Raw genomic sequence first — 55355 nt, 5'->3', positions numbered from 1 at the left:
CACAGCGGCATTCATTTTCAATATAATTGTGACTAAGGTACAGTGTCCGTCGCGTCGACGATCGGCGGCGGTCGCCGCCCCGAATGGCTCCCGCGCGGCCGTTGTCGGCAATATTTTCGGTCCGCGAATGCGCGTCACTCTCGGGCGATATTGTCGGCGTTCGACGCGGCTGGTCGGTTCGAATGCGATCGCCGCGAGATCGAACACCGGGACGAGGGCGGAAGCCGAACGGACGCGATCGGGTCCGGTACCGAGCGATCGGCCCGCTCGGTTCGCGACGATCAGACGGGGTGTACCCGCCGCGGCGGTTATCGCATCTGCTCGAGCGCGAACACGGTATCCGACATGAGCCAGGCCGTCTCGCACTCCGCGTCCTCGATACTGAGGGCGAAGAACGAGTCGCGCCCGCCGTCGACGGTGATGCGGTAGCTACGACTCCGTAGGGTCGGCTCGTGTTCTGGAGGGGTTTGGTCGGCGGGAGTCACACCCGTTCTCGGGGACGGTCGGGGATAACGGATGCGGTTCGCGTCCCGCCGATCGAACCCGGATCAACCGGATTTGGCCGGGGCTTGCAGGCACGGCGTGTTTCCAGCCGACGGCGCTATTACCGCGGAGATGAGTCCAACCTTTACCGTCGACGACATCGGAAAACGCGTCGAGAGCGAAAGCGGTGAGGTACTCGGCACCGTCGTGGCCGTCGACGACGAAACCGCTGTCGACCCCGATCCGGACGCCACAGGTTCGGTCAAATCCGCCCTCGCCTGGCAGCACGATTCCGAAGACCCCGTTCCCCTCGGAGACGACAGCGTCAGCCGAGTCACCGACGAGGCGATCGAGCTCGGCGGGATTCGGCGAGGGGGCCGTCGCGACGGGAGCCTCGGGCGAGAACGCCCGCTCAGCCGATCGCTCCGCAGGATCGGACCCGTCCGACACCGACTACGTGCCCGGAGAACCGGCGGAGTCCACCGGCATCGAACCGGAACCCGACGGAACGACGACTGACGATCGAGAGCGGACGACCGATCGATAACGGCGGTTCGTCGGAATTCCGCCGCAGTCGGAAGCATACCGGCCCGGTACCGACGCGAACGTGACGGCCCTACGGTTTTTCACGGGGGAGGGAGATACTCGACTATGGACCTCGACGAACTCCTCGAAGGCGAAGCGCTAACCGGCCGTCAGGCGGCGATCATCTTCTTCACGTTTCTCGCGCTCATTATTCTCGCAGCGGTACTGTTGGTGATCTTCAGCGACGTCTTCCGGGACCTCGTCGTATTCAGCGGCGGGTATTGAGCGCTGAGCGGTCTGCGAGTTGCTCTCGCCTCGTCAATCGCGCGACCCTCCTCGGCCGACCGGTACGCGGCCTCCGTCAGCGCGGTGATCTCGAGTCCAGCCTCGCCGGGGACGGCCGGGTCACCGCCCCGCGTCGATTCGAGGGAGTTTTCGAGCTTCCGGTCCGTCAGCGTCGCGATCGTCGCCGCGTCGGCGTCGTGATTTTCGAGTGACATGTTCCGATCGGGGTCAACAGGGAGCAGATTCCTGCACGACGTTTACGGCCGGCACCCGTGAACCGCAGCTATGGAACCGCCACGAGAACTGCGAGACGCGGTCGGAGACCGAGACGACGTCATGATCACCACCCGCGAGTACGACAGCGAGACTGTAATCGCCGTGGATTTTGGACCCGTCAGCGATCCGAATCTCGATGTCAGCGCCGGGACGGCAACCGTCGTTTTCGACGAGACCCAGTTCAAGTTCGACGTGCCGGCCGATGCGAACGACGTCACGGTCAACGACGGCGTGTTGACTATCAACGGTTGATCGGCCGCCTTCGCGATCGACGTTGTTGGGTTTTGACTGCCGCCTCGGCGTAACTACTGATAGCTCTAATTGCTACGAATATACGTATGAATGGAAGCGGCGAACCGAATTTCCCAGAGGATCTCCCACTCCAGTACTGACCGGAACGCAGGCGGGCTTATCTTCCGTGTTCGGGATGGGTACGGGAGGATCCCCGCCGCTGTGGCCGCTGTAAGACCGATCGGCGGAATCGAACCGCCGTCAGACCACGATCGGTAATGGTGGATTAGTATGAGTGGTCGGCGGCGAATCGGGGTTTCCAGAGGGTCTCCCACTCCAGTACTGACCGGAACGCAGGCGGGCTTATCTTCCGTGTTCGGGATGGGTACGGGAGGATCCCCGCCGCTGTGGCCGCCGTAACGCCGATTCGCGGAATCGAACCGCGATCATGCCAATATCGGTTGGTTGTGATGTGACCGTAATGTGCGTGTAGTCCAGTTTACGTCTGGACCCGTTTCCGGGCCAGTGCAGATCCAATGTAACGTAATGTATGATTGTGTGGCTTGGCTGATTAGTGCTCGCGGGCTCAACACCTCGTTGCCTTGGTGCGTACACCCCGAGTCTATCGAACTCCTCTTTTAGGAGCAGCCTCAGCGGTATCTCTTTTCCAGGTGGGTTTCGAGCTTAGATGCGTTCAGCTCTTACCCCGTGGTGCGTAGCTGCCCGGCACGTGCTCTTTCGAACAGCCGGTAGACTAGTGGCACCCATTCGTAGTTCCTCTCGTACTATACGAACGTTCCCGTCAGATACCTCACACCCCCAATAGATAGCAGCCGACCTGTCTCACGACGGTCTAAACCCAGCTCACGACCTCCTTTAATAGGCGAACAACCTCACCCTTGGCCGATGCTGCACGGCCAGGATGGAGGGAACCGACATCGAGGTAGCAAGCCACCCGGTCGATATGTGCTCTTGCGGGTGACGACTCTGTTATCCCTAAGGTAGCTTTTCTGTCAGCAATTGCCCGCATCTATCGGGCTAATTGGTTCGCTAGACCACGCTTTCGCGTCAGCGTCCCTTGTTGTGCAGGACACTGTCAGGCTTCCGTTTGCTCTTGCGCTCTGTTCCGGGTCTCCGACCCGGATGAGGAAACCTTGGGGCGCGCTCGATATCTTTTCAAGCGCGTACCGCCCCAGTCAAACTGCCCGGCTACCAGTGTCCTCCGCCAGGAGTGAGAGTCGCAGTCACCATCGGGTAGTATTTCAGTGACGCCTGGGCGACGTGCTAGCGCACGCACCTCTGTAATGGCTCCTACCTATGCTGCACAATGGCGACCACGTCTCAGTGACAGCCTGCAGTAAAGCTCTATAGGGTCTTCGCTTCCCCTTGGGGGTCTCCAGACTCCGCACTGGAACGTACAGTTCACCGGGCCCAACGTTGGGACAGTGGCGCTCTCGTTGATCCATTCATGCAAGCCGCTACTGAAGCGGCAAGGTACTACGCTACCTTAAGAGGGTCATAGTTACCCCCGCCGTTAACAGGTCCTTCGTCCCCTTGTACGGGGTGTTCAGATACCTGCACTGGGCAGGATTCAGTGACCGTACGAGTCCTTGCGGATTTGCGGTCACCTATGTTGTTACTAGACAGTCGGAGCGCCCGAGTCACTGCGACCTGCCTCTTTCCGAGGCAGGCATCCCTTATTGCGAACGTACGGGACTAACTTGCCGAATTCCCTAACGTCGGTTATTCCCGACAGACCTTGGCTTTCGCTGCCACGAGTACCTGTGTCGGATCTCGGTACGGACAGTGTGCTCGCCTTTTCACGGGCTCTAGGTTGACCTGACTTGCGCTATCCAGCCATTCGATCGCTTCGTGCCATTACGGCTTCCACGGTCTTCGACTGTTCGACTGGGCGAAGGCCCAGCTCAGGCGGCCCCAAAGCGTCGGCTTTGAGTGCACACTGGCATAGGACTATTAACCTATTTCCCAATTTGTCGTATTCGACTTACGGTACGACTTAGGACCGGCTAACCCTCAGCTGATTAGCATTGCTGAGGAACCCTTACTCGTTCGGCCGTCGGGGTTCTCACCCGACTCACGCTGCTACTATGACCAGGATTTTCGTTACCGCACGGTCCACATGATCTCTCGACCATGCTTCCGCCCGAACGGAACGCCAACCTACGGGATCGTGTTGTGACACACGCCGCTAGGTCTCGGTGGTGGATTTGAGCCCCGATCATTTTCGGCGCCGCAAACCTCGGCCGGTAAGCTGTTACGCTTTTCTTAGAGGGTAGCTGCTTCTAAGCTCACCTCCCGGCTGTCTAGGGCTTGCGACCACCTTCGATCGCACTTAATCCACACTTGGGGACCTTAACCCAGCTCTGGGTTGTCTCCCTCACGGTACACAGGCTTACCCCGCGCACCGGACTCCCCGCGTCGAACGGCGTTCGTAAGTTCGGAGTTGGACAGGGGGGCACACTCCTCTCGGAGTGCGGTCCCCCAATCCGTCGCTCTACCTCACGAACTACCTCGGCGGAGGTCATGCTTCGACATGTTTCGGTTGGAACCAGCTGTTTCCGGACTCGATGGGCCTTTCACCCCTACACAAAGGTCACGCGAGGGTATTGTAGGACACCAACGCTAACAGGCCTCCACGTGGCTTTCGCCACGCTTCGCCTTGCCCTTGCGTAGATCGTCCGGTTTCGGGTTGTGCCCGTTTGACTCCCCGCGCTTGAACACGGCGGCCCTCACACTAGGTGCTGCGGCCATGTCGGTTTCCCTACGCCTTCCCCGATGATCGGGTTAGACTCGTCAAACAGGCACACTCCCTGGTTCGTTTTTCAAAACGTACGACGGAACACCGGCTTCCCGTACTTCTTACTACAGGCTCGCGCCTGATTCATTTCGTACGAGACCTTGTATGCCCCGTCGCTCCATCGCCAACTGATTTCACGCCCTATTGCACCTCCCTTCTCGGGGTGCTTTTCAGCGTTCGTTCACACTACTTGTTCGCTATCGGTCTCGAGGAGTGTTTAGTCTTCGCGGTTGATGCCCGCGGAATTCACGAGGGATATCCAACCCCCGCTACTCTGGAGCTGACACACAGCATACTAGTTTTCAATACGGGACTGTCACCCTGTTTCGTGCTCTGTTCCAAGAGACTTCTCGAAGACGTTCTGCTGATGAGAGTCAGTCCGAACACCACATTGCCCGTGAGGGCTTCGGTTTGGACTGGGTCGCGTTCACTCGCCGTTACTAACGACATCACATTCGTTTTCTTTTCCTGTCGATACTAAGATGTTTCAATTCTCGACGTTCCCCATTGCGCGAAGCAATTGCGGTGGGGATTCCCATTCGGAGATCCTCAGTTCTTTCCCTCCATGCGGGTCCCTGAGGCTTATCGCAGCTTGGCACGTCCTTCTTCAGCTCTCGAGCCGAGCGATCCACCAGCTGGCACAGTAGCCACGTTCGTCGGATCTGGTGTTGCACCGAAGTGCAACTGAGTGACCCGGGAACGGGTCCAGTGGACGCCTGGACTACACGTACACACGGTCTCATCTGCACGCTTGGAGACTGCCAAGCGTGCATTAACCCTTCCCACCCACGCTTGCGCGGGATGGTGCATCGGTTTCGTTCGGAGTGAATCGAAGACGTCTGTCCCACTTAAGGGACTCGATCTCGATCCGCTCCGAGACATGGACCCACAGGGATTCGAACCCTGGGCATCCTCCTTGCAAAGGAGGCACTCTACCACTGAGCTATGGGCCCACCCTCCCCAACCGAAGCGATCGGCCCGGTCGAGCGAGGAGCAAGTGTTAGCCTCGACAGTTCAAAGGTGCCCGATCGGCCATGCGACGGTCGATCGAACGGTTGGACGTGGTGGGCCACCCCGTCGGGGTGGTCCCGGTCTGTGGAGGTGATCCAGCCGCAGATTCCCCTACGGCTACCTTGTTACGACTTAAGCCCCCTTGCGAAGCCCAGATTCGACCCCTATCGGGGCCTCATCCGGACCTCACTCGGGTGCTTTGACGGGCGGTGTGTGCAAGGAGCAGGGACGTATTCACCGCGCCCTTCTGAGGCGCGATTACTACCGAATCCAGCTTCATGTGGGCGAGTTTCAGCCCACAATCCGAACTACGACCGAGTTTCGGAGATTAGCGCCCCCTCTCGGGGTGGCGTCCCACTGTCTCGGCCATTGTAGCCCGCGTGTAGCCCAGCACATTCGGGGCATACTGACCTACCGTTGCCCGTTCCTTCCTCCAGTTTGGCACTGGCAGTCCTCCTAATGTACCCATCGACCACAAGGGTCATGCTGGCAATTAGGAGTGCGGGTCTCGCTCGTTGCCTGACTTAACAGGACGCCTCACGGTACGAGCTGACGGCGGCCATGCACCTCCTCTCAGTAGCTCCACTAAGCTCATCACACTGAGCTTCACAGCATACTGTCGGTGCTGGTGAGATGTCCGGCGTTGAGTCCAATTAAACCGCAGGCTCCTCCGGTTGTAGTGCTCCCCCGCCAATTCCTTTAAGTTTCATCCTTGCGGACGTACTTCCCAGGCGGCCCGCTTCTCGGCTTCCCTACAGCACAGCACAGGCTCGTAGCCTGTGCCAAACTTAGCGGGCATCGTTTACAGCTAGGACTACCCGGGTATCTAATCCGGTTCGTGACCCTAGCTTTCGTCCCTCACCGTCGGATCCGTCCTTCCAGAGCGCTTTCGCCACCGGTGGTCCGTCCAGGATTACAGGATTTCACTCCTACCCCGGACGTACCCTCTGGATCTTCCGGTCCCAAGCCACACAGTTTCCGCCGGACGCCTGCTCGTTGGGCGAGCAGATTTCCCGACGGACTTGTGCAGCAGGCTACGGACGCTTTAGGCCCAATAATAGCGGTCATCACTTGTGCTGCCGGTATTACCGCGGCGGCTGGCACCGGTCTTGCCCAGCACTTATTCCACCACCACCTTACGGTGGTGAAAAGCCAGGACGATATGCCCTGGCACCTGGAGTCCCCTTATCGCACTGTCGTGCAGTGTAAAGGTTTCGCGCCTGCTGCGCCCCGTAGGGCCCGGTATCTTGTCTCAGATACCGTCTCCGGGCTCTTGCTCTCACAACCCGTACCGATTATCGGCACGGTGGGCCGTTACCCCACCGTCTACCTAATCGGCCGCAGCCACATCCTCTGGCGCCGGAGCGTTTCGAGCTCGAGCCACTTCCAGGCATCGAGCCGTATGCGCCATTAGCCTCAGTTTCCCGAGGTTAGTGCGCTCCAGAGGGTAGTTTGGCCACGTGTTACTGAGCTATCTGCCACGAGTCTGAACTCGTGCGACTAGCATGGCTAAATCGGACTCCACTAGCAATGACCTCCGGCAGGATCAACCGGAATGCTATTCCCCGAGCGAACTCGGGGGGTTGGCGGTGAATGTTGGTACACACTCACACTAATGGTCCAATCGTTCGATAACGCGGATCGGATGACCGATCGGGCGTCACCGAACTGTCGAGGCTAACATCAGACCCCCTCTGTACGGCGGACCGCAGGGGGAGGGTCCTCATTTCCTTCGTACTCATATCGAATCGTTGGTTGGTACTTAAGGCCGTCGAACGACAATTTCAAAGGTAGTGAATACCACGCCCAGTTTCGGCGAGACGACGGGTTGGTACCGAATCGATCACCCGGCGGACGGACCCCTCGCAGGGACCCGACGTGCTTCGGTCCCGCTCACATCCCGGTACACCAGGTAAACTGGTTTACCGAACAGCCAGGAAAACGATACGTAGACTGCTCAACGCTCCGGACCTCCCTGATCGCCACGACGATGGTTCTATAATACGGTAGATACCCAATATTTACAGATGGGAGATATCTCAGGGCGTAGTTTTCGAAGAAGTGCTCCGACGGGGATTTGAACCCCGGTCATTGCCTCGAGAGGGCAATATGATTGGCCGGACTACACTATCGGAGCGTGCGTCGTTTCGCATTCGTTCGTAGCGCGGAGCGATGTTTAAGCATTCCGTTTCGTTTCTGGAGTGACCGACGATAACACGCACGGTCGGCTCGCTGGGGCGATACGGGGACGCGTCGATCGAGGCGGGAAACTCGTCGAACGAACGCGGCTACTCCTCGAAGGGTGACTTCGTAGCCTCGGGTTCGAACCCTTCGAGGCTGATGATGTTCTCGCGACCGACGCGAAGTTTGCTGATCGTGCCTTCGTCTTCCATATCCGAGAGGAGCATGCTGACCTTGGATTTCGACCAGCCGGTTTCCTCGACGATGTTGACCTGTTTCATCCGGCCGCCGTTCTCGCGAATGAGCTTGACGACCCGGTCTTCGTCGGTGAGGAGTTCCTCGTCGGGAAGGACGTCGTCCGTCGATGCGTCGGCGCTCGTCCCCGGTTCGTCGCCGGCGGATGCTGTCTCATCCGGCGCTGCGGGCGGACCCGACGACGGGGCGGCCGCGTCGTCTCCCGCTGATCGGTCGCGGTCGGTCCACCGGTACCAGACGACTGCGCCGACGAGGCCGAAGAAAACAACGAGCAGGAGAAGCGGCCACGGGAGAGAATTCTCGCCGTCGGTCAGCGTCGATAGGGGGCCGTCCGCGTTGTGCCCGCTGTCGACCGCAGGATCGTCGAAGACGACCCGTGGGTGGCCGTTGAGAAACTCCTGTTCGCCCAACCACACCACTTCGTTGGCGTCTTCGAGATCGGTGGTGGCGTACCGCGCGTCGTCCGGGGCGACGTATTCGAAGACGAGGTTACCGCCCGCTCGAACGACGATCTGCTGATCGGGCCCGAGGTTGATGTTGCGGAACACGTCACCGACGACGACCGAGCCGTCTTCGACGGCTGCGAACCCGTCCCACGTGAACGACATTTCGACGACGCCAATCTGGTTGCCGCCCGGAAATTGCTCTTCGACTCCTGCGCTCCGGTTGAAATCGCTCGCCTCCATCTCTCGATCGGTTTCGGCGACACCTGCTTTGGTCAGGTTGTCCGCCATACTCGTGAAGGTATCGTAGAGGGGAGTCTCTTCGTTCTCGAACCGCTCGGCGAACGTCTCGAAGGCGTCCTCTTCGTCGGACCCGTTGAGTTCTTTTTCGTATCGGAACGTCCACGTCGCGGTGCCGTTCTCGTAGACGGTGATCTCGAACTTCGTCTCGTCAAATTCCTGCGATTGACTATCGGCCAAGGTGTACGCCGCCGATTCGACGGCAGCGGAGGAAGAGATGGAGTTGGGATCGTCCTGTGGAGCGGTGGTTGCGCCTGCGATCGCCATCGGCCCGCCGACACCGGCGACCGTCACGACCACGATGAGAGCAACGAATCCAACAAAGCCCGGCCGAATCATTCGTCTATCACTACGTGCCGAAGCTAAAAATCCTTGTGAATAGGGTTATCGTACGGTAACGGCCCGTTTACAGCCTACTCCGTCCGATTCGGTGACGTACGAGGCCGTCGCGGACGCGTTCGTCGCGGAACCGAACCGGAGATCGTCGGTGGCCACGTCGATACGCACAAGCGGGTCGACCGTCTATCCGCGAGCATGATCACTAACCTCGCGAAGAGTGTCCAGGCGTTCACGAGTAACGTCTATCTCGTCACGGGCGATCGAACCGTCGTCGTCGATCCGGGCGCGAATTTCGACGTCACCGGGGCGATCCGATCGCGCGTCGACGACCTCGATGCGGTCGTACTCACGCACACCCATCCGGATCACGTCGGCAACCTGGACGCCGTAAAAGACGCCTTCGACGTCGATGCCTGGGGGTACGACGCGTCGATCGAGGGAGTCGATCACGCCATCGGCGACGAGGAGGTCGTTCGATTGGGCGACGACGAGTACGTCGCACTGCACACGCCCGGCCACAAGGACGATCATCTGTGCTTCTACGCGGCTGACGCGGGCGTGCTGTTCGCGGGCGACCTCGTCTTCCAGAACGGCAGTTTCGGTCGTACGGACCTCGAAGAGGGCGATCGGGCGACGTTGATCGAGAGCATCGATCGGCTCCTCGAGCGGATCGACGAGAACCTCGGGGAGATGCACACGGGCCACGGACCGAGTGTGACGCGAGACCCGTACGATCACGTCGAACTGTCGGCACAGATGGCGCGGCAGGTGTAGGGACGCGAATTCTCGATGCGGATCAGACGCGTCTCGCGGCGTCTAACAGCGCATCGTACGCCGGTTCGTAGGCGTCGGCGATCAGTTCCGGCGTCGATCGCCCGTCGCTTCCTAGCGGCGGCAATCGGACGCGATCGACCGGTTCCAGGTACTCGCAGACGTCGGGGACGCGTTTCTCGAGGTAGCCGTCTCTCGGGCTGGAACTGGCGACCTCGCAGGCGCGACAGTATCGGTTTCCGGGGTAGATTCTGGCGCGTCCGGGTTCGACGACCGCGACGGCGGCGATCGCGGCGGGGTCGAGCGCGTCGAGAGGGCGTGCGATATCGCCGTACGATTCGACCACCGCGAGATCCGCGGTCTCGATCTCTGCTGCGAGGTTCTCGAATGCGGGAACGTACCGCTGTCGCATGATGACGTTTAAGTCGTCGATCGTCTCGACCGGCACGGCCTCCGCGAGCGACAGCGCGTCGGCGATCGCGTCCGGGAGGTCGACGGTCGCGTTTCGAACGTACGTCACGCCCAGGTCCGTCCCCGGACGGCCGACTCGATCGATGAGGAACTCGCGGTCCGATCGGCCGAGCAACCCGGTTCCGCCGCCGGGAGCGGGCCGCCACAGTCTGTGGACGGGATTGAGCCGTTCGGGAGAGCTGTCGCGCCCCTCCGCGGCGGCGAGGCTGGCCGCGTCCTTCCCGTAGAGGCGGCCGTCCGCGAGCGCCGTCCGGCAGTCGTCGTGGTCGAACCAGTAGTCGTTGCCGGCTCGCGGCTTGTACCCCGCGGCGCCGGTTCGTTCGAGCAGTCCGACCGAAAACGTCGTCTTGCCCGCGTCGACGCGATCGGCACCGACCACGAGGAGGATCATTCGTCCAGACCGTAGTAGCCGGGCTCGTCGTCGGTTCGCGGTTCGGCGACCACGAGGTCGTCGGCGTTCGTCATGATCCAGGGGATCGCCCAGTCGAGCAGGATATCCTCGGTCTCCCGATCGATCTCCGCGTCGGGGTCGAGCCCCTGCAACAGGCGGGCGATCTCGTAGACGGTGTACATCTGGTCGTCCTCGAGCAGCTCCGCCGGCGTGTAGAAGTCACAGGGTGGGAGCCGATCGAACTCGGATTTCGGCACTGGCATGACCGAACGTATCGACGCGACGCCACAAGACCGCACCGATCCCGAGGCGGAGCAACGGGCCGAACACGATCCGATGGCGAGCGCTTCCGTCGTCGGGGCGGTCGCGACGTTCGGTGCGGTACTGTCTGCGAGAGATTGCGCTGTTCGCGGCCGAGCGTACGGTGGACGCCTCGACGATCCGTTCGAAACGGGGTCGCCGTACGGACGGTGTGCCTTATCTAGTCAGAACGCGTAGTCGCACTATGGCGAACGACGGAACTCGCGCTTCCCGACGGTCGTCCGTGACGGATTTCGAACGCGAATTGTTCGCCTTCGAGATGGTGTCACTCGACGGGTTTTTCGAGGGGCCGAACCGCGAACTGGACTGGCACAACGTGGACGACGAGTTCACCGAATTCGCCGTCGAACAACTGGACGAGATCGGAGTGCTCCTGTTCGGGCGGGTCACGTACGAGGGGATGGTGAGCTACTGGCCGAACGCTTCCGCCGACGCGCCCGCCGTCGCCGATCGGATGAACAGTAAACCCAAAGTCGTCGTCTCGACGACCCTGGACGAAGCGGACTGGAACAACGCGAGACTCGTAACGGGGAACGTCATCGAGGAGGTCGCGAGACTCAAACGGGAGCCGGGCGACGACCTCGCGATCTTCGGCAGCTCCGAACTAACGGTCTCGATGCTCGAGGCGGGACTGGTCGACGAACTCCGAATCATGGTGAATCCGATCCTGTTAGGCGAGGGACGGACGCTGTTCGACGGGCTGGTCGACGATCTCGAGTTGACCCTCGAGCGCACCCGCCCCTTCGAAAACGGTAACGTCCTTCACTGTTATCGGCCGGCGTACCGCGGGGACGAACGGACCGGTTGAACCGCGTTCCCGACGATCCCGCCGGTTATCAGTAAGCGCGCTCGGCAGGTGTGCCGTTCGAGATGCGTTTCGCAGCGGCCGCCCCGTGGAAAAGCCGACAAGAGTCGTCTCTCCTGCTCGCGGAGTACCTCTGACGGGCGATACGAACTCGGTACGTGCATCCTGCGACCCCCTCACCTCGCGAGTCGACGATAGCCGGTTCGGGCCAGTCGACCGGCACCAAAGAGGGTCAGAACGGCCGCGCCAAACACGACACTGGTACGGACGACATCGAACAGCGGGACGAACGAGTACCGACCGAGGATGAGCAGTACCACCGACAGAAGCCACAGAAGATACAATCCGATGCCGATTCGGTAGACCGTTTCTCGCACAGTTCGTTCCTGTTAGATCCACTTACGTATCACTGTTTTGAATGCACGCAGACGGCGCGTAACTCGCCGATATTTAGCGGTGGCGGAGTCGACGCAGGAGGCGAGAGCATCGATCGACGAGGAGCGCGCCGAACGGCGCCAGTAGTCGCGTTCCGGAGATTCTGACGATCCGTCGCATAATCGGTCCTTCTTCGAGAGGAACTATAACTGTCCGCCGGACGAAGGAGCGGTATGGCCGACAGAACCGAGCGCGCTGACGTCGTTATCGTCGGCTGTGGGCCCGGCGGTGCCGTTCTCGGGTACCTCCTCGCGCGGAGCGGCGTGGACGTCGCGCTCGTCGAACGGGCCGCGACCTTCGAACGGGAATACAGAGGGTTCGGCTGGAATCCGGGCGTCATTCGGTTGTTCGACGAGATGGACGTCCTCGACGACGTTCTCGATCTCGCCCACGAGACCGTCACCGAGGGATCGTTCTCGCTCTACGGCGAGGAGGTCACGGTGCTCGACTTCGACCTCCTCGAGACGGACTATCCCTACGCGCTGCTGATGGAGCAGCCGGCGTTGCTCGAGCGTCTCGTCGATCGCGCCGAGACTTACGACGGCTTTTCCTTCCACCCTGCAACGGCCGTTACGGGTATCGTGCGGGACGGATCGGGCGGCGTTGAGGGAGTTCGGGCTCGCAATCGCGAGGTCGACCAGGAGATCCGATTCGAGGCGCCCGTCGCGGTGGGCGCCGACGGTCGGTACTCGACCGTTCGCTCGAGCGCCGACATCGACCCCGGTCTGGTCGAGTCGCCGATCGACCTCGTCTGGTTCAAGCTGCCGCGAGGGGTGGTCGACGCCAGCACCCAGGGGCGAATCGATCGCGACGGCATCCTCGTGTACTTCGGACTGGGCGGCGGCGAACTCCAGATCGGCTACCTCGTCCGAAACGGCGAGTGGCCCGCGATCAGGGATGCGGGCTTCGACGCGTTCCGGGCTCGAGTAGCGGCGATCGATCCGGCGGTCGCCGGGGCGATCGGTGCCCATCTGGACGGCTTCCGCGATACCACGCTTCTGGACGTCGCGCCGGGACTCGCGGACGCGTGGACCCGTGACGGCCTCCTGCTGCTCGGCGACGCCGCCCACGTTGCGAGCCCGATCGGAGCACAGGGAAACCCCCTCGCCGTCGAGGACGCCGTCGTCGCTCACGACCTCCTCGTCGGGGCTCTCGACGAGTCCGCGGGTACCCTGTCCCGGCAGGCGCTTCGCGAGTTCGAAACGCGGCGGCGTCCGAGCGTCGAACGCGTCATCTCGCTGCAGCGGCGCGCCGCGGACAACTTCGCGTTTTGGCTGAAGTACGGCGCGTACGTTCCCCCGCAGGTAGTCCGCGGGTCGGCGACGGCGTTCGGATGGGCGGTCCCGCGTTCGCGTCTCGTCCAGCGGCTGGTCGAGTCGTTCGCGCTCGGCGATCGGACCGTTTCCGTCGCTCGCTCGCACTTCACGGACTGAGCCGCTTCGATGCGGATCACGAGCGGGTTCTCTCGAAACCGCGTCGGCTACGTATCTCGCCGGCCCATCCGGGTACCTCGTCGCCCCGTGCTGACCGCGTAGTTCGGGGACTCTCGCCGACCGTCGGCCTCGAGCGACGCGCCCGCTACTCTTCGAGTCCCTGCGCGAGCACTTCCACGGGGTGGTCGGGCCGCTCGTACCCCTCGAAGTCGCCGATCTGCGTCCGGCAGGAGGTTCCCGGCGCGACGACCGCGTCGTCGCCGCGCTCCGAAAGTTGCTCCCGCAGGATCGACCCGATCGCCCGCGAGAGGTCGTAGTGGTCGGCCTCGTAGCCGAAACTGCCGGCCATGCCGCAGCAGCCCGAGTCGACGGGGTCGACCGCGTAGCCGGTGCGCCTGAGCACGCCGACGGCGTGGTGGTCGGTGCCGCGAGCCTTCTGGTGGCAGTGTCCGTGGTAGGTCACCCGCTCGTCGGTCGCGTCGATCGGGAGCTCCTCGTCGAGCCGGTTGACGTCGAGGTACTCGCAGAGGTCGTAGGCGTTCGCCGCGAGCGTCTCGACCCGATCGTCGTCGAGCAGCGAGCGGTACTCGTCGACCGCCATCGACGCGTCGGAGGGCTCGACGAAGCAGACCGACCAACCGTCGTCGAGGAACGGCTCGAGGTCGTCGAGTAACGCGCGTCCGTCCGCCGCCGCTCGGTCGAGCAGCCCCTGGGAGTAGGCCGCCCGACCGGTCGGACCGAGCTCGGGAACGACCACGCGGACGTTCGCGGCCTCGAGCACGCGGACCGCCGCTTTTCCGACCTCGGAATTCGAGTAGTTCGTGTCCGTGTCCGGGTAGAGGACGACCCGATCGACGGCCGACTCGGCGTCCACCCGCGGCCCTCGCTTCGCGAACCAGTCGACCAGCGACTCCCGTTCGAACGTCGGCAGCGATCGATCGGGAGCGATTCCGGCCGCCTTCTCGAGGACCGTCCGCGAACCGGGGAGACCCGCCGCGCGGTTCGCGACCGGCGCCAGACGGCTCCCGACGGCGGCGAGTCGATCGATGTTCGCGAACAGCCGCTCGCGGAGGGAGACCCCCTCCCGATCGTGATACTGGTGTTTCACCTCGACTTTGAGCTTCGCGAGGTCGACGCCCGTTGGACAGTCGCTCTGACAGCCCTTGCAGCCGATACAGAGGTCGAGCACTTCGGACTGGAACCGATCGGAGTACAGTTCCTCGGGATCGAGCTGGCCGCCGATCGCCGCCCGGAGGAGGTTCGCGCGCCCGCGTGTAGTTGCGATCTCCTCCTCGGTCGCGCGGTAGGTGGGGCACATCACGTCGCCCCCGGTCTGGCGACAGGTACCGCAGCCGTTACAGAGTTCCACGAGGTGCGAGAAGCCGCCGTCGTCCTCGAAATCGAGCGCCGTGGTCGGTTCAAGCGAGGCGTAGTCGGGACCGTACCTGAGATGCTCTCGAATGTCGGTCGGGTCGTCGTCGCGGTAGACGACCTTGCCTGGGTTCATTCGCCAGTCGGGATCGAACGCGGACTTGACCTCCTTGAACGCTTCCCACAGGTCGGGGCCGTACAGTTTGGGGTTGAACTCCGTCCGCGCCAGGCCGTCGCCGTGTTCGCCCGAGAACGCGCCCTCGTGTTCTACCACGAGTGAGGTGACGTCGTCGGCGATCGATCGCATCTTCTCGACGTCGTCTTCGGTCTTGAGGTTGAGAACGGGCCGGATGTGCAGCGTGCCGACGCCCGCGTGGGCGAAGTAGGCGGCCGTCGTGTCGTGGTCGTCGAGGATCTCCTGGAACCCCGCGACGTACTCCGCGAGTTCCGCCGGCGGCACGGAGGCGTCCTCCACGAACGGGTACGGCTTCGGATCGCCGTCCATGCCCATCAACAGGGGAATCGCGGCCTTTCGCAGCTTCCAGAGTCGGTCCCGTTTCGCCTCGCTGAACGCCTCGATCGACTCGAAAGCGCTTCCGTCCCCGTCTCCAACCAGGTGATCGGTCGCGGTCGCGATCGCGTCGGTGAGGTCGTCGAACACCTCGGAATCGAACTCCAGCATCAGCGCCGCCGCGGTGCCCTCGGGGATCGGCTCCGCGTACTCGGCGTACTCCTGGGAGTCGGCGGCGAGGCGAAACACTTCGCTGTCCATGAGTTCGACCGCGCTCGCGTCGAGTTCGAGCGCGTCGGGGACCGCCGCGAGGGCGTCGAGCAGGTCGTCGTAGCAGTAGACGGCGAGCGCGGTCTCGTCGGGCCGGGTGACGAGCGAGAGCGTGGCCTCGACGACGACCCCCAGAGTGCCTTCCGCGCCGACGATCAGCTTCGAGAGGTTGATGACTTCGTTCCCCTCGGCGTCTTCCCGAACGACTTTTTGCAGATTGTAGCCGCTGACACACCGCTTGAGCGTCGGATACCGCTCATCGATCTCGTCGGCGTTGTCCTCGACGATCGCTCGAACGGTGCGGTAGATCGCGGCCTCGCGATCCTCCTTCTCGACGATCCGCTCCCACTCCGGACTGTCGAGGACGACGTCCCGGGTTCGGATCTGCGAGCCGTCCGCGAGGACGACCTCACACTCCTCGACGTAGGCGTCGGTGATGCCGTAGCGCACCGAGTGGGCGCCCGTGGAGTTGTTGCCGATCCCGCCGCCGATCGTCGCCCGGTTCGACGACGCCGGATCCGGTGCGAACCGTAGCCCGTGGGGTTCGAGCGCGTCGTCTAGGTCGTCCTGGACGACCCCCGGCTGGACGATCGCCCGTCGGGTCTCGGGATCGATCTCGCGGATCTCGTCCATGTGACGCGACAGATCGAGCACGACGCAGCCGGGGCCCACGGCCTGCCCGGCGAGCGAGGAGCCGGCCCCGCGGGGCAGTATCGGAACGTCGTGCTCGCTCGCAACTCGAACGGCGGCCCGGACGTCCGCGACGTCCCGCGGGAAGACGATTCCAGCCGGTTCCGCGCCGTAGATACTCCCGTCGGTCGCGTAGAGAACGCGCGTGTACTCGTCGAACCGGACGTCGCCGCGGCAGGCGTCCGCGAGCGCCCGCGCCAGCGCTCCGGGTCCGGATTCGTCGCTCGAGCCGGGTCCGGACGGTCCGGACGCGGCACTCGCCGCTCCGGTTCCGTCGGTCTCGCGGTCCGTCCGCGCGTGGCTCGGTTCCTGGTCGCCCCCGACGTCGCTGTCCTCGACGGCCATATACGACGCCAATCGACGCGGGCGTAGTTAAACTGTGGCACCGATTCACACTTCACGCGTCGGTCTCGCGGTTTCTCGGCGAACGCGATCGGATTCGCCGGCTCGTCGGCGCGGAGACGCGCTACTCGGGGCGTCACAATGGGCGCAAAAAACGCGGGATCGAACGGCTCGTCGCTACGCCGACGGCGTTACTCGAAGTGGTCGAGGCACTTCTCGTACTCTTCGGCGGCCGTGTCCCAGTTGACGACCTCGAAGAAGGCGTCGATGAAGCTGCCGCGGTCCGGGCCGTAATCGTAGTAGTACGAGTGCTCCCAGACGTCGCACGCGAGGATCGGGTGCGAACCCCAGAGCGCGTGGAGGTCGTGGCGATCGACCTTGAGGTTGCGCAGCTGCTTCGCGACTGGATCGTACACCAGCAGCGCCCAGCCGCCGGCGGCGCCCGCTGCGGCTTCGAACTCGCCCTTCCAGGCCTCGTAGGAACCGAAGTCCTCCTCGATGCGGTCGGCGAGTTCCCCCTCGGGTTCGCCGCCGCCGTTCGGCGACATGTTCTCCCAGAACAGCGTGTGGAGGTAGTGGCCACAGCCGTTGTGGGTCACGTTCTCCATCGCGGCCGGCGTCGACTTGAAGTCGCCGTTCTCGCGGTTCTGTGCGAGCTCCTCTTCGGCCGAATTGAGGCCGTTGACGTATCCCTGATGGTGGGTGTCGTGGTGCCAGGTTACGACCTGTTCGGAGATCGACGGTTCGAGCGCGTCGTAATCGTACGGAAGTGGTGGTAGTTCGTGGTCAGGCATGTGATCTCACCTATATCGCTTGTATCGGCATCTCGCTTGTTAAGTTTTGAGGAGTGAAATGATATCACACCTCATAAAGTACCGACTACTGTCGTGTGGTCACCCACACTCGTGTGCAGTGTCTACGAGCCGTATGTTAAACCTTTCAGCGATGCGGTTCCGAACGCGCCCGTCGAGGCGTCGGTTTCACCGGGTTCCGGAGAGTTCCTTGTGCTTTGCGTGTTCCAGCCACTCCTCGAGCGACGGTTGGTGCCAGTATCGGACCGTCTCGCTCCGGAGATCGTACTCGATGAGCCCCGCGTCCTCGAGTTTCGGCAGGTGGACGTGTTGCAGCTCCGTTTTGATCTGGTTCCGTCGCTCTTCCGGGTCGAGATCGGTCTCCCCCTGCAACTGATCGAGCGCCGACACGTTATCGATCAACTCCGCCACCGTCGCGACGCTGTCGGACTGGTCGTGAAGATAGTACAGGGCGTATCTTCGTCGATGCACCGAAAGTATCTCGAAGATCAGGTCCAGCGACGGCGTCGCCTCGACCGCGAGTGACGTCGGCTCACCCTCCGTTTCACGCATCCGCGAACCACCTACCGTAGGTTACCATTCGAAACCACCGGCGTTTGCTACTGCGGCCGACACATTAGATGTTACGTCTCCCTAGAACAATACCTGTGTTCATTCACATACTAACGAGAAAGGAAATATTCGAAGCGCCGACGTTAGCTCTAGCCGGCGTCGATCCGGGCGCGATCGGCGTCAGCGCGCCAGCGGCGCCCGTACCGCGTGATCGGCATCGCCGTTTCGGTTTTAGCGTCGATCGGCCCGATCGCGAGGTTACTCGTAGAGCCACTCGGCGTCGTGCTGGTCGTAGTCGATCAGCTCGTCCTCGTCGAAGTGGATCTCGATCTCGCGTTCGTTCGCGCCTTCGTCCTCGTGATCGGCCGCGTGAACGACGTTCCGACCGAGATCGAGCGCGTAGTCGCCGCGGATCGTTCCCGGAGCGGCTTCGAGCGGGTCGGTCGCGCCGATCATCTGGCGGACCTGCCGGGTGGCGTCCTGGCCCTCCCAGACCATCGGAACGACCGGTCCCGAGGTGATGAACCCGATCAGGTCGTCGAAGAAGGGCTTGTCCTCGTGTTCGGCGTAGTGCTCTTTCGCCCGTGTTTCGGGCATGGTGATCACCTTGATGCCGACCAGCTTGAGACCGCGCTCCTCGAGTCGCGAGACGACCTCGCCGACGAGACCGCGGGCGAACGCGTCGGGTTTGACCATCACGAAGGTCCGCTCGTGGTCGCTCATTCTTCGTCCTCCTCGTCGGCCTCGGCGTCTTCGGCTGCGTCCTCGTTGGTCTCCTCGGCGTCCTCCGCTTCGGTCTCGTCGACCGTTTCGTCGCCGGCGGGAACGTCTTCGTCCTCGTCCTCAGTGACGTCGGCTTCCGTTTTGAGGTCCTCGTCTTCCGCGGCCTCGGCGACCTCGTCCCGGTCGGCTTCCTCGACGGCCGGCGTGTCGGCCTGGGCCGGGCCCTTGCCGCGACGGCCCTGCTCGGTCCACTCGAGGTCGCGCGGCTCGCGACCGAGCTTGTAGTTTTTCTCCGCCTTCGAGTTGACGAAGTGGAGCACAGTACCGTCGTTGCGGACGTACATGATGCCCGTGCCGGGCTCGATCTCTTCGCCCGTGTAGTCGCAGGTGCGTTTCTCCACCATCGTACTATTGTCCTCCAATCGAGTCGGCCTCGCGGGCGGTCTCGCGCAGCTGGAGGATGTCCCCCTCGCGGACCGGCCCGAGGCAGTTTCGAGTGATGATACGTCCCTGGTTCTCGCCCTCCTGGATCCGGCATTTGACCTGCATGGCCTCGCCGTGCATGCCGGTCTTGCCGACGATCTCGATGACCTCGGCGGGCGTGGAACCGTTTTCGTCCTCTTCAGCACTCATCTCTGATCACCTCAGTCGAGGTCCTCGACCTTGCCGGCGATGTCTTCGACGTCGCCGGAGGCCTCTCCGGCGTCGACGATCGCCGCGGCGGCGGAGCCGACCTCGAGGCCGGCGGCGTGGCCGACGTCGTCCTGGGTCTCGATGAAGACGACGGGGATGCCCTTCTCGTCGGCGAGGTCCGGAATGTGCATCACGATCTCCTCCGGGGAGACGTCCTCGGCGACGAAGACGAGGTCGGCGTTGCCGCGCTCGATCGCTTTCGTCGTTTCGTTGGTTCCTTTCTTTACTCGGCCGGTGTCTCGTGCGACCTCGAGCGCCTCGAGGGCGTCCTCGGCGAGGTCGGCTGGGATGTCGGTTGTGACGTATACTGACATGGGTTGTTCACCTCTCCTACGCGTGGGCTCGCGCTCCCCTGCCGACCGGGATTTGCGACCCCGGGCCGGGTTCGATCCGGCGGAAGTCCTGTGAGGCTAGGAGCATCATCAACCCCGCGTAGGGTGTAATACCGTGTAGCGCTGCCCCCCTTAAAAGCGTGTTCAAACCGCTGGGGCCGTGTGACTGCTCCGCACGGCGAATTCGCGACCGATCGTCGGCGTCGGCCGGTGTGGGGTCGATCCGTTCGCAGCGGACGTCGGCCGTCGAACCGGCGGCTCGTCGAAGTCGGCAGCGACGGGGGGAAACGGCCGGCCGGTCGCGAACACCGCAGAATCGTGGGTATCCGTCACACACAACCGGGAGCCTTTTCGGGTGTAATTGACTTGTCGGAGTATGACACAAACCGGGGCGAACGTGGACTTCGAGAGGCTCGAATCGTACCTCACAGCGGAACTGTGCGGCGGCGTGACCGACATCGAGGTGCTTGACGACGGCCTCAATTTGCACCTCGCGATTTCGACGGCGGAAGACGGCCGGACGTACGTCCTCCGTCGGCCGACGAAGTTGCGACGCACCGAGTTGTTCAACGACCTCGAACGGGAGTACGAGCTGTTACAGCGGCTCCGGAGGACCGCGATCCCGGCTCCGGAGCCGGTGCTGTTCTGCGACGACGACTCGATCGTCGGCGACGCGTTTTTCGTGACGCCGTTTCTCGACGGTGCGGTGATCCCGCTCGGTTCGGACCTCCCCGATCGGTTTCGAACCGCCCCTGCGCGCCGTCGAGCGGCAACCCTCCTGATCGATACGCTCGCCGAGATCCACTCGCTCGATCCGGAGCCGTTCGCCGACGTTTGCGAACGGCAACCGCCGCGAGGGCAGGTCGATCGCGCCGCCGAGCGGCTCGGTACCGTGGCGAGCGTAACGGATCTGGACCTCTCGACGCTGCGATCCGTCGGGGAGTGGCTCCGGCGAAACGCTCCGTCGGACCCGACGACGACGCTCGTTCACGGGGATTTCAGGCCGGGGAACGTGCTGTTCGCGGGAACGAACCGACCCGAGATCGCCGGTGTTCTCGACTGGGAAACGGCGATTCTCGGCGACCCGCTGACCGAACTCGGCTACCTGCTGCTCCGCTGGCGGGACGAGGACGACCCGGCGCCGCCGCTCGACGGTCTCGAAGCGCGGTATCCGGACAGCGACGCGATACCGCGGCTGAGAGCGGCGAACGAACGCGGCCTGGCTCCGTTCACGGCAAAACCCGGAAGTCCCGATCGACGGGAACTGGTCGCCCGGTACGAGGACGCGACGGGGATTCCGTTCGAGGACGAACGGTTCTATCGGGCCCACGCGGCGTTTACGCTCGCGACGGTTTGGGCGGATCTTCACCGCCGTCGAGTGGAGGCCGGAACGGAATCCGACTGGGAGCCGCACGTCGAGTACATGTCGATGGTCGCGGACGGCATCGTCGGCGGAGAATTTCGACTGTAGAGACGGACCCGACCGGGCGTTTCGATCGCGCGGCGTAAACGGGTGCAGGCGTCGAGTGTCATTCAATACCACGAACCGGGAGTTGCTACCATTGAAGGCCGCTCCGTCGGCGGCTTTCCACCTCATGCCGCAGACTCACCCGGCGGAGCGACGAACATCATAATCGATGATAAATGATGTGTTCAATATACTCGCAGACGACTACCGTCGCTGTACGCTGATCGCCCTGCTAGAGGAGACCGATCGGCGCGAGGAGACGTCCCGGACGGCGAACCGACATCTTCCCGACGACGTCGCCCTCGGGGAGGCGGGACGCGACAAACGGATACTCGAGTTGCGTCACTGTCACCTCCCGATGCTGGCCGACAGCGAGTTGATCGCGTGGGATCGGGACGCGAACGAAATCGCGAGGGGACCCAGATTCGACGAGGCGAAACCGCTCCTCGAGTTACTGGCCGATCACAGCGACGACTTGCCGGAGGGGTGGGTCGTCACGCCGCCGCTTCGATGAGCGCGGCCCGGCCCGGCGGCCTCGGCGGGAGCCGTCCGCGGTATCGCCTCGGCGCCGAACCGACCGATCGACCGGTTGGACCGGAATCACGACGTCCGGATCGAAACCCCGCTCGTCGGGTTCCGGTGCCTATTACTCTCGACCGCCACGATACGATCGTATGGACGTGGACGTCGTCGGACTCGCCGGGTCGCTCGCGACCGAGGCGCGGGGAACGAACGAGCGGCGGGTGCTCGTCCTCGCGGGCGATCGGCAGCGCGGGTACGAGGCCCTCGAGGACGTCCTCGCGAGCCTCCCGGTTCCGATCACGCGGACGACGCTCGTCGGGCCGACGGACGAGCTCCGCTGCGAGCACCTGCCACAGTCTACCGCCGGCGAACTGCTCGGAACGACGCGCGATGTCGTCGCGATCGACTGCCACGAACAGCTCCGACCCAACGCGCTCGGAACGGTCGTCGGCACCGTCGACGGCGGCGGATTGCTCGTCCTCCTGACGCCGACGCTGGCGGACTGGCCGGACCGACGCGACGGGTTCGACGAGTCGCTGGCCGTCCCGCCGTTCGCGCTGTCCGACGTCACGGGTCGGTTCCGGCGTCGACTCGTCGAAACGCTTCGCGCACACCGAGGCGTCGCGATCGTCGACCTCGATCGCGACAAGCTCGTCGACGACGGACTCACCCGGCCCGCTCCGAAGCTGGCGGCCGAGGCGTCGTCGATCGACGCGCCCGCCGACCGCCGATTTCCGGCTGCCGCCTACGAGGCCTGTCTCACGGCCGATCAGGTCGAGGCCGTCCGCGCGTTCGAATCGCTGCTCGGCGAGGACCGCGACGGCGAGTCGAGTCCGGACGCCCCGCGGGCGGTCGTCCTCGAAGCCGATCGCGGCCGGGGGAAGTCGAGCGCAGCGGGATTGGCAGCGGGGGCGTTCGCCGCCGACGGGCGGGACGTGCTCGTCACCGCGCCCCGGTTCCGAAACGCGCGGGAGGTGTTCGATCGATCGATCGACCTCTGTGAAACGCTCGACGGAGTGGCCGCCACGGTCGCCGATTCGACGCGGATCGAGACGAGTACCGGGGGCCGGATCAGGTTCTACGATCCGACCGAGGCCGTCGATCGGCTCGAGACGGCCGACGCGGTGATCGTCGACGAGGCGGCTGCGCTTCCCGTCTCGGTCCTCGAATCCCTGCTCGCCGCCGATCGGATCGCGTTCGCGACGACGATCCACGGCTACGAGGGCGCCGGCCGCGGCTTCTCGGTTCGGTTCCGCGATCGGTTGGCCGAGAGCGACCACGAGGTCACGGACCGCACGATGACCGAACCGATCAGGTACGCCGCCGGCGATCCGATCGAGGCGTGGGCGTTCCGCGCCCTGCTGCTCGACGCGCGACCGCCGGTCGACTCGCTCGTGGCGGACGCAAAACCGGATTCGGACGCGATCGAGTACCGGTGCCTCGATCCCGACGCACTTCTCGCGAACGAGGTTCTCCTCCGCGAAGCCTTCGGCCTGCTCGTGCTCGCTCACTACCGAACCGAGCCGAACGACCTCGCCCGCCTCCTCGACGCGCCGAACCTCGAGGCGCGGGCGCTGCTCTCCGACGGCCACGTCGTCAGCGTGGCTCTGCTGGCCCGCGAGGGGAACCTCGCAAGCGAGACGCGAGCGATGATGTACGAGGGCGGCCGCGTCCGCGGCAACATGCTTCCGGACGTGCTCACGAGCCAGTTGCGCGACGAGACGGCGGGAACGCCGGCCGGGATTCGCGTCGTCCGGATCGCGACCCACCACGCCGTCCGATCGCGGGGACTCGGCTCCCGGCTCCTCGCGGAGATTCGGGACGAGTTCGAATCGACCGTCGACTGGCTCGGCACCGGCTTCGGCGCGACGCCCGGTCTGGTGGACTTCTGGCGCGAGAACGGGTACGGGACGGTACACGTCTCCACGACGCGCAACGACGCCAGCGGCGAGTACTCGGCGATCATGCTCGCACCCACGAGCGACGAGGGCCGCGACCTGTACGATCGCCACGCCGGGTGGTTCGTCCGGCGGTTCGCCGCGGTCTGTTCGGACGCGCTCGCGGACCTGGACCCGGACGTGGCCCGCGCCGTGCTCCGGAGCGCGGACGCGACGCCGCCGATCGACCTGACCGATCGCGAGTGGCGCGTCGTCGCGGGGGCCGCCTACGGACCCGGCCTGTTCGACGTCGACCCCGGGCCGTTCCGCGAACTGGTCGTTCGGTACTTCGTCGACGATCCGGACGCGATCGACCTGACCGATCGCGAGGAGCGGCTGCTCGTCACGCGCGTCCTGCAGGGGCGCGACTGGAGCGCGATCGCGGCGGACCTCGGGTACCCTTCGCCCGGACAGTGTATGCGGGCGCTGGGCGACGCGTGCTGTCCGCTGGTCGACCGCTACGGAACGGACGCGGCGCTCGAGGTTCGCGATCGGTTCGCCGATCGATAACCGGCTTCGGCCGCCGCACTCGGCCGGGTGCTAGGAGGTTAGGCGCCGACTCGCCAAAGGACGAATTCCGGCAGGAGGCCGAGAACCCAGGCAACCAGTCGCCAGCGGCGGGTCACGTAGGCGTGGCCCCGTTCCGTCTCGATCGCGCGGACGATCTGGTTCGCCGCGGTCTCCGGCGAACACTCCCAGAAGCTTCCGTACGAGAGGTCGGTGTCGACGAACCCGGGTTCGATCGTCGTGATCGCCACGTCGGCGTCGCTGCCCACCTGCCTGTACCGAAGCCCTTCGAGGTAGGTGGAGACGGACGCCTTCGAGGCGCCGTACGCCGGCGCGTCGGAGCTTCCGGCGTGGGCGGCGACCGACGAGATTCCGACGAGGTGGCCATCCGCGTCGCTCGCGTAATCCGGGTTGATCTCGAGTATTCGATCGCGGCCGTCGCGATCGCGGCGAACCCGCGGACGTTCACGTCGATCGTCTCCCGTTCCTTCGCCCGGTCGAGGTCGCGATTGAGGGAGGCCACCCCGGCGCTGATGACGACGAGATCGACCGACGGCATCGCAGCGGCGAGTTCGAAAAACCCCTGTCGGGCGTCCTCGGGGTCGGTCACGTCCATCGTCGCGGCGTAGGCCTTCGTCGGCAACTCGACGCCGATCGCCTTCAGCCGGTCGGTGCGTCGCGCCGCCAGTCCGATCTCGCACCCGTCTTCGGCGAGCTTCCGCGCGAGCGCCTCGCCGATCCCCGAGGACGGCCGACGATGATTGCTCGCTGCATACGGCCCCGTTTTCGAACCGACGGCATAACGGCGCTGGTCGGACGCGGGCGTTCGACGGCGTGTACTGTCACGGACCGAACCGGAGGCTGGTGTTCCCCGCCGGCGACGGCGAGCGGCCTGACCGGGTTTCCGGTCGAACCGATCGCCCGCCGCGGTATCGAATCGAGGGAAACAACAGGTATTTGACTCGATACGCCCTCCGGTCGAATATGGTCGAGACCGTCGCGATCCTCGCGATCGCCTTGCTCGTCGCCGGCGTCGTCGGCACGATCGTCCCCCTCGTTCCCGGCGGTCTGCTCTCGCTTTCGGGGCTGTATCTCTACTGGTGGCACTCCGGTTTCGCAGAGCCGGGGCTGCTCACGCTCGCCGTCCTCACCTCGCTCGGCGTGCTGACGATGCTCGTCGAGTTCTTCGGCGGCTCGATCGCGGCGAAAGCCGGCGGCGCCTCCTGGGGAACCACCGCCGCGGCGGCCGTCGTCGGGATCGTCCTGATGATCGTCACTGGCCCGCTGGGCCTGCTCGTCGGCCTGTTCGGCACCGTCTTCGCCCTCGAATTCGCCCGCGATCGGGACCTGAATCGGAGCGGGCGATCGGCGCTGTACGCGACCGCCGGCATGCTCGCGTCGACGGCCGCCCAGGCGCTGCTGACGATCACGATCCTGGTCGGCTTCCTGATCGCCGTCTTTCTTTTCTGAGTGGTATCGTAACGGCACACGCCACCCGTGTATAGCCTCTACTTGCAACGGACTCCAATAGCTATACGGTAAACTAACGTGAATGTTATTCCGGAAGCCATCTCCAACGAGTCGCAGGGGGCATGCGCCGAAATGCCCCGGGTGGTGGAGCACCCGAGACTGGCTTCCAACCCGAGATGGTTCAAAGCCATGCTACGCTTGTTACTCCCGAGACATAAACGTCTCGCACGACGACAGTACCACTCGCGAACAGCTACGCCGCTCGACTCGTCCGGTCGGTGGCGACGGCGACGATCGAGCGAGCAGTCGGATCGCTTGCGGCCGCGCGAGCGATCGGGCCGGTATCGGGAGGATTGATGACCGACGGCGCTTCGACGGACCTGTCGAGCACACGGTGTTTCGGTTGCGACGCGCCGATCGCAGTGGTTTCGGGAACCGGACCACACGAGTTCGTCGCCGCGCCGTGTGGCTGTCGGGTCTCGCCCGAAACGCTCGGCCATACCCGCGATCGGGATCGGAGCGCGAACGGGTAGGAAACGGGATCGGGGTGCGACGGGCACCCGACTGCCGTTTTTTGAGAAACTCGACCGGTCGAGACGGGACGATCGTTGAGTAGTCGTTCGCACTGCTCACCGCGTTCCCCGCTATTCGGGGGACGCGAAACCGGTGATTCGCTCCGTGGGTGAGGTGGAAGTCACCGAGTAGAAGTAGCGACGGCCGGGAGCGTAAACGAGAAGGTTGCCCCTTCGCCCGGTTCGGAGTCGACCCAAATGTCGCTGTCGTGACGCTCGACGATCCGCTGACAGAGCGCGAGGCCGATGCCCGAGCCCGGATACTCCTCGCGGGTGTGCAGCCGGTGAAAGACGTCGAAAATACGGTCTTGTTCGTCGGGAGCGATTCCGATCCCCTCGTCGCGGACGGAAACGAGCCACTCGGGTCCGTCTCGTTCGGCCGACGCATGTATTCGCGGCGGCTCGTCGCCGCTGTACGTGATCGCGTTGTCCACGAGGTTCTGGAACAGCTGGCGGACCTGCCTTCGGTCGGCGCGGACCCGTGGAAGCGGGTCGGCGGTCACGTCGGCGTCGCTTTCGTTGATCTGAATCGCGAGGTCGCCGAGCACCTCGTCGAATACCGCATCGAGGTCGACGGGTTCGAGCGGCCGGCCGTGCGTCTCAACGCGTGAGTATTCGAGTAAGGCTTCGATCATCGAACGCATCCGATCGGCGCCGTTGATGGCGAACTCCAGGAATTCCTCGCCGTCCTTGTCGAAATCGTCTCCGTAGCGTTGTTCGATCAGTCTGAGATAACTCGAGACCATCCGCAGTGGCTCCTGCAGGTCGTGGGAGGTCGCGTAGGCGAACTGCTCGAGGCGCTCGTTGGACGCCTCGAGCTTTTCGATCGTCTCCTCGAGTCGCTGTTGGTACTTCTTCCGTTCGGTGATATCGGTGAGGGCGCCGGGGAATCGCACCGGTTCGCCGTCTTCGTCGCATTCGACGTGACCGCGAGCGACCACCCACCGAAGGTTGCCGTCGATGTTGCGCGTGCGATACTCCGCTTCGTACTCTCCGCAGGATCTAAGGGCCGCTTCGATCTTCGTCGTGACGCGTTCACGATCCTCCTCGTAGATCGACGAGACGAATCGTTCGAGCGGAACCCCCTCGCGAGCCTGATCGGGATCGACGCCGAACTGCCGAGCGAGCGAGGAACCCGCGACGAATCGATCCTCGGGGACGTACCACTCCCAGGTCCCGACGGCGCCCGCTTCGGTCGCGGCCTCGAGCTGCGCTTTCGCGTCCTCCAGGAACCGTTCGCGTTCCTTTTGGTCGGTGATGTCCTGGGCCATCGTCATTACCGCGAAGACGACGCCGCTATCGTCCCTGATCGGGGCGAGGTGAATGCGCCACTCACGATCGGTGTATTCGACGTCGACGACTCGCTCCTCGCCGGCGAGTGCGTCCTCGTACGCCGGTTCGACGGCGGTGGCTACCTCGCCAGCAAAGGCTTCTTCGATCGTCTGCCCTTCGAGTTCGGCGCCGGAGATCGGAAGGTCGTCGAACGCTTGTCCCGCGGCGAGGGTAAATCGGCGCTCCGTGTCGAGCATCGTGACCGCGCCGTTAGGGAACGACTCCGCGAGGGTTCGGTACTGCTGTTCGCGCCGCTCGAGTTTTCGTTCGCGACGCCGGCGCTCGAGTTCGTATTTCACCCACTGCCCCATCGATTGGAGGAAGGTGTGTTCGGCCTCGGAAAACGACCGATCGCGGCCGCCGGAGCCGACGAAGAAAAACGTCCTGTCGGGGCCGTTTTCGACGCCGATGTAGGTGCCGATGTACGCCCGGATTCCGAACTCTTGATAGACGAAGATGTCGTCGTATCCTTCTCGTTTCGGGTCGGCGACGCTTCCGGCCGCCTTGATCTCGGTCGCGGCGGTGCAGTAGGTTTCCGAGAGCGGCAGCGTCACCCCCGGTTCGAAGTGGTCGTGTTCGTCGCTGACGACTTCGACCTCGAATACGTCCTCGTCGGTGTCGACGTATGCCATCGCCCCGAGCTCGAGGTCGAATCGCTCGCAACCCAGTTCGAAGAGGGCCTGTAACTTTTCGTCGAACGATCGGTCGGGGTCCGCAATGATCTCGTTTTGTCGCTGCAGGTATCCTTCTCGTTCCCGCAATTGAACTCTCGCGTGGGTCCGATCCCGGAGCGTTCCCAGCATCCGCTCGAGTTCGCGTTTCGGGCGTTCGGGTCCGCAGAACTCCTCGGCTGGAATATAATAGAAGTTGTGACAGACGGTGTTGTCGTAGATGAGGTGCGGGTGGACTCGGACGACGTCGCAGAGCGTGTCCGGCGGGAACGCCTCGCAGTCGTACTGACAGATCGCGATCGCGTCCTCGCCCTCGAAGAGCGCGTTCACCTTACTTTCGTAGGCCATGACCTCGTCGATCGCAACGTCCGCGTCGAGGATCCACGACATCTCCGCGATCACTCGGAACCCCTCGCACTCGTCGGTCGACTCCGCTATGAGGTCGCCGTAGACCGACAGCATCTCGTCGACGTTGAACGACCCGCCCTCGAGATAGGTGTCCTGAACGGTCTCGAAGGCCAACGCTCCTTCGTCGAGCGCGGCGTCGACGTCGACCCCCTCGTCCTGAAGCGCCGTCTGCGTCTCTTCTATCGAGTCTTCTTCGGCGACGTACAGACATCGCTCGCCTCGGTCGAGTCCCTGCTGAATAACCGGACACGTAGCCGCGAATTGCTCTTCTTCGGTGTTGTGAAGCAGCGCGAGATGATCGTTCTGATAGGTGTCGAGCGATTCGATGCTCCCCCGAAACTCGGAACTGGTCCGTAGCGCCTCGAGAGATTCCTCGAGGGTCAGGACGTCAACAGTAGATGATTGAAACTCCTTCCCCATGTACTATCGAGTTGCTTTTTGTAGTGAGTCAGTCGGTTTAACCGCCACGCCCGTACTCGAATCCCCCTGTGACGGATCATACAGGATCGGTGACGCATTCTCGTCGAACTGTTTTCGGCGTATCGTGCGGATCGTAATAAATTCTTTCCCGTGTGCTACGTTGGTGCTCCGTCTCGACCGGGGCTTTCGCGCTTGGTCGCGAATTACGACGCCGTGAAACGCTCCGCCGAGGTAGCGATCGAATGCGGTCATCGGACGGGGGAAACACTGAAACTATAGGTCGCGTGCACACGACCATGGAGTGTTCCGAAGCCGACTGCGATCGGTCCGCCGCAGTCGAGTTACACGTCCCGTGGGCCGAGAACAGGTACGTCTGTGCCGCTCACGCGCGCGTGCTCGGTCGACGGGACGGGGTCGTCGCCGATCCGTTGCCCGATCGGGGCGACGACCTGCTCGGGTGACGATCGAGTGCTCGAGAAGGGAAAATCGGGTGGTTCGATCGCGATCAGGGGTGCGCGTAGTAGACGACGGTCTCGTCGTCCTCGTGCCGATCGATTCTCGCGAAGCCGACGCGCTCGAACTGAATGACCTCGTCCGGTTCGAGGTCGGCGACGCCGGGTTCCGCGCGGCCGCCCACGCCGCCCTCGGGCGTCCGCATGCGAACCGGGACGCTCTGGCTCGCCGGTACCCAGTGGACGACGTCGACGTCGCCCTCACGGACCACGTCGATGTCCTCGCCGGTGTACTGGAGCGCGTCGCGAGTGTACTGGAAACAGCCCAGCCCCTTGAGCCAGACGCGCTCCTCGCGCTGCGGGACGTCACCGGGTTCGAGCAACACGGCGTCGCCGACTGGAATTTCGCGGACACCGCGATCCTCGTGGTCGGGGTGCAGCGGCGGGTTCGCTTCCTCGGGCGGGCTGCCGCCCAGCGGGAGTTCGGTTCCCCCGCGGACGAGGAACCGCCGATCGCTCTCGTCGTCGATCAGTTCGCGGTTGTTCGCGTAGATCGAACTCATCGCGAGGTCGACGTCGCTGGTCGAGGTGCCGAGGGCGACCATCGCGTCGACGATCGCCTCACCGCGGATGCCCCGGCGGCGCAGACTCCTGATCGTCGGCGCGCGCGCGTCGTCCCAGCCGTCGAGTTCGCCCTTCTCGATCAGTTCCGAGATGGTGGAGGTGCTCATCTTCACGTCGTAGTCGTCGAGCTGGACGTGGCCCCAGTGGACGACCTCCGGATACTCCCACCCGAAATACTCGTAGACGAACCGCTGGCGCTTCGCCGAATCCTGGAGGTCGATTCCGCGGATGATGTGCGTGATCCCGATGAGGTGATCGTCGACTCCCGACTGGAAGTCGAGCATCGGCCAGCAGCGGTACTCGCTTACCTCCTCGCGGGGGTGCGGCGTGTCGATCATGCGGAAGGCGACCCAGTCGCGCAGGGCCGGATTCTTGTGCTCGATGTCCGTCTTCACGCGGAGCACCATCTCGCCGCTGTCGTACGCCCCGTCGATCATGGCCTCGAACTCCTCGCGCACCGTCTCGACGTCCTTGTCGCGGTGGGGGCACGGCTCGCCTGCATTCTTCAGCTCAGAGAACGCCTCGCCCGAGCAGGAACAGGTGTAGGCGCCGCCCAGGGCGATCAGTTCGCGGGCGTGGTCGTAGTAGGTCTCGAGCCGATCGCTCGCCCGGTAGACCGCGTCGGGTTCGAAACCCAGGTACTCGAGATCCTCCAGAATCGCGTCGTAGGCATCGATGTCGGGCCGTTTCGTCTCGGGATCGGTGTCGTCGAATCGGACGCAGAACCAGCCGTCGTACCGATCGCGATAGGTGCCGATGACGGCGGGCATCCGGGCGTGACCGACGTGCCAGGGACCGTTCGGGTTGGGCGCGCACCGCATCCGGATCTCGTCGTACTCCTCGGCGTTCGGCAGCGACGGGAGGTCGTGTTCGTCCGCCTCGTCCTCGGCTTCGATCTCGGCCAGTTCTTCGGGTGCGAGATCCTCGAGCCGATCGCGCTTTTCGTCGTAGTCGAGGTCGTTGACCCGACCGACCACGCCGCCGACGATTCCCGGCACCGCGTCAGCGTGTTCGCGGAAGTCAGGGTTGTCGCCCATCAGCGGTCCCATCACCGCGCCGACGTCGGCGTCGCTCTCGTGTTTGACCGCGTTCAACAGCGCGTGCTTCTCGGCTTCGCGTTCTACACGCTCGCGTAACTCGTCGTCCATTACCGGGCGGTATTCGCCCGTGGGCCAAAACAGCCGCGATGTCGCCCGCTCGATCGTCGGTCTCCGTCGCGAGCCGCGCAAAACGATCCGAGCGGAATCGAGACGCGAGTCCCGAGCTGCGATCGGAATCGAGTTCCGAGTTGCCGCCCCAAATCGCCGTCGTCGACGCGACGTCAGTACCCGCGTTCGATCAGATAGTCCGCGAGTTCGAACAGGAGGGCGCGGGCCTCGTTGTCCGGCACGGTTTCGAGGCGCGACTTGCCCCGTTCGACCAGTTCGCGGGCGGTGTCGTTGGCGTAGGAGATCGAGCCGACGGACTCGAGTTCGGCGACCGCGTCGTCGATTTCGGCCTCGCTGACGGCGTCGACGTCGTCCGTGCCGACTAACGCGTCGACGTCGACGCCCTGATCGCGGGCGTGGACCGTGATCAACGTCTGTTTGTTCTCCACGAGGTCGCTACCGCGCTGTTTGCCGAGTTTCTCGCTCGGCACCGTCAGGTCGAGGACGTCGTCCTGGATCTGGAACGCCCGGCCGACGTCGAGGCCGTACCCGTAGAGGGCGTCGACCGTCTCCCCGTCGGCGCCGAGCAACACTGCGGGGAGACACGCCGAGGCGGCGTACAGCACCGCCGTCTTCTGTTCGACCATCTCGAGGTATTCCTCCGGTGAGACGTCCTCGCGCGACTCGAAGGTCACGTCGAGCGACTGCCCCTCGCAGATCTTCGTACAGGTTGTCGCGAGCACGTCAAGGGCTTCGACCGATCGGTCGGCTTTCGCGCCCGTCTCGAGCATGATCTCGAACGCCTTCGAGTAGAGCGTATCGCCCGCGAGGATCGCCGTCTCGAGATCGTACTCCCGGTGGACGGCGGGGACGCCCCGTCGGAGGTCGTCGTCGTCCATGATGTCGTCGTGGATCAGCGTGAACGACTGGATGACCTCGACGCTGACGGCGGCGGCCATGATGTCGATCACGTCCGGTCCGTCGACTTCCTCGAGCGTGGGGAACTCCCGGTAATCCGCGCTCAACGGCTCGACGTCGACCAGCGCCTCGGCCGCCGTCAGCAGGACGGTCGGCCGGAGGCGCTTCCCGCCGGCGTCAAGCAGGTAGCGCGACGCCTCGTAGAGGCGCTCGGGGCGCTGGATCGGGAGTTCGTCCGGGATCGCCTCGTTGACTCGCTCACGGCGCTTCCGGACCGCTTCGAGCACCGCCTTCTCTCGTGCCTCCGGACTGGTCATGTCAGTCGACAATCTGGATGAGGTTGCCGTTGCGCGAGACGTGGAGGTCTCTCCCCATCTGGTATCCCTCGCTCTCGCAGAGGGTAACGTAGCCCGACAGTCCCTTCAGATCCTGGTGGGCGGGGACGATGTGCTGGGGCTGAAGCGCGTCGAGCATCTCGTAGTGCCCTTCCTGGTTGAGGTGGCCGGAGACGTGGATGTCGTCGTAGATGCGAGCGCCCTGCATGCCGAGCAGTTTCTCGGCTTGGTAGCGCTGGCCCTCGTTGGTCGGCTCCGGAATGACCCGCGCGGAGAAGACGACCTTGTCGCCGTCGTCCAGTTCGTACGGCGTCTCGCCGCGAGCCATCCGGGTGAGCATCGCGCGGGGTTCGCCCTGGTGACCCGTCACGACGGGCAGGAAGTTCTCCTTGCCTTCGTTCATGATCCGCTTGAACGTTCGATCGACCGACTTGCGGTGGCCGAACATCCCGAGATTCTCCGGGAAGTCGACGAAGTCCAGCCGTTCTGCGGTGCCGGAGTACTTCTCCATCGATCGGCCCAGCAGGACGGGCTGGCGACCGATATCCTTCGCGAACTCGACGAGGCTCGTCACGCGAGCGATGTGACTGGAGAACGTCGTCGCCACGATGCCGCCGTCGTAGTCCTCCATGCTGTAGAGGACGTCGCGGAGGTGTTCGCGGGCGACTCGCTCGCTGGGCGTTCGGCCCTTCTTGTTCGCGTTCGTACAGTCCTCGATGTAACAGAGGACGCCGTTGCCCTGGCGGCCGATCTCGCGGAACCGCTCCATGTCGATCGGATCGCCGATGACCGGCGTGTGGTCCATGCGCTTGTCCAGCCCGTAGACGATCGCGCCTTCGGGCGTGTGGAGGACCGGGTTGATCGCGTCGATGATCGAGTGGGTGACGTTGACGAACTCGAGGTCGACCTGCCCGGAGTCGCCGATCGACATCGTCTCGCCGGCCTCCATCTTGATCAGGTCGTTCTCGACGCCGAACTTCTGCTCGCCTTCGATCTGCTGTTTGACGAGTTCGATCGTGAAAGGCGTGGCGACGACCGGCGCGTTGTACCGGTGGGCCAGCTTCGAGATGGCGCCGATGTGGTCCAGGTGACCGTGCGTCGGCACGATCGCCTTCACATCGCCTTCGAGGTCGCTCATGACCCGATCGTCGGGGATTGCGCCCATGTCGATCAGGTCGAGGCTGTGCATCCGCTCGGTTTCGACGTTGTCGTGGATCAGAACCTGCGAGAGGTTCAGGCCCATGTCAAAGATGACGACGTCGTCACCGGCGCGGACAGCAGTCATCTGCCGCCCGACTTCTTCGTAACCGCCAATCGTTGCAATTTCGATTTCCATAGTTGGTTGTACTGAAAGCCGCGTGATGGACTCTCATCGAAACGGTCCGCGGACTCCCGGTTGTGCGGCCCCGGCATCTTGCAGCGCGTCGGCCATCCCGCTATGCGCTCGCGAGGGGGATCGCCCCCGATCAGCCCACAGCACCGCTGTGAGCGGCGAGCGCACTTGCCCGCGGGTCTCGCTAGTGGTCCCTACACGCTCGGGTGTTAAAAACGCAGTGGGTTTCACCACCGGCGCATCGCGGCAACCGGTTTCGAGCGGTTCGGCAGTCGCGACGGGCGGCGGTGTGGAGGGGATATCCGGCGGGTCGGGACGAGAATCTATCGGCGCGATGCGAGCGTTCCGGCCGTTTCGGACGATCGGACGAAACGAAGAGACAGTTTATTATCGTTTTTAATTTATATTTATCCCACAAAAGTTTAATTATTACTGGTGTTGGCTCCTGTGATTGTATGTCACACGAGAACATACGCGAACGCGACAGTCGCGAATCGTTCGTCTCGAGACGCGCCGTCCTTCGGACGTCGGGGACGGCGATCGCCGGCGCCGGGGCGCTGCTGGCGGGATCGTCTCCGGTGGCCGCCGGTGACAAGAAAGGCGGCTGCGACGATCCGCCGTGGAGCTTCCCGCGCGTAACCACGCGCGATCACTTCGAGACGTCGAACGGAGTCCAGCTCACCGACGGCAACGACGAGTACAATTACGAGTACGCCGGCGACGGCATCCCTGGCGTTCACGACCCGGCGCCGGCGGAGCTGCTCGTTTTCGTCCACGGCTGGAACAACGACGACGAGGGAGCGGTGTGCACCTTCGGCGACGCGGCGGGGACGTTCTCGTCCGAGGGGTATTACAACCCCGTCGTCGGCTTCTCCTGGGACGCCGATCACGGCTGGTACGACGCGACCGAAATCGCCGAACGAAACGGTGCCAAGCTCGCCTACTTCACCTACTCGTACAAGTCCAGCAATCCGGACGTTCGGGTACGGTACGTGGCCCACTCCCTCGGCGCGCGGGTCGCCCTCATGGCGTTGAAGAACCTCAATCACTGGGATCGTCCCGACGACGTCACCTCCGTCTCGATCCTGGGCGGCGCGGCGGACGACGACTCCGTCGCCATGGAGGGGACCTACGGCGAGGACATCTCCGAGGCCGCCGGGCACGTCGACAACTACTGGATGGGCGACGACGACGTCCTCAACTGGGCCTACGGCTTCGCCGAGTGGGGAGAAGCGGTCGGTAACGACGGCTGTGACGGAACGGCGCCGTGGAACTACACCGACTACGACGTCGGCTACGTCCCCGATCACGGAAGCTACTACCAGGACGACGGCTGCGTCCACGAAGTGGTCGCGAACTTCTAATTGGGGTGTCCCGGAACCGCGCTCGCGTCGGTATCGATCCGTTCGAGCCCGGGCGAACCGCCCGGATCCGAACGAGCCGCTTCTCGCGGCCGAACCGTCCGAACGCGACCTACGAGACCGTCGTCCCCGGGTTCGAACCGGCGAGGAACGCCTCGAGATCCTCGAGGCCGAAAATCGACGCGGGCGCCTCGAGTTCGAGGAGCGCCCGCACCTTCGCGGCCATCCCGCCCGTCACGTCTGTCGCCTCGCTCTCCCCGAGCACGGCGCGGACGTCCTCGTAGGAGTCGATCCGATCGATCACGTCGTCGTTCTCGTCGAGCACGCCCGACACCGTCGAACAGAGGCCGATCCGATCGGCGTCCAGATCGCGCGCCAGTTCGGCGACGAGTTCGTCGCCGCTGACGATCGTCGCACCTCGGCCCGCGTGGGCGATCACGTCGCCGTGCAGGACGGGGACGAATCCCTCCTCCAGAAGCGTCGTCACCTGGCCTGTCGGAAGCGTCAGCGCCGCGTCGGCCTCGCGATGAGCCGCGGAAAACGGGTGGACCGGCACCGCGGGGACGTCGCGATCGCGCAATCGCGACAGCACGAAGCCGTTCAGCGTCTTCATCGCGCCGTGAACGTCCAGCACGGCGTCCGCATCGGACGTTCCGTCGGTCGTGCTGACCCCGTGTTCGCTCGCGCTGTGGTGCCCGAAACTCCCGCCGCCGTGGACGAGGACGAGTCCGTCGGCGAGCGCCTCGCCGCAGCTTCCCGTCGATCCGTCGCGTTCTCCCATCGCGGCGGCGATCGCGCCCGCGGCCCGATCGAGCGCCTGCCCGTCGAGCGTCTCCGGACGCTCCTTGTCCGTGATGACGCTCCCGCCGAGTTTGCAGACGATCATTTGAGTCGTTTCACCCCTTCATCTGCGAGTTCCGCGCGGAACGCGTCCTCGCAACCCGGCGTGTACGACAGCGCCGTCTCGGTTTCCTCCGTCGGATCGAGCGCGACGATACAGCCGCCCCCGCCGGCGCCGGTCAGTTTCGCACCGGTCGCGCCGGCGCCGCGGGCCGCCCAGACCATCGCGTCGAGCGATCGGGACGAGACGCCGAGCGCCGAGAGGAGGCCGTGGTTGAAGTTCATCAGCCGGCCGAGTTCTTCGAGGTCGCCGTCGACGAGTGCATCCTCGCCGTTCCGGACGACGTCGCCGATCGCTTCGACCGTCTCCGCCGCGAACCTGTACTCCTCGCGGAGGCCGCGGACGCCGGCGACGAGTTCGCCCGTATCGCCCGCCCCGCCGTCGAACCCGATGACGATCGGCAGATCCGGCGCCTCGATCGCTCGACAGTCGTCACCCTCGACGCGGACGGCGCCGCCGGTGGCCGAACAGAACGTGTCCGCGCGGGACGCCTGTCCGTCCTGTACCTCGTACTCCGTCCGGAAGGCGCGTTCGGCGAGTTCGTCCGAATCGAGCGTGACGCCGAGTTCGCGGGTCGCGGCGTCGATCGCGGCGACGACCACCGCCGCCGACGAGCCGAGCCCCGCCCCCAGCGGGATGTCGCTTTCGATCGTCACGTCGAAGCCGACCTCACCTTCTCCGGTCACTTCCCGCACCTGCTCGATCGCACCGTCGACGTAGCCCATCGCCGCACTGACCAGGGATGCGGAGACGTCGACGTCCGGTTGATCGTCCGGACTCGCGCCGTATTCGACCGTAAAGCCGTTCAGACTGAGATCCTCCGCGTGAACTCGTAGCTTCCCGTCGTCGCGTTGCCGCACGCCGACCCGGGCCCGTCGCTCGATCGCACACGGGACCGCCGGCTCGCCGTAAACGACTGCGTGCTCCCCGAACAGATACACCTTGCCGGGAGCGCTCGAACGTGTCATGACCGGCCGTTGGTACGACGACGGTTAATAGCTGTCTGTCTCGCCGGTGGCGGCGGTCGGGAACCGACACCCCGAACGGCCTCCGGTGGCTGGACTTATGCACCCGTCACCCGAACCACGGCGTAATGTCACTGGTCTTGCCGAGCGAACTCGTCGTCGAACGGTTCTTGCCGACCGTCCGCGCGATGCTCGCCCGCCGGCTCGCCGATCGCGGCCTCACCCAGCAGGAGATCGCGGCCCACCTCGGCGTGACCCAGGCCGCCGTCAGCAAGTACGTCGGCGGTGACGGCGCGGGCGACGAACACTTCCGCGACGATGCCGAGACGGTTGCGACCGTCGATCGGATCGCCGACGGCCTCGCCGGCGGCGAGTTCGACGGGTACGACGCTCTTGCCGAACTGGTCTCCCTCATCCGCACGCTCGAGGACCGCGGTCCGATCTGCGAACTTCACGAGGAGGAAATGCCTGAGCTCAGAGGCCTGGGGTGCGATCTTTGCGTCCGGGGCCTCGATCCGGACGTGCGCACCGAACGGGACGTCCTCTCGACCGTGCGAACCGCCGCGCGGACGCTCGCGGCGATACCGGGGATGCCCGAGTACGTCCCGAACGTCGGTACCAACGTCGGAATGGGTCTCCCCGATCCCCGGGACGAGACCGACGTCGCCGCGATCCCGGGGCGTATCTACGCAATCGGCGGGCGGATCGAGATCCCGGCGAACCCCGAGTTCGGCGCTTCGAAACACGTCGCCACCGCGATCCTCGCCGCCACCGCCGTCGATCCGGACGTCCGGGGAGCGATCAACATCGCTACGGACGACGGCGTTCTCGAGGCCGCTCGATCGCTCGGCATCGAACCGCTCGAATTCGACGCCGACTACGACGATCGCGAGGCGCACCTGCGATCGCGGTTCGACGATCGGGGCGAGGTCCCGCTCGTTGCCTACCACCGCGGCGCGTTCGGGATCGAACCCGTGACGTACGTCTTCGGCGGTGACGCCGAAACGGCAGTCGAACTCGTCCACGACCTGCTCGGCGCGACCTCGTAGCCCGGCTCCCCTTCCGGCGGCTGACCCCGACTGGCGGGCTCTGCTCGATGGCGGACGCGGCGGTCCAGAACAAACCGACGCCGAATCTTTCCCGATGCGGCGTCATCGAGTGGGACCTCCGAAATCGCGCGTGACGACCTCGCCTCCCGAACGAGCGAGAGCTGGTACGCTGGCAGCCTCGAGTCGACGGTTCACGACGCCACAACTCGCCGATCGGTTTCGGACAGTTTCGCGACCGGGAACGGTCGTATACCCACGATAATAATCCGACACGACTGGCTCGATTCGATCGAACTCACTGCTATGGATATCATCGTCACGATACAGCACGCGGCGAACGTCCACTTCTTCAAACACGTCGTCGACGAACTCGAATCCGCGGGACACGACGTGCACGTATTCGCCCGCGAGAAGGGGGTTACCAGCCGACTTCTCGATGCGTACGGCATCGACTACGACCTACTCTGTGGCGAGCCCGACGGGTGGCTCGGCCTGGTGGCGACCCAGCTTCGGTACGAATACCGGCTCTTTCGCCGAGCGCGCGCGATCGATCCCGAGTACATCGTCAGCAGTCACGGGATCGCCGCGACGCACGTCGCCGCACTGGTCGGCGCGGAGAGCCACGTCTACATCGATACCGAAACGGCGATCAACCACGGGAACCGACTGACTCGTCCGTTCGCGGACGTGTTGTATACGCCCGAAAGCTTTCGCGAATCATACGGCGACGACCACGTCACCTACCCCGGCTACCACGAACTCGCCTATCTCCACCCTAACCGGTTCGAGCCGGATCCGTCGATCCTGCGGCGACACGGCGTCGACCCCGACGAACCATACGCCGTTCTCCGATTCGGCGCGTGGGCTGGAAATCACGACGTCGGGAAATCGGGGATCTCTCGCGAGGGAATCAGCGCGATCGTCGCCGAACTCGCGTCCGACGGACGGGTGTACGTCTCCGACGAGGGCGGCGGCGCGGTTCCGGACGCGTGCGAGCCGCTTCCGGTCCCGCCCGAAGCCTTCCACCACCTGCTCGCGTTCGCCGACATCGTCGTCGGCGAGGTGGCGACGACCACGATCGAAGCGGGGATCCTCGGGACCCCGACCGTTCGCATCAGTCCGTTCGCGGGTTCGGACGAGATGGGAAAATTCGAAGCGCTCGAGGAGTACGGCCTCGTCCGATCGTTCCACACGGATCGCGAAGCGCGGGCCGTCGACGTCGTCGAGGAGTTACACCGCGACCCGAACGCCGGCGCGATCTGGGAGCGCCGGCGCGAGCGGTTGCTCGCGGAGACGATCGACGTCACCGCGTACGTGAGCAGCCAGCTACTCGACGGCCGCGACGAACCGACGCCAGCGGTTCGAGAGCATCGCGATCGGCTTTCGAATCCGGTACGTCGACGATGACCCGCGTCCTGAGTCTCACGACGACCGACTGGCGAAGCTTCTATCGACGGCAGATGGCCGCGCTCGAGCGTTCGGGGATCGAGGTGACGACCGTCCCCGTCCCCGGCGAACACCGCGCGCTCGAGGATGACGTCAGACGACGGACTCCATTCGACTACGCGCGCTACCTCCTCCACGTGCTCCGGAAGGCGACCGACGACTACGATCTCGTTCACGCCAACTACGGCCTCACCGTCCCGTTCGCCGTCGCCTCGTCCGCGTGTTCGCTGGGCGATCGTCCCGCCGTCTGTACGCTCTGGGGCGGCGAGTTCCGCGACAATCCGTACGCGCCGCTGATATCGCGGTTCGCGGCCCGGACCGACGCCGTCATCGTTCCGTCGGACGCGATGGCCGATCGCGTCGATGGGCCCTGTCACGTCATCCCGTTCCCCGTCGATACGTCGCAGTTTCGACCGATTCCCAGGGACGAGGCGCGCGAACGCGTCGGCTGGAAGACCGACGAGCAAATCGTCCTCTTCCCCTACGCCCCGTCGCGGGAGGAGAAGAACTATCCGCTGGCGAAACGCGTCGTCGACGGTCTCGAGCGGGAGGTCAGCTTGCGAACCCTCGCCAACGAGCCCTACGAAACGGTGCCGTACTATCTGAACGCCGCCGATGCCGTGTTAATCACGTCACGGTACGAGAGCGGTCCGATGACGGTCAAAGAGGCCACCGCCTGTAACGTCCCGGTCGTCTCCCGAGACGTCGGCTTCGCTCGATCAGTGCTGGCGGGCGTGGATAACTCCTATATCGCGGACGACGCCGCGCTCCGCGACCGACTCGCCGCCGTGCTCGAGTCGGGCCAGCCCGCGGACGGGAGGGCACAGATCACCGGGTACACGGTCGACGACATGGGGGCACGTCTACGCGCCGTGTACGATTCCTGTCTCGACGCGTGACGGCGCCGGAGCGCGAGACGGCCCTCGCGGCCGGTTGCGAAGACTAGAACGCCACGAACGCGATCGCTCGGTAGGCCAGTCCGAGCGCGAAGATCGCGATCAGCGCCGTCGTGGCGAGGACGACCGCCGGCGGCAACTTCTCCTCTTCGAACTCGAACAGTCGATCGATCATGGCCGTCAGTCGGACCTGTCGGCAGGTAACTCTTTCCACTCCGGTTACGACCGGTGCGATCGACTGAAACGAGTTCGCCACGAACCACCGCTGTGGTAGAGCGCACGGCAGACGGTCCTGCCCCGCATTAGGAGCGGGAAAACCGGTTCGAGAAACGCTACGACTCGCCCAGCTTGACGGTCACCGTAACGCTATCGACCACGGTGCCGTTCTCCCCTCGGACCACGCGCAGTTGTTCCTGTATCGCGGTTTCGTCGGCGTACGAAAGCGGAATCGAAACGAAAACTTCCAGCATCCGTTCAGTCGGGTCGAGCGGGTACTGGTCGTTGTACTCATACGATCCGTTCTCCTGCTCGTAGACGTAGAGGCGATACGACCGACGTTTCGGATCGTCGATGGAGTAGTGCAACTGGAGTCGGGTGCCGTCGAACGAGTTGATCTCGGAAACGGAAACGTCGTCGATTACCTCGCCCGTCTCCGGCTCGCTGACCGTTGCCGTGTACTCCCGATCTCCGAGACAGCCGCCGAGGAGGAGCGTACAGGCAAGGACGCTGACAAGAATGACCATCGTTCGACGGCTCATGGGTGGAACGGGACTCATCGGCCGGAACGAGAAGGCGACGATCGCATTCTCTCGACGAGACTCAACACGACACCGAGCCCAGAACAGACGACGCCCGCCGGTACGAGCCAGATCCCGATCCCCAGTAGATAATCACCCCCGACGGAAAAGTGATGGCCCGTCAGGATACCGGCGATAGCGATCGAGAACGGACAAACGAGTGCGGCCACCGAGAGGCTTCCCGCGACCGCGCCCGCCGTTACAAGTCGACGCGTCCATACGCTCCGATCCCTCTTGGCAGTTATAACACGATATATCAGCGCCTCACCGAGCGCCAGGACTCCCGTAATTACATATCCTACCGCAAAAATGGCCCCGAGTCCGGTAGCGAAGGAGTTGCTGACCGGGGACGCATAGAGGATCACGAGTAGCGCTATCCCGACGGCAATGCCCATCCCTCCGAGTAAAGCAGTAATACGCGTGAGCGGTGGCCGACGGATAGTCGATCCCATGTGTCAAATCAGCACGATCTAGTGTAAGTATATTACTAAATTGAAAATAGTATAGTGCAGATCGTCGATTCAATATTTCGCGTTCATCACTTCTGAGACGTATATCGCGTGTATTCGCGGCAGGTCGAAGAGTATCGCTATCGCTCTGGGGTGGGCGAGCATCCAGTCTCGACGGAAAGACCCTATCGGAACAAAACGAGTGCCAAATCTTCCGAACAGCCCCTACACCATGCTCTCGAAGTCCTCGAGCGAGTACGACGGCTCGGCGCCGCGGCGATCGAGGACTTCGTTGGCGAGCAGCCAGTAGACGACCGAGAGGGCCTTGCGACCCTTGTTGTTCGTCGGAACGACGAGGTCGACGTTGCTGGTCTGGTTGTTCGAGTCGCACATCGCGATGACCGGGATGCCGACCGTGATCGCTTCCTTGACGGCCTGGGCGTCGCCGATCGGGTCGGTGACGACGACGACGTCGGGTTCGATGTAGCCGTCGTACTTCGGATTCGTCAGCGTGCCGGGGATGAAGCGGCCGGTGCGGGCGCGAGCGCCCACGGCCTCGGCGAACTTCTCGGCGGGGAACCGACCGTACTGCCGGCTGGAGGTGACGAGGATCTGCTCGGGGGTGTAATTCGAGAGGAAGTCCGCGGCCGTGCGGATGCGCTGGTCCGTCTTCGAGACGTCCAGCACGTAGAGACCGTCGGTGCGGACGCGGTGGATGAACCGCTCCATGTCCTCGGTCTTCTGCTGGGTACCGATGTGGACGCCGGCGCCGAGGTAGTCCTCGACGGGGATCAGCAGGTCGGCCTCCTCGTCGCTCATTACGTCGTCGTCGAGCGTGGGGCCCTCGTCCTCGTCTGCGTCGGCCTCGGCGTCAGTCGCCTCGGCGGGCTGTTCGTCTACGGGCTCGGCGCCGTTCTGGTCGGCGGCGGGGCCAGCCCCTTCGGCTGGCTCCTCGTCGATCTCCGACTCGGCGGCGTCGAGCCCCTCCTGGGATGCGTCGTTGTCTGTCATGTCGCGTCGTCTGCGATTCTGATGAGCTCGTTGAGCTTTGCGGTTCGCTCGCCGCCGACGGCGCCGGTCTTGATGAACGGCGCGTCGGTCGCGACGGCGAGGTGTGCGATCGTCGTGTCCTCCGTCTCGCCCGAGCGGTGGGAGATGACCGAGTCGTAGCCGTTCTCGGTCGCGAGCTCGATCGCGTCGAAGGCGTCGGTCAGCGTTCCGATCTGGTTGGGCTTGATCAGGATGCTGTTAGCCGCTCCCTTCTCGATCCCGTCCTCGAGTCGGTCCGTGTTGGTGACGAACAGGTCGTCGCCGCAGATCAGCGTCCGATCGCCGACCTCGTCGGTGAGTTCGGCGAACGCGTCGTAGTCGTTCTCGTCGAGCGGGTCTTCGACGTAGACCAGATCGTACTCGTCGACGAGGTCGGCGATGTACTCGATCTGCTCGTCGGTATCGCGACTGACACCGGCGGACTCGTACTCGTAGGTTTCCGAGTCGGCGTCGTACATCTCGGCGGCCGCGACGTCGAGCCCGAAGCGGATCTCGAAGCCGACGTCGTCCTCGACCGTCGAGACGGCTTCGTCGACGATCTCGAACGCCTCGGCGTCGTCGATCGACGGCGCCCACGCGCCCTCGTCGCCCTTGCCGCTGGGGTGGCCGCGCTCCTCGAGGAGGTCCGCGACGGCCGCGTGGACGGCGGCGTTCGCGAAGACGGCGTCCTGGACGCTCGGGGCGCCGACGGGAGCCGCCAGGAACTCCTGGATGTCGGTCGCGTCGGCGGCGTGTTCGCCGCCGCCGACGACGTTCCCGAGCGGCGTGGGGAAGTTCTCGCCCCGGAAGGCACCGCCGAGGTGCTGGAACAGCGGCGCGCCGAGGACGTCAGCGCCCGCCTTGGCGGCGGCCATCGAGATGGCGACCGCGCTGTTGGCGCCGATCTCGGAGAAGTCGTCGGTGCCGTCCGCGGCGCGCAGGATGGCGTCGACCTCGCGCTGGTTGCCCGCGTAGGCCTCGCCCACGAGCCGCGGCACGGCGTGCTCGCGGGCCGCGGCGATCGCTTCCGTCGGCGGTCGTTCGATGGCTTCGTACTCGCCGGTGCTGGCGCCGCTCGGCGCCGCGGCGCGGCCGAAGCCACCGCTCTCGGTCAGTACGTCGGCCTCGACGGTGGGGTTGCCCCGCGAGTCGAGGATGCGACGGAGTCGGATGTCGGTAATCAGCGTCATTGCGACCCTCGTTTAACGGTGAAGGGCAACACGCCGGCGTCGTACTCTTCGGCGGCGATCAGGATCGGCTCGGTCTGCTGCGTCTCCGTCAACACCGGGGCGCCGTAGGACACTTGCAGCGCTCGTGCGCCGAGGATGCGTGCTTTCTCGTAGCGGTTGTGGTGTTCCTGTTGCATGCTTACTGGTACGGCGCGACGATGTCGACCAGGTCGGTGTGCGAGACGAGCATGCGCCGACAGCAGTAGCGATCGACGCCCAGTTCGTCGAGGACCGCTTGAGGGTCCTCGTCGCCCTGGTTAGCTCGTTCGTCGAACTCCTCCCAGTGTTCGCCGACGACGTTACCACAGGTGAAACACCGGACCGGTACCATCATGATCTGATCACCTTAGCGGTAGGACTTCTGGTAGCGCGCCCGAGCGCCCGGGCCGCCCCACTTTTTCGGTTCGGACTGGCGAACGTCGTTGACCAGCAGCGATCGGTCGAACTCCATGAACGCGTCGCGGAGTTCGGCGTCGTTCGTGTGCTGGACGATCCCGCGTGCGATGGCGGTGCGGACGGCGTCGGCCTGGCCGCTGATGCCGCCGCCCTCGACGCGGACGTCGATGTCCATCTCGCCGCGCAGGTCTTCGCCGACGATGCGGAACGGTTCGAGCATCTTGAGACGGGACATCTCGGGTTCCACCAGTTCGACCGGCTTGGAGTTGATTCGCACGCGCCCTTCGCCCTCGTGAACGGTGGCGCGAGCGACGGCCGTCTTCTTCTTGCCACTCGTGTTGGTTACCATGTGACGTTAGCACCGAGTTGTTCGGAGACTTCGCCCAGGTGGACGAAGCGGATATTCGACAGGCGATCCAGCGACGTGCCCTCGAGCACCTCGGCCTCGAGATCGTCGTCGTCCGCGTAGGGGTTGCCGACGTAGACGCGAACGCTGTCGAGCGCCTCGCGGCCGCGGGGCTTCTTGTACGGGAGCATGCCGCGGACCGAGCGCTTGAAGATCGTGTCCGGACGGCGCGGGTAGTACGGCCCGCTGTCGGAGCCGAGCTGGATTCGCGTTCGGTACGTCTCGAAGATGTCTTCCTTGTCGCCGGTGATGACCGCGTCCTCGGCGTTGACGATCGCGACGCGCTCGCCGTCGAGCGCGCGCTGGGCGACTTCGCTGGCGACGCGACCGAGGATGCAGTCGCGGGCGTCGACGACGACGTCCGCATCGAACTCTGCGATACTCATCGGATCACCCGTACGCCGGATCCGTCTGGATTTTCTTCGAGCACCTGCTCGAGCGGTACCGGTTCGCCGACCTGTTCGATTTTCGTCTCCGCCGAGGAACTGAAGTCGACGGCGGCGACGGTGACGTTCTTCTGGAGTGCGCCGGAACCCAGCACCTTGCCGGGAACGACGACGGTCTCGTCTTCGCGCGCGTATCGCTCGATACGGCCCAGGTTCACCTCTGCGTGGGTGCGCCGGGGCTTCTCGAGTCGATCGGCGACGTCTCGCCACACGTCGGCGTCCGTTTCGCGGGACGTCGACTTCAGCTCGGCGATAAGATCGTTGAGCCTTGGGTTAGTCTTGCTACTCATTGGTTTCCTCCGAATACTGCATACTGCGACTCGGCGACGCGAGGAGACGCTGCCGAGTACGAGATCGTTCGATCAGAAGTGAATGCAGGGAGCAGGATTTGAACCTGCGGACTCCTACGAGACAGCGCCCTGAACGCTGCGCCGTTGGCCAGACTTGGCTATCCCTGCGTGCACTTCCGTCTACCCGCCGCCCCTTCAAACCCCTTTCGATTCCGGCTGCCGACCGGTCGCCAGTCTCGCGACTCACGGCGCTGGCGAGCGGCGCGTCGGCGTTCGTCGATCGGGTTCGGGGGCGTCGGTGCATGATTATAGCTGTACTGCTTCTTCGAGTTCGGTCGCACGCGCCTCGATCGAGTCGGCGGCCCGCGTGACCAGCTCCTCGACGCTGAACGAGCCGTCCGTCTCCACGTGGAAGACGAAGGCGTTCGGGACGTCCTCGACCCGGACCTCCTTGTCCGGGTAGCGGTTCGAGAGGTCGTTGTCGAACTCGCTGGTCGGCACGAGTTCGCCGTCCGCTTCGACGACGCCGCGGACGATCTGGGACTCCTGATCCTCGAACTCGGGCAGGTCGTCGACGACCTCCACGCGCTGGAGATGCCGGTAGCCGACCGCGACGCCGCCCTGGTGTTTCGCGTGGTTCTTCCCGCGATCGAGGGTGGCGTCGGCCTCGGCTTCGAGCCGCTGACCGTCCTTCAGATCGATGATCGGAATGTTCTCGTCGGCGGGCTGGACGAGCTCGTCGCTCGAGACGAGATCACCCGAGTAGGCGGTCGCCGGCCCTTCGACGTCGATCGAGAGCGTGACGACGTCGTCTTCGGCGAACTCCCCTTCCGGCGGCGTCGTCAGCGGGACGAGGCCGAATCGGAGGGCGAGTTGTTCGTCGAACATGACCGACGAGTTCTCGACGAAGCGGACGGTGTCGATCGCCATCGTCGGCACGTCGGCGATCATCGCGCGACGGATGCCGTTGGCGAAGGCGGGCGTCACTCCTCGGACGAGGAACCGCGCTTCGCGATCCCCGCGTTCGACGAACTCGACGTCGTACTCTTCCGTCATGGTCTAGTAGCCGCCCTTGCCTTTCGGAGCGCGCGATCCGTCGTGCGGGATCGGCGTGACGTCCTCGATGCGACCGATCTCGATGCCCGAGCGAGCGAGCGCGCGGATCGTCGCCTGCGCGCCGGGGCCGGGGGACTTCTGGAGGTTGCCGCCGGGGCCGCGCACGCGAACGTGCAAGCCCGTGATGCCGGCGGCCTTGACCTCCTCGGCGACGGACTCGGCCATCTGCATGGCCGCGTACGGCGACGCCTCGTCGCGGTTCTGCTTGACCGCCGTCCCGCCGGAGGACTTGGCGATCGTCTCCGCGCCCGTGAGGTCGGTCACGGTCATGACGGTGTTGTTGAACGATGCGTGCACGTGGGCGATGCCCCACTTGTCGTCGTCCTGGCTCATGGTTTACTGACCCTCCGCGCGTTCGGGGTGAAGTTCGTCCGCGAGCGGACTGTTCTCGTCGAAGGCCACGAGGTCCTCCTCGTCGACGTCGACGACGTACGACGGAATGCGGTGTCGCTGGCCGTCGACGACGATGTGGCCGTGGGTGATGAACTGGCGGGCCTGCTGGGTGGTGTGTGCCAGCCCCTTGCGGTAGACGACCGTCTGGAGACGGCGCTCGAGGACGTCCTCGATCTCGAGCGACAGGACGTCGCCGAGGTCGTCGGCCTCGTCGAGGATGCCGACGCGCTTGAGCCGACCGAGGAACTCCTCGGAGCGGCGAACGACGGTCTCGTCGTCCTGGGCCTGTCCGAGCAGGTCGCGGGCCTCACGCCGGTAGGAGCGAAGCTGCGACTGGGCTCGCCAGAGTTCTTCCTTGTTCTTCAGGCCGTAGCGATCGACCAGCGAGTGCTCGCTTGCGATGCGCTCGCCCTGGTAGGGGTGGTTCGGCGTCTCGTACTGCTTGGTGTCGGTTCCGAGCGGCATTATTCACCGTCCTCCTCTGCGGCTTCCTCTTCGCGGATCTCTTCGACGTTGACGCCGATGGTACCCTCGGTACGACCCGTGGACTTGGTCCGCTGCCCGCGAACCTTCTGGCCGCGCTTGTGACGGACGCCCTTGTAGGAGTCGATCATCTTCATCCGGTTGATGTCGTGCTGGCGCGTCAGCTGGAGATCGTTGCCGATCTCGTGGGTCGTTTCGCCGGAGTAAAAGTCGTCCTGGCGGTTGTTGAGCCAGTCCGGGACTTCCTCGGCGTAGTTCTCTACGACTTCGACGACCTCGTCGATGACGTCATCGTCGAGTCGACCGAACGTCGCCGTTCGATCGACGCCCGCTTTCTCGGCGATGAGCCGGGCGGTTCGACGACCGATCCCGTTCATCTCCGACAGCGAGCGCTCGACGGACTTCGTGCCGTCGAGGTCGGTTTGCCCGATGCGGACGAAGTATCGAATGTCCTCGTCCTCTTGTTCTTGAGGTTCTTCAGCACTCATGTATCGTGTATGTGTGTCTGGTCTGCGCGCGTTGCAAGTTCGGCCGACGGAAAACGCCAGCCGTACTGTCGAACAAACGTCAGTGAACGCCCGATCGCATCCGATCGGGCGTGAACCGGTTTGTCCGACAGTTCTGTGTATCCGACGTCGTGGCGGGGATTCGAACCCCGGAGGCTTGACGCCACATGGTTAGCAACCATGCGCCTTGGGCCGCTTGGCTACCACGACACCGTGTCTCTATCGTCGCCCTCGCGGACTCGGGGATCGCAATCCCCTACACGTATCGCACTCGAACGTACCCCCGTAGGGTACTTAAGCCCAACGAAACCTCGCAGCTCCCTGCCGGACTCGCATGCCGACCGAGGTGCGATCGAAGAAGCTCGACAGATCGCGAGGATCGATCGCGCGATCAGACCTCCGCGTAATCGTCGATGTACTTCTCGTTCAGTTCCCACTCGCCGTCGCCGTTCCGGACCATGTATTCGCCGTAGTAGGGAACCCGGTTTGCGACCGTCTCGCGGAACGCCTCGCGAATTTCGGGTTTGGTCATCTCGCCCATCGGCCGGAGGTCGTCGTTGCGGTTGAGACATCCCTTCAAGTAGCCCTCGTGGGTGACGCGGACGCGGTGGCAGTTCGCACAGAAGGTGGGGTTCTCGACGGGATCGACGATTTCGACCATGCCACCCTCGCCTTTTCCTCCGCCGATCCAGTACCGCTTGCGATCGTGCATCTCGCGGCGCTCGATCTCGTCGGCCTGTTCGGCGAGCCAGTCGTGAACCCGCCCGATATCGATGTTCCACTCCGGCTTGCCGGTCAACTCGGGCATGTATTCGATCAGCTGCAACTGGAGGCCCTCGTTTTCTGCGACGTGATCGACCATCTCCGGAACGTAGCCCGCGGTGTGTTCGAAGACGACCATGTTGAGTTTGACCGGGTCGAGGCCGGCGTCGAGCGCCGCTTCGACGCCCTCGATGACTCGATCGTAGGCGCCGCTTTTCGTGATCTCGGCGAAATCCTTCGGATCGAGCGCGTCCTGGGAGACGTTGACGCGCTCGAGGCCCGCGTCGACGAGCGCCTCGGCGCGGCCCGGAAGGAACGTGCCGTTGGTCGTAAGCGAAACCTCCATCCGATCGGGGGTCCGTTCGATGATCTCCTCCAAGTCCTGTCGGAGCATCGGCTCACCGCCGGTGAACTTCACCGCGTCGACGTCGAACTCGGCCGCGACCTCGAGGAAGCGAACGACGTCGTCGGTCGACATCTCGTCGTCCTGTGGATCCATCGGCCCTCGCGTATCTCCGAGTCCCTCGTTGTGGCAGTAGACGCAGTCGAAGTTGCAACGGTCGGTCAGCGAGACCCGGACCCCGGTTACCTCGCGCCCGAACTCGTCCGAGAGCATACCGCTCAGTTGCAGTCGGAACCGCTTAAACGCGCCGGGCATTTCCGCCCTTTCGCAACCGATTTCGGTTTCGAATCGCGTCTTTCGGGCCGCTCGCACGGCCGATCGCGCCGGGTGCCGAGCGGTCGTCGATCGGGTCGCACCCGCCGATCCGATCGGCGGAACCGAGACCTGGACGACGGCGGCAGACGGGACGAGTGTATCACTCTTGGTCCTGGGCGTTGTGCGAGTATCCGCCATGAGTACGATCGCCGAACTCACGATCCCCGCCGAGGAGTTCGCCCTTCGGCGAACGCTCGAGGCGTCGTCGGGGGTCGACATCGAGATCGAACGCGTCGTCGCGTACGATCCGGAGTACGTCATGCCCTACGTCTGGTTCGCCGCCGACGAGTCGACGCTGGGGGCCGTCGACGACGCGATCGGGGACGATCCGACGGTCGACGAGGCCGAACTGCTGACGGACCTCGGAAACGAGCGACTGTACCGGATGAACTGGATCGACGACGTCACCGTCGTGATCCACATGCTGACCGAAGAGAAGGCGACGATACTCGACGCGACGGTCGAGGACGAGTACAAACGGTGGCGCTTTCGCGTCCTCTTCCCGGAACGGGACGCGCTCTCGCGCACCTACGAGTTCGCGACCGATCGGGGGATTTCGATCGACGTCGAGAAGATCCACCAGCTCGACGAGACCCACCAGGGCCGGTACGGGTTGACCAGCGCCCAGTACGAGACGCTGGTCCAGGCGCTCGAGCGAGGTTACTACGAGATTCCTCGCAACGTTGATATGGAGGAGCTGGCCGACGAACTCGGTATCTCCCACCAGGCGCTCTCAGAACGGCTCCGGCGGGCCCACCGCGCGCTCGTCGGGGAGGCGATCGAACTCGGTGGACAGGACGGAGATCGATCGTAGATCGCACCCGCGGGCACAACACCTACCCACGTCAATCACGAACCGGCGGATATGGACGACGATATGCTCGCAGATCAGCGTCGACTCGTCGAACTCGTCGAGGAGGAAGGGTGGGACGTGACCGACGTCGAGTTGTCGGCGTACGACAGCCCGTGGGCCGACGAGGACGATCCCGAGGCGACGGTGACGATCACGGCGCGAAAACCGTACGAGAGCGACGAGGAGGACGGCGAGGACGAGGACAATCCGTTTCGGTTGAAGTGACGATCGGACGCGGCGATGAGCAGACCAATTCTTCGAGTTCGATCCGATCGGAATAGCCGTCGTACTCCGTTTCACTGGAGGCGGTCGATTCGATTTCCGATGCGACAGTGCCGTTGAAACCTCAGTTGGTCACCGCCTGGGATGAACCAGTCGGTGGATCGGTGTGCGTATCTACCGGCAACGACGCGGCCCTTGGCTCGGTTCCGTATCGCTCACGAGTACACCGTAACGTCGAACTTCCCCTGCCATCTGTATTCTCGATTCCCCCATCGAAACGTCGGCGCAACAGCACCTAACACGAGGAGGATGGGCAATAGAATGAACGACGGGTACGAAAGGAAAACGGACGGGCGGCGGATTTTCGCCGCGCGATACGTCCAGAACCCGACGAGCGTGGTAATCGAGATCCCTGCCAGCGGGAAGACGACTGCACCGAGGGCGAGCGCGAGAAAGACGCCGATCCCCGCGGTGAACGCCAGGGGATGGTACACGTACCCGGGTTTGATCCACCGTACCACTCGATGGTAGATCTCTCGAAGCGTTCCCGATACCTCGACTCGTCGAATGTGGCCCCGATCGATCCACGGATCGTCGAGGTATTCGCTGAGCAGGTAGTCGTCACCGACGGTACTACGCAATTTTCGGAGGAACTGCTCCTCGTCCATCACATTCCGGTCGAACGCGACACCGCCACCCCAGACGTGACTCCCGGAGAGCACGTCATACGTCACAGTTAGCACGAACACAGGCTCGAGAAGCGGCCAGAATCCATCCCCGACGAACACCGGCACTTCGGTCGCTGCACCGTCTCTGCGCGCGTGTTCCACTAGTCGCTCGAGCCACTCACCATCGTCGTCGCGGTCCACATCGTCATCGGACCAGACGATGATCTCGCTCGTCGCCCGCTCCATACCCGTTGCAAGCGCGTGCGCCTTCCCCGAACACCCGACAGGGTCCCCCGCGACGATCACTTCTGCCTCTGGCGGAGCGGCGGTCCATATCGGATCGTCCTCGGAATCACAGACGATGAATAGTTCATCCGTATCCCGAAGACCAGCAACAATGGAATCCATCGCCGATGTCCTTCGAACCGTCGGGAGAATTACGCTCGCCATACAACACACTCGAATTCGCCAGACCAAATACTTTTTCTACAGTCAAACATAATAATTAGCCCCGGCTAATTCAACGGTACGCTCCCCATCGGTCAGCACCTCGAGCAGATGTCCGGAACCGGTGAAGGGCGGGCGATCGTCGCGGTCGATGAGTTGACCACGTCACGAAGCGACTTCGACAGATAGCGACGTCCGTCGTCGGTACTAGTGCGCGTACTCGAATTTTCCGTGAAAACTGCGGTATCCTCCCGCTGGTGCCGGTGACCTGGACTGATCGGGCCCGTTCGGGAAATCGAACGGTCAGTTCCCGATCAGCCCTTGATGTTACACACCGGGAACGTCCGCGCCACCTTGTCGCCGATGCCGAGTTCGTCCGAGACGCGGACGACTTCGTCGACGTCTTTGTACACCCCCGGCGCCTCCTCTGCGACCGTCGCGCCCGACTGGGCCTTCACGTAGATCCGATCCTGTTCCTGGAGCTGCTGTTGGACGTCGCCGCCCCAGTACTCGTTTTTCGCTTGCGTGCGGCTCATCAGCCGACCCGCGCCGTGGGCCGTCGAGCCGAACGTGAGGTTCATCGAATTCTCGCCGCCGCGCAACACGTAGCTGCCGGCGCCCATGCTGCCGGGGATGATCACGGGCTGGCCGACGTCGCGGTAGGCCTTCGGCACCTCCGGATGGCCCGCCGGAAACGCTCGCGTAGCTCCCTTCCGGTGGACGTAGAGTTCGCGCTCCTCGCCGTCGACGGTATGTGCCTCTTTCTTCGCGATGTTGTGGGCCACGTCGTACAGGAGGTGCATGTCCATCTCCTCCCAGGACCGATCGAACACCCGCTCGAACACCTGTCGGGTGCGGTGCATGATCAGCTGGCGGTTGACCCACGCGAAGTTGATCGCGGCGTTCATCGCGCCGTAGTAGTCCTCGGCGAGTTGCGAACCGGCTGGCGCGGCCGCGAGCTCCTTGTCCGGAAGCTGGTTCAGCAGGCCCTGGTGTTGCTGTTCGATCTTCCGCAGGTAGTCGTTGCACGTCTGGTGGCCCAGCCCGCGAGAGCCGCAGTGGATCAGGATGACGATTCGGTCTTCCTCGAGTCCGAACGCCTCGCCGACCTCGTCGTCGAAGACGTCCGTCACGCGCTGGACTTCGAGGAAGTGGTTGCCCGAGCCGAGCGAGCCGATCTGGTTCTTCCCGCGATCCTTGGCCTTCTGGCTCACCTTCGAGGGGTCGGCGCCCGCTCGCATCCCCTCGTCCTCGCAGTGCAACAGGTCCTCCTCGACGGCGTGGCCGTTCTCGAGGGCCCAGTCGACCCCACGGGCGAGGATCTCGTCGACGGCGTCGACGCCGGCCTCGACGATGCCGCCCCCACCCAGTCCCGAGGGGACGTTCGCGAACAGCGAGTCGACGAGTTCCTCCTCCCGGCCCTGAAGCTCGTCGTAGGTGAGGTTCGTCCGCATCATCCGGACGCCGCAGTTGATGTCGTAGCCGACCGCTCCCGGCGAGATACAGCCGTTCTCGGCATCCAACGCGCCGACGCCGCCGACAGGAAAGCCGTAGCCCTGGTGGCCGTCGGGCATGCAGATCGCGTAGTTCGTGATTCCCGGCAAGTGGGTCGTGTTTTTGATCTGCTCGAGCGTCTTGTCGTCCTGGATCTGCTCGAGCAGCGCTTCGCTCGCCAGCACCCGCGCCGGCGCGCGCATCCCGTCCTCCTGGGGGATCTCCCAGACGTACTCCCGCACCTGTTCGAGCGTGATTCCGTCCGCGTCGAACGTGGCTTCGCTCATGTGTGAACGTGGGATCGCGACGATGAAAGGTGTTCGTCTCTCGATCCGCCCTCGCCAGTCACGCTCACCATCGCCCACAGCACCGATCGATCGCGAGCGCCACGGGGACCGACCGGCAGAGCGGCGATCACACGTCGAAGACGACGTAGGCCTCCCACCCGCCGTCGACGCGCTCGAGACGCATCTCGGAGTAGGTCACAGCCTTCACCTCGCGAGCGTCGACCGCCGCCAGCGGGACGCCGCGGGCGCTGGCTTCGAGGACCCACTCGTCGGCGTCGGTCCGATCGCCGTCAGCCGCGGGGCCGTCGATCGACTCGACGCGGTTGTCGACCGGGAGCTCGCCCCTGACGTCCCGGAGGTAGACCAGTTCGTCGAGGTAATCGAACAGTAACGCCTCGCGGCTCTCTGCCCGAACCGAGACCGAGAACCGATCGTCCGGTTCGGGCGGGATCTCGTCGCACGTCGCGGCGGCGAGGCCGTCCGCGACGGCGGCGAAAACGTCGGACACCGACTCGCCGGTCGCCGCGACCGCGACGTCCGCCGTGTGCGCTCGCAGTTCGAAGCCCATCTGCTCGATCGGTGGCGCCGAATCGAGGTATGCCCGTCGGTTCCGCGACGGTTCCGGGTTCGGACCGTTCGCGCCGGTGCCGGCCGCGGTGAATCACAGACTGCGTAGGGGTTCCCTCCCGCGTTACGGGGTCGAAACTGCCGGTGGAATTATATTGGCGACGATGGTAGGCTATGGTAGTGAGCGTCAACATCGACAGTCGCGTCGTCACCCCGGGCAGTGACGACTTCGTCGACGAAGCGTGGGAGCTCAAAGAGCGGATAAACCGGGAAGAAGGCGTCCTCAAGCAGCGGTACGATTTCTTTACCGACGCCTATCGCCGCTCGAAGGTTCACTGTTACGTCCGGGATGCCGATCTCGTGGGGTTCGCGGCCGTGCGACGGGACGGGTACATTCTCTTTCTGGCCGTCTCGCCCGACTGTCGCGGCGAGGGGATCGGAAAGCGCCTCGTCGCCCGCGTCGTCGAAGAACACGACACCGTCACGTGTCACGCACGGACGAGCAACGAGAACGCCCTCCAGTTCTACGAACGCCTCGGGTTCGAGATCAAACGCAGAATCGACGGCTACTACGAGGACGGCGGCGACGCCTACTACCTGAAACTCGGCGCAGACGCCGGGATCACCGATCGGATCTCGGATCTGATGCGGCGGTGACGAGTCCGCGATTACCGTTCTCGGTCGCTGTCGACGAATAGCCGAATATCGTCCGCGACGCCGCCTTCTTGATCCGCCGGAACGCGATCGAACCATCCGATCTCCGGCCGATCGGCCCCCGGGCCGTCGTCGGGGACCGGTCTCCTCGCCACGGACGTCGCTCGAAAGACGACGTTGTACATGGTGGTCCGCCGATCGGGGTCGTCGGCCGGGTGGAAATCGACGCGGCGGAGGCGTTCCGGCCGATCGAGTTCGACGTCGATTCCGATCAGGGTTTCGACCGCGCGACGACCGGTCGCGACCCAGTCGTCGCCGGACTCGACGGGAGCGGCGAC

The 55355-nt window shown here is 64.3% G+C and carries 54 protein-coding genes, 4 tRNA genes, 4 rRNA genes and 2 pseudogenes (1 of these 64 running past the window's edge); 18 read left to right on the top strand and 46 right to left on the bottom strand.

What is annotated here, in order from left to right:
• Positions 1-308 precede the first annotated feature (308 nt).
• Complete coding sequence (locus tag MUH00_RS19125; protein WP_247001352.1) at positions 309-485, bottom strand: hypothetical protein; 177 nt, start codon at positions 483-485, stop codon at positions 309-311.
• Positions 486-615: 130 nt separating this feature from the next.
• Here MUH00_RS19125 and MUH00_RS19120 point away from each other — a divergent pair, with 130 nt between their 5' ends.
• From MUH00_RS19120 to MUH00_RS19110, 3 genes are all read left to right on the top strand, one after another.
• On the top strand, positions 616-1002 hold the full coding sequence (locus tag MUH00_RS19120; protein WP_247001350.1) for a hypothetical protein: 387 nt from the start codon (positions 616-618) through the stop codon (positions 1000-1002).
• Between the two features lie 132 nt (positions 1003-1134).
• Positions 1135-1293, top strand: coding sequence for a hypothetical protein (locus MUH00_RS19115; protein WP_247001348.1), 159 nt, complete (start codon positions 1135-1137; stop codon positions 1291-1293).
• Positions 1294-1578: 285 nt separating this feature from the next.
• Entirely contained in the window at positions 1579-1821 is a 243-nt protein-coding gene (locus tag MUH00_RS19110) for a DUF7127 family protein (protein WP_247001346.1), read from the top strand.
• A gap of 91 nt (positions 1822-1912) precedes the next feature.
• Here MUH00_RS19110 and rrf (MUH00_RS19105) read toward each other — a convergent pair.
• The 7 genes from rrf (MUH00_RS19105) to MUH00_RS19075 form a co-directional block, all read right to left on the bottom strand.
• Positions 1913-2034: ribosomal RNA gene (gene rrf, locus MUH00_RS19105) — 5S ribosomal RNA — on the bottom strand.
• 63 nt (positions 2035-2097) lie between these two features.
• Positions 2098-2219: ribosomal RNA gene (gene rrf, locus MUH00_RS19100) — 5S ribosomal RNA — on the bottom strand.
• 134 nt (positions 2220-2353) lie between these two features.
• A 23S ribosomal RNA gene (locus MUH00_RS19095) occupies positions 2354-5274 on the bottom strand.
• A 225-nt stretch (positions 5275-5499) separates the two neighbouring features.
• Positions 5500-5571: transfer RNA gene (locus MUH00_RS19090), tRNA-Ala, on the bottom strand.
• Positions 5572-5714: 143 nt separating this feature from the next.
• Positions 5715-7186 (bottom strand): 16S ribosomal RNA (locus MUH00_RS19085).
• Together the 16S, 23S and 5S rRNA genes with 1 tRNA gene alongside form the textbook arrangement of a ribosomal RNA operon.
• Before the next feature lie 505 nt (positions 7187-7691).
• Positions 7692-7766 (bottom strand) — tRNA-Glu (locus tag MUH00_RS19080).
• 151 nt (positions 7767-7917) lie between these two features.
• A complete protein-coding gene (locus MUH00_RS19075) occupies positions 7918-9147 on the bottom strand; it encodes a helix-turn-helix transcriptional regulator (RefSeq protein ID WP_247001344.1) in 1230 nt (409 codons plus the stop codon).
• 195 nt (positions 9148-9342) lie between these two features.
• Between MUH00_RS19075 and MUH00_RS19070 the strand changes: the two genes are divergently transcribed.
• Positions 9343-9921, top strand: a complete 579-nt coding sequence (locus MUH00_RS19070) for an MBL fold metallo-hydrolase (RefSeq protein WP_247001342.1) — start codon at positions 9343-9345, stop codon at positions 9919-9921.
• Between the two features lie 22 nt (positions 9922-9943).
• On the opposite strand, the gene MUH00_RS19065 is transcribed toward MUH00_RS19070, so the two are convergent.
• Both MUH00_RS19065 and MUH00_RS19060 read right to left on the bottom strand, forming a co-directional pair.
• Positions 9944-10780, bottom strand: a complete 837-nt coding sequence (locus MUH00_RS19065) for an ATPase (RefSeq protein ID WP_247001340.1) — start codon at positions 10778-10780, stop codon at positions 9944-9946.
• Complete coding sequence (locus tag MUH00_RS19060) at positions 10777-11043, bottom strand: DUF5827 family protein (protein ID WP_247001338.1); 267 nt, start codon at positions 11041-11043, stop codon at positions 10777-10779. Before MUH00_RS19060 ends, MUH00_RS19065 begins: the two co-directional genes overlap by 4 nt.
• A 317-nt stretch (positions 11044-11360) precedes the next feature.
• On the opposite strand from MUH00_RS19060, the gene MUH00_RS19055 reads away from it, so the two are divergent.
• Together MUH00_RS19055 and MUH00_RS19050 are read left to right on the top strand one after the other, a co-directional pair.
• Complete coding sequence (locus MUH00_RS19055) at positions 11361-11909, top strand: dihydrofolate reductase family protein (protein ID WP_247001336.1); 549 nt, start codon at positions 11361-11363, stop codon at positions 11907-11909.
• 605 nt (positions 11910-12514) lie between these two features.
• Complete coding sequence (locus MUH00_RS19050) at positions 12515-13774, top strand: FAD-dependent monooxygenase (RefSeq protein WP_247001334.1); 1260 nt, start codon at positions 12515-12517, stop codon at positions 13772-13774.
• 145 nt (positions 13775-13919) lie between these two features.
• On the opposite strand, the gene MUH00_RS19045 is transcribed toward MUH00_RS19050, so the two are convergent.
• The 7 genes from MUH00_RS19045 to rpl7ae form a co-directional block, all read right to left on the bottom strand.
• On the bottom strand, positions 13920-16961 hold the full coding sequence (locus tag MUH00_RS19045) for an FAD-binding and (Fe-S)-binding domain-containing protein (protein ID WP_247001332.1): 3042 nt from the start codon (positions 16959-16961) through the stop codon (positions 13920-13922).
• Between the two features lie 188 nt (positions 16962-17149).
• The gene (gene sod / locus MUH00_RS19040) at positions 17150-17752 is read right to left on the bottom strand and encodes a superoxide dismutase (protein WP_247001330.1); all 603 of its coding nucleotides are present in this window, start codon (positions 17750-17752) and stop codon (positions 17150-17152) included.
• A 186-nt stretch (positions 17753-17938) separates the two neighbouring features.
• Positions 17939-18322 carry a DUF7344 domain-containing protein gene (locus MUH00_RS19035; protein WP_247001328.1) on the bottom strand — a complete coding sequence of 128 codons (384 nt, stop codon included), beginning with the start codon at positions 18320-18322 and terminating at the stop codon, positions 17939-17941.
• 258 nt (positions 18323-18580) lie between these two features.
• The gene (gene ndk / locus MUH00_RS19030) at positions 18581-19045 is read right to left on the bottom strand and encodes a nucleoside-diphosphate kinase (RefSeq protein ID WP_247001326.1); all 465 of its coding nucleotides are present in this window, start codon (positions 19043-19045) and stop codon (positions 18581-18583) included.
• Positions 19042-19449 carry a 50S ribosomal protein L24e gene (locus tag MUH00_RS19025; RefSeq protein WP_247001324.1) on the bottom strand — a complete coding sequence of 136 codons (408 nt, stop codon included), beginning with the start codon at positions 19447-19449 and terminating at the stop codon, positions 19042-19044. The genes ndk and MUH00_RS19025 overlap by 4 nt, the downstream gene beginning before the upstream one ends.
• Before the next feature lie 4 nt (positions 19450-19453).
• Positions 19454-19678, bottom strand: a complete 225-nt coding sequence (locus MUH00_RS19020) for a 30S ribosomal protein S28e (RefSeq protein WP_247001323.1) — start codon at positions 19676-19678, stop codon at positions 19454-19456.
• Positions 19679-19689: 11 nt separating this feature from the next.
• The gene (gene rpl7ae, locus MUH00_RS19015; RefSeq protein WP_247001321.1) at positions 19690-20052 is read right to left on the bottom strand and encodes a 50S ribosomal protein L7Ae; all 363 of its coding nucleotides are present in this window, start codon (positions 20050-20052) and stop codon (positions 19690-19692) included.
• A gap of 394 nt (positions 20053-20446) precedes the next feature.
• Here rpl7ae and MUH00_RS19010 point away from each other — a divergent pair, with 394 nt between their 5' ends.
• From MUH00_RS19010 to tmcA, 3 genes are all read left to right on the top strand, one after another.
• Complete coding sequence (locus tag MUH00_RS19010) at positions 20447-21541, top strand: phosphotransferase family protein (RefSeq protein WP_247001319.1); 1095 nt, start codon at positions 20447-20449, stop codon at positions 21539-21541.
• Between the two features lie 166 nt (positions 21542-21707).
• A complete protein-coding gene (locus tag MUH00_RS19005; RefSeq protein WP_247001317.1) occupies positions 21708-22052 on the top strand; it encodes a DUF7344 domain-containing protein in 345 nt (114 codons plus the stop codon).
• A gap of 85 nt (positions 22053-22137) precedes the next feature.
• Positions 22138-24507, top strand: coding sequence for a tRNA(Met) cytidine acetyltransferase TmcA (gene tmcA / locus MUH00_RS19000; RefSeq protein ID WP_425603058.1), 2370 nt, complete (start codon positions 22138-22140; stop codon positions 24505-24507).
• Between the two features lie 38 nt (positions 24508-24545).
• On the opposite strand, the pseudogene MUH00_RS18995 reads toward tmcA, so the two are convergent.
• Positions 24546-25278, bottom strand: a pseudogene (locus tag MUH00_RS18995) (SDR family NAD(P)-dependent oxidoreductase).
• Between the two features lie 210 nt (positions 25279-25488).
• Between MUH00_RS18995 and MUH00_RS18990 the strand changes: the two are divergent.
• Positions 25489-25974, top strand: coding sequence for a DUF456 domain-containing protein (locus MUH00_RS18990; protein ID WP_247001314.1), 486 nt, complete (start codon positions 25489-25491; stop codon positions 25972-25974).
• Positions 25975-26668: 694 nt separating this feature from the next.
• Here MUH00_RS18990 and MUH00_RS18985 read toward each other — a convergent pair.
• Positions 26669-28075 (bottom strand): sensor histidine kinase, encoded by a 1407-nt coding sequence (locus tag MUH00_RS18985; protein WP_247004022.1) that lies wholly within the window; start codon positions 28073-28075, stop codon positions 26669-26671.
• Positions 28052-29377 (bottom strand): annotated as a pseudogene (locus MUH00_RS18980) (MEDS domain-containing protein); the annotation flags it as partial. The gene MUH00_RS18985 and the pseudogene MUH00_RS18980, both read right to left, overlap by 24 nt.
• A gap of 296 nt (positions 29378-29673) precedes the next feature.
• Between MUH00_RS18980 and MUH00_RS18975 the strand changes: the two are divergent.
• The gene (locus MUH00_RS18975; protein WP_247001312.1) at positions 29674-29838 is read left to right on the top strand and encodes a DUF8014 family protein; all 165 of its coding nucleotides are present in this window, start codon (positions 29674-29676) and stop codon (positions 29836-29838) included.
• A gap of 44 nt (positions 29839-29882) precedes the next feature.
• On the opposite strand, the gene MUH00_RS18970 is transcribed toward MUH00_RS18975, so the two are convergent.
• The 3 genes from MUH00_RS18970 to MUH00_RS18960 all read right to left on the bottom strand — a co-directional run bounded on the left by MUH00_RS18970 (position 29883) and on the right by MUH00_RS18960 (position 34190).
• On the bottom strand, positions 29883-31601 hold the full coding sequence (locus MUH00_RS18970) for a glutamate--tRNA ligase (RefSeq protein WP_247001310.1): 1719 nt from the start codon (positions 31599-31601) through the stop codon (positions 29883-29885).
• 173 nt (positions 31602-31774) lie between these two features.
• Positions 31775-32836 carry a geranylfarnesyl diphosphate synthase gene (gene idsA3 / locus MUH00_RS18965; protein ID WP_247001302.1) on the bottom strand — a complete coding sequence of 354 codons (1062 nt, stop codon included), beginning with the start codon at positions 32834-32836 and terminating at the stop codon, positions 31775-31777.
• A gap of 1 nt (position 32837) precedes the next feature.
• Positions 32838-34190 (bottom strand): RNase J family beta-CASP ribonuclease, encoded by a 1353-nt coding sequence (locus tag MUH00_RS18960; RefSeq protein ID WP_247001301.1) that lies wholly within the window; start codon positions 34188-34190, stop codon positions 32838-32840.
• Between the two features lie 452 nt (positions 34191-34642).
• Here MUH00_RS18960 and MUH00_RS18955 point away from each other — a divergent pair, with 452 nt between their 5' ends.
• Positions 34643-35551 (top strand): alpha/beta hydrolase, encoded by a 909-nt coding sequence (locus MUH00_RS18955; RefSeq protein ID WP_247001299.1) that lies wholly within the window; start codon positions 34643-34645, stop codon positions 35549-35551.
• A gap of 109 nt (positions 35552-35660) precedes the next feature.
• On the opposite strand, the gene MUH00_RS18950 is transcribed toward MUH00_RS18955, so the two are convergent.
• Positions 35661-36434 carry an isopentenyl phosphate kinase gene (locus tag MUH00_RS18950; RefSeq protein WP_247001297.1) on the bottom strand — a complete coding sequence of 258 codons (774 nt, stop codon included), beginning with the start codon at positions 36432-36434 and terminating at the stop codon, positions 35661-35663.
• Positions 36431-37417, bottom strand: coding sequence for a mevalonate kinase (gene mvk / locus MUH00_RS18945; protein WP_247001295.1), 987 nt, complete (start codon positions 37415-37417; stop codon positions 36431-36433). The genes MUH00_RS18950 and mvk overlap by 4 nt, the downstream gene beginning before the upstream one ends.
• Before the next feature lie 125 nt (positions 37418-37542).
• Between mvk and MUH00_RS18940 the strand changes: the two genes are divergently transcribed.
• The 3 genes from MUH00_RS18940 (at position 37543) to MUH00_RS18930 (ending at position 40808) form a co-directional block, all read left to right on the top strand.
• Complete coding sequence (locus MUH00_RS18940; RefSeq protein ID WP_247001293.1) at positions 37543-38463, top strand: thiamine-phosphate synthase family protein; 921 nt, start codon at positions 37543-37545, stop codon at positions 38461-38463.
• Positions 38464-38766: 303 nt separating this feature from the next.
• Positions 38767-39870 (top strand): DUF354 domain-containing protein, encoded by a 1104-nt coding sequence (locus tag MUH00_RS18935; protein WP_247001291.1) that lies wholly within the window; start codon positions 38767-38769, stop codon positions 39868-39870.
• Positions 39867-40808, top strand: a complete 942-nt coding sequence (locus MUH00_RS18930; protein WP_247001289.1) for a glycosyltransferase family 4 protein — start codon at positions 39867-39869, stop codon at positions 40806-40808. Before MUH00_RS18935 ends, MUH00_RS18930 begins: the two co-directional genes overlap by 4 nt.
• Before the next feature lie 43 nt (positions 40809-40851).
• On the opposite strand, the gene MUH00_RS22915 is transcribed toward MUH00_RS18930, so the two are convergent.
• From MUH00_RS22915 to moaA, 17 genes are all read right to left on the bottom strand, one after another.
• Complete coding sequence (locus MUH00_RS22915) at positions 40852-40980, bottom strand: hypothetical protein (protein WP_256464800.1); 129 nt, start codon at positions 40978-40980, stop codon at positions 40852-40854.
• Between the two features lie 157 nt (positions 40981-41137).
• Complete coding sequence (locus MUH00_RS18925) at positions 41138-41548, bottom strand: hypothetical protein (RefSeq protein WP_247001287.1); 411 nt, start codon at positions 41546-41548, stop codon at positions 41138-41140.
• Between the two features lie 29 nt (positions 41549-41577).
• Positions 41578-41997, bottom strand: a complete 420-nt coding sequence (locus MUH00_RS18920) for a hypothetical protein (RefSeq protein WP_247001285.1) — start codon at positions 41995-41997, stop codon at positions 41578-41580.
• A 279-nt stretch (positions 41998-42276) separates the two neighbouring features.
• The gene (rpsB, locus tag MUH00_RS18915; protein ID WP_247001283.1) at positions 42277-43062 is read right to left on the bottom strand and encodes a 30S ribosomal protein S2; all 786 of its coding nucleotides are present in this window, start codon (positions 43060-43062) and stop codon (positions 42277-42279) included.
• The gene (gene eno, locus MUH00_RS18910) at positions 43059-44270 is read right to left on the bottom strand and encodes a phosphopyruvate hydratase (RefSeq protein ID WP_247001281.1); all 1212 of its coding nucleotides are present in this window, start codon (positions 44268-44270) and stop codon (positions 43059-43061) included. Before eno ends, rpsB begins: the two co-directional genes overlap by 4 nt.
• Positions 44267-44446 (bottom strand): DNA-directed RNA polymerase subunit K, encoded by a 180-nt coding sequence (locus tag MUH00_RS18905; RefSeq protein WP_247001279.1) that lies wholly within the window; start codon positions 44444-44446, stop codon positions 44267-44269. Before MUH00_RS18905 ends, eno begins: the two co-directional genes overlap by 4 nt.
• Positions 44447-44448: 2 nt before the next feature.
• Positions 44449-44643, bottom strand: coding sequence for a DNA-directed RNA polymerase subunit N (locus tag MUH00_RS18900; RefSeq protein ID WP_247001277.1), 195 nt, complete (start codon positions 44641-44643; stop codon positions 44449-44451).
• Positions 44644-44655: 12 nt separating this feature from the next.
• On the bottom strand, positions 44656-45054 hold the full coding sequence (locus MUH00_RS18895; RefSeq protein ID WP_247001275.1) for a 30S ribosomal protein S9: 399 nt from the start codon (positions 45052-45054) through the stop codon (positions 44656-44658).
• Entirely contained in the window at positions 45048-45497 is a 450-nt protein-coding gene (locus MUH00_RS18890) for a 50S ribosomal protein L13 (RefSeq protein ID WP_247001273.1), read from the bottom strand. The genes MUH00_RS18895 and MUH00_RS18890 overlap by 7 nt, the downstream gene beginning before the upstream one ends.
• Complete coding sequence (locus MUH00_RS18885) at positions 45494-45847, bottom strand: 50S ribosomal protein L18e (protein WP_247001271.1); 354 nt, start codon at positions 45845-45847, stop codon at positions 45494-45496. Before MUH00_RS18885 ends, MUH00_RS18890 begins: the two co-directional genes overlap by 4 nt.
• Positions 45848-45930: 83 nt before the next feature.
• Positions 45931-46015 (bottom strand) — tRNA-Leu (locus MUH00_RS18880).
• 138 nt (positions 46016-46153) lie between these two features.
• Positions 46154-46903 carry a DNA-directed RNA polymerase subunit D gene (locus MUH00_RS18875; RefSeq protein WP_247001269.1) on the bottom strand — a complete coding sequence of 250 codons (750 nt, stop codon included), beginning with the start codon at positions 46901-46903 and terminating at the stop codon, positions 46154-46156.
• Between the two features lie 3 nt (positions 46904-46906).
• A complete protein-coding gene (locus tag MUH00_RS18870; RefSeq protein ID WP_066295959.1) occupies positions 46907-47296 on the bottom strand; it encodes a 30S ribosomal protein S11 in 390 nt (129 codons plus the stop codon).
• Between the two features lie 3 nt (positions 47297-47299).
• Positions 47300-47821, bottom strand: coding sequence for a 30S ribosomal protein S4 (locus MUH00_RS18865; RefSeq protein WP_247001267.1), 522 nt, complete (start codon positions 47819-47821; stop codon positions 47300-47302).
• Complete coding sequence (locus MUH00_RS18860) at positions 47821-48327, bottom strand: 30S ribosomal protein S13 (RefSeq protein WP_247001265.1); 507 nt, start codon at positions 48325-48327, stop codon at positions 47821-47823. Before MUH00_RS18860 ends, MUH00_RS18865 begins: the two co-directional genes overlap by 1 nt.
• 145 nt (positions 48328-48472) lie before the next feature.
• Positions 48473-48555 (bottom strand) — tRNA-Ser (locus MUH00_RS18855).
• Between the two features lie 181 nt (positions 48556-48736).
• Complete coding sequence (moaA, locus tag MUH00_RS18850) at positions 48737-49723, bottom strand: GTP 3',8-cyclase MoaA (protein ID WP_247001263.1); 987 nt, start codon at positions 49721-49723, stop codon at positions 48737-48739.
• A gap of 238 nt (positions 49724-49961) precedes the next feature.
• On the opposite strand from moaA, the gene MUH00_RS18845 reads away from it, so the two are divergent.
• Both MUH00_RS18845 and MUH00_RS18840 read left to right on the top strand, forming a co-directional pair.
• The gene (locus MUH00_RS18845) at positions 49962-50639 is read left to right on the top strand and encodes a helix-turn-helix domain-containing protein (RefSeq protein ID WP_247001261.1); all 678 of its coding nucleotides are present in this window, start codon (positions 49962-49964) and stop codon (positions 50637-50639) included.
• A gap of 51 nt (positions 50640-50690) precedes the next feature.
• Positions 50691-50903: a hypothetical protein gene (locus tag MUH00_RS18840; RefSeq protein ID WP_247001259.1), complete on the top strand. Its 213-nt coding sequence runs from the start codon at positions 50691-50693 to the stop codon at positions 50901-50903.
• A gap of 212 nt (positions 50904-51115) precedes the next feature.
• Here MUH00_RS18840 and MUH00_RS18835 read toward each other — a convergent pair whose 3' ends face one another.
• From MUH00_RS18835 to MUH00_RS18825, 3 genes are all read right to left on the bottom strand, one after another.
• On the bottom strand, positions 51116-52018 hold the full coding sequence (locus MUH00_RS18835; RefSeq protein WP_247001258.1) for a glycosyltransferase: 903 nt from the start codon (positions 52016-52018) through the stop codon (positions 51116-51118).
• Positions 52019-52329: 311 nt separating this feature from the next.
• Positions 52330-53796, bottom strand: coding sequence for an RtcB family protein (locus MUH00_RS18830; RefSeq protein WP_247001256.1), 1467 nt, complete (start codon positions 53794-53796; stop codon positions 52330-52332).
• A 127-nt stretch (positions 53797-53923) separates the two neighbouring features.
• Positions 53924-54364 carry an archease gene (locus MUH00_RS18825; protein WP_247001254.1) on the bottom strand — a complete coding sequence of 147 codons (441 nt, stop codon included), beginning with the start codon at positions 54362-54364 and terminating at the stop codon, positions 53924-53926.
• A gap of 179 nt (positions 54365-54543) precedes the next feature.
• Between MUH00_RS18825 and MUH00_RS18820 the strand changes: the two genes are divergently transcribed.
• Positions 54544-55020: a GNAT family N-acetyltransferase gene (locus MUH00_RS18820; protein WP_247001253.1), complete on the top strand. Its 477-nt coding sequence runs from the start codon at positions 54544-54546 to the stop codon at positions 55018-55020.
• 11 nt (positions 55021-55031) lie between these two features.
• Here MUH00_RS18820 and MUH00_RS18815 read toward each other — a convergent pair whose 3' ends face one another.
• Positions 55032-55355, bottom strand: the 3' portion of a protein-coding gene (locus MUH00_RS18815) for an NUDIX hydrolase (RefSeq protein WP_247001251.1). The gene runs 192 nt beyond the window's last position; the window shows 324 of its 516 coding nt (coding positions 193-516); its start codon lies off the right edge, out of view — the gene reads right to left on this strand; its stop codon occupies positions 55032-55034.

It is taken from the genome of Halosolutus gelatinilyticus (genome assembly GCF_023028105.1).
GTDB lineage: Archaea > Halobacteriota > Halobacteria > Halobacteriales > Natrialbaceae > Halosolutus > Halosolutus gelatinilyticus.
The sequence above is the reverse complement of the archived record's forward strand: the minus strand, read 5'-3'. Positions and strand labels throughout refer to the sequence as shown.

Excerpts from the sequence above, each read along its gene's own strand:
- MUH00_RS19120 (WP_247001350.1), top strand. The coding sequence starts at position 616 with ATGAGTCCAACCTTTACCGTCGACGACATCGGAAAACGCGTCGAGAGC.
- MUH00_RS19115 (WP_247001348.1), top strand. The coding sequence starts at position 1,135 with ATGGACCTCGACGAACTCCTCGAAGGCGAAGCGCTAACCGGCCGTCAG.
- MUH00_RS19110 (WP_247001346.1), top strand. The coding sequence starts at position 1,579 with ATGGAACCGCCACGAGAACTGCGAGACGCGGTCGGAGACCGAGACGAC.
- MUH00_RS19075 (WP_247001344.1), bottom strand. The coding sequence starts at position 9,147 with ATGATTCGGCCGGGCTTTGTTGGATTCGTTGCTCTCATCGTGGTCGTG.
- MUH00_RS19070 (WP_247001342.1), top strand. The coding sequence starts at position 9,343 with ATGATCACTAACCTCGCGAAGAGTGTCCAGGCGTTCACGAGTAACGTC.
- MUH00_RS19065 (WP_247001340.1), bottom strand. The coding sequence starts at position 10,780 with ATGATCCTCCTCGTGGTCGGTGCCGATCGCGTCGACGCGGGCAAGACG.
- MUH00_RS19060 (WP_247001338.1), bottom strand. The coding sequence starts at position 11,043 with ATGCCAGTGCCGAAATCCGAGTTCGATCGGCTCCCACCCTGTGACTTC.
- MUH00_RS19055 (WP_247001336.1), top strand. The coding sequence starts at position 11,361 with ATGGTGTCACTCGACGGGTTTTTCGAGGGGCCGAACCGCGAACTGGAC.
- MUH00_RS19050 (WP_247001334.1), top strand. The coding sequence starts at position 12,515 with ATGGCCGACAGAACCGAGCGCGCTGACGTCGTTATCGTCGGCTGTGGG.
- MUH00_RS19045 (WP_247001332.1), bottom strand. The coding sequence starts at position 16,961 with ATGGCCGTCGAGGACAGCGACGTCGGGGGCGACCAGGAACCGAGCCAC.
- sod (WP_247001330.1), bottom strand. The coding sequence starts at position 17,752 with ATGCCTGACCACGAACTACCACCACTTCCGTACGATTACGACGCGCTC.
- MUH00_RS19035 (WP_247001328.1), bottom strand. The coding sequence starts at position 18,322 with ATGCGTGAAACGGAGGGTGAGCCGACGTCACTCGCGGTCGAGGCGACG.
- ndk (WP_247001326.1), bottom strand. The coding sequence starts at position 19,045 with ATGAGCGACCACGAGCGGACCTTCGTGATGGTCAAACCCGACGCGTTC.
- MUH00_RS19025 (WP_247001324.1), bottom strand. The coding sequence starts at position 19,449 with ATGGTGGAGAAACGCACCTGCGACTACACGGGCGAAGAGATCGAGCCC.
- MUH00_RS19020 (WP_247001323.1), bottom strand. The coding sequence starts at position 19,678 with ATGAGTGCTGAAGAGGACGAAAACGGTTCCACGCCCGCCGAGGTCATC.
- rpl7ae (WP_247001321.1), bottom strand. The coding sequence starts at position 20,052 with ATGTCAGTATACGTCACAACCGACATCCCAGCCGACCTCGCCGAGGAC.
- MUH00_RS19010 (WP_247001319.1), top strand. The coding sequence starts at position 20,447 with ATGACACAAACCGGGGCGAACGTGGACTTCGAGAGGCTCGAATCGTAC.
- MUH00_RS19005 (WP_247001317.1), top strand. The coding sequence starts at position 21,708 with ATGATAAATGATGTGTTCAATATACTCGCAGACGACTACCGTCGCTGT.
- MUH00_RS18990 (WP_247001314.1), top strand. The coding sequence starts at position 25,489 with ATGGTCGAGACCGTCGCGATCCTCGCGATCGCCTTGCTCGTCGCCGGC.
- MUH00_RS18985 (WP_247004022.1), bottom strand. The coding sequence starts at position 28,075 with ATGCTCGACACGGAGCGCCGATTTACCCTCGCCGCGGGACAAGCGTTC.
- MUH00_RS18975 (WP_247001312.1), top strand. The coding sequence starts at position 29,674 with ATGGAGTGTTCCGAAGCCGACTGCGATCGGTCCGCCGCAGTCGAGTTA.
- MUH00_RS18970 (WP_247001310.1), bottom strand. The coding sequence starts at position 31,601 with ATGGACGACGAGTTACGCGAGCGTGTAGAACGCGAAGCCGAGAAGCAC.
- idsA3 (WP_247001302.1), bottom strand. The coding sequence starts at position 32,836 with ATGACCAGTCCGGAGGCACGAGAGAAGGCGGTGCTCGAAGCGGTCCGG.
- MUH00_RS18960 (WP_247001301.1), bottom strand. The coding sequence starts at position 34,190 with ATGGAAATCGAAATTGCAACGATTGGCGGTTACGAAGAAGTCGGGCGG.
- MUH00_RS18955 (WP_247001299.1), top strand. The coding sequence starts at position 34,643 with ATGTCACACGAGAACATACGCGAACGCGACAGTCGCGAATCGTTCGTC.
- MUH00_RS18950 (WP_247001297.1), bottom strand. The coding sequence starts at position 36,434 with ATGATCGTCTGCAAACTCGGCGGGAGCGTCATCACGGACAAGGAGCGT.
- mvk (WP_247001295.1), bottom strand. The coding sequence starts at position 37,417 with ATGACACGTTCGAGCGCTCCCGGCAAGGTGTATCTGTTCGGGGAGCAC.
- MUH00_RS18940 (WP_247001293.1), top strand. The coding sequence starts at position 37,543 with ATGTCACTGGTCTTGCCGAGCGAACTCGTCGTCGAACGGTTCTTGCCG.
- MUH00_RS18935 (WP_247001291.1), top strand. The coding sequence starts at position 38,767 with ATGGATATCATCGTCACGATACAGCACGCGGCGAACGTCCACTTCTTC.
- MUH00_RS18930 (WP_247001289.1), top strand. The coding sequence starts at position 39,867 with ATGACCCGCGTCCTGAGTCTCACGACGACCGACTGGCGAAGCTTCTAT.
- MUH00_RS22915 (WP_256464800.1), bottom strand. The coding sequence starts at position 40,980 with ATGATCGATCGACTGTTCGAGTTCGAAGAGGAGAAGTTGCCGCCGGCG.
- MUH00_RS18925 (WP_247001287.1), bottom strand. The coding sequence starts at position 41,548 with ATGGTCATTCTTGTCAGCGTCCTTGCCTGTACGCTCCTCCTCGGCGGC.
- MUH00_RS18920 (WP_247001285.1), bottom strand. The coding sequence starts at position 41,997 with ATGGGCATTGCCGTCGGGATAGCGCTACTCGTGATCCTCTATGCGTCC.
- rpsB (WP_247001283.1), bottom strand. The coding sequence starts at position 43,062 with ATGACAGACAACGACGCATCCCAGGAGGGGCTCGACGCCGCCGAGTCG.
- eno (WP_247001281.1), bottom strand. The coding sequence starts at position 44,270 with ATGACGCTGATTACCGACATCCGACTCCGTCGCATCCTCGACTCGCGG.
- MUH00_RS18905 (WP_247001279.1), bottom strand. The coding sequence starts at position 44,446 with ATGCAACAGGAACACCACAACCGCTACGAGAAAGCACGCATCCTCGGC.
- MUH00_RS18900 (WP_247001277.1), bottom strand. The coding sequence starts at position 44,643 with ATGATGGTACCGGTCCGGTGTTTCACCTGTGGTAACGTCGTCGGCGAA.
- MUH00_RS18895 (WP_247001275.1), bottom strand. The coding sequence starts at position 45,054 with ATGGTAACCAACACGAGTGGCAAGAAGAAGACGGCCGTCGCTCGCGCC.
- MUH00_RS18890 (WP_247001273.1), bottom strand. The coding sequence starts at position 45,497 with ATGAGTATCGCAGAGTTCGATGCGGACGTCGTCGTCGACGCCCGCGAC.
- MUH00_RS18885 (WP_247001271.1), bottom strand. The coding sequence starts at position 45,847 with ATGAGTAGCAAGACTAACCCAAGGCTCAACGATCTTATCGCCGAGCTG.
- MUH00_RS18875 (WP_247001269.1), bottom strand. The coding sequence starts at position 46,903 with ATGACGGAAGAGTACGACGTCGAGTTCGTCGAACGCGGGGATCGCGAA.
- MUH00_RS18870 (WP_066295959.1), bottom strand. The coding sequence starts at position 47,296 with ATGAGCCAGGACGACGACAAGTGGGGCATCGCCCACGTGCACGCATCG.
- MUH00_RS18865 (WP_247001267.1), bottom strand. The coding sequence starts at position 47,821 with ATGCCGCTCGGAACCGACACCAAGCAGTACGAGACGCCGAACCACCCC.
- MUH00_RS18860 (WP_247001265.1), bottom strand. The coding sequence starts at position 48,327 with ATGAGTGCTGAAGAACCTCAAGAACAAGAGGACGAGGACATTCGATAC.
- moaA (WP_247001263.1), bottom strand. The coding sequence starts at position 49,723 with ATGCTCTCGGACGAGTTCGGGCGCGAGGTAACCGGGGTCCGGGTCTCG.
- MUH00_RS18845 (WP_247001261.1), top strand. The coding sequence starts at position 49,962 with ATGAGTACGATCGCCGAACTCACGATCCCCGCCGAGGAGTTCGCCCTT.
- MUH00_RS18840 (WP_247001259.1), top strand. The coding sequence starts at position 50,691 with ATGGACGACGATATGCTCGCAGATCAGCGTCGACTCGTCGAACTCGTC.
- MUH00_RS18835 (WP_247001258.1), bottom strand. The coding sequence starts at position 52,018 with ATGGCGAGCGTAATTCTCCCGACGGTTCGAAGGACATCGGCGATGGAT.
- MUH00_RS18830 (WP_247001256.1), bottom strand. The coding sequence starts at position 53,796 with ATGAGCGAAGCCACGTTCGACGCGGACGGAATCACGCTCGAACAGGTG.
- MUH00_RS18825 (WP_247001254.1), bottom strand. The coding sequence starts at position 54,364 with ATGGGCTTCGAACTGCGAGCGCACACGGCGGACGTCGCGGTCGCGGCG.